The organism is Stenotrophomonas sp. YJH_SMC_138 (assembly GCF_059369855.1).
Genome location: NZ_JCAFTB010000001.1, coordinates 395,119 through 452,789, shown reverse-complemented (window position 1 = coordinate 452,789; position 57,671 = coordinate 395,119). Strand labels below are relative to the sequence as shown.

Annotated in this window: 44 protein-coding genes (2 of these 44 only partly in view); 35 read left to right on the top strand and 9 right to left on the bottom strand. The window is 67.1% G+C overall.

Annotation, left to right across the window (positions count from 1 at the left end):
• The 4 genes from AC5P7I_RS01970 to AC5P7I_RS01955 all read left to right on the top strand — a co-directional run.
• On the top strand, positions 1-688 hold the 3' portion of the coding sequence (locus AC5P7I_RS01970) for a CblD like pilus biogenesis initiator family protein (protein ID WP_321212325.1). The gene continues 446 nt to the left of window position 1, outside the view; 688 of the gene's 1,134 nt are visible here — the last part of the coding sequence; the start codon falls outside the window, past its left edge; its stop codon occupies positions 686-688.
• A gap of 18 nt (positions 689-706) precedes the next feature.
• On the top strand, positions 707-1,414 hold the full coding sequence (locus tag AC5P7I_RS01965) for a pilus assembly protein (RefSeq protein WP_262088102.1): 708 nt from the start codon (positions 707-709) through the stop codon (positions 1,412-1,414).
• A 62-nt stretch (positions 1,415-1,476) separates the two neighbouring features.
• Positions 1,477-6,213, top strand: coding sequence for an ESPR-type extended signal peptide-containing protein (locus AC5P7I_RS01960; RefSeq protein WP_262088101.1), 4,737 nt, complete (start codon positions 1,477-1,479; stop codon positions 6,211-6,213).
• A gap of 69 nt (positions 6,214-6,282) precedes the next feature.
• Positions 6,283-7,029: a membrane protein gene (locus AC5P7I_RS01955; protein ID WP_032962173.1), complete on the top strand. Its 747-nt coding sequence runs from the start codon at positions 6,283-6,285 to the stop codon at positions 7,027-7,029.
• A 244-nt stretch (positions 7,030-7,273) separates the two neighbouring features.
• Here AC5P7I_RS01955 and AC5P7I_RS01950 read toward each other — a convergent pair whose 3' ends face one another.
• Both AC5P7I_RS01950 and AC5P7I_RS01945 read right to left on the bottom strand, forming a co-directional pair.
• Entirely contained in the window at positions 7,274-7,918 is a 645-nt protein-coding gene (locus AC5P7I_RS01950) for a hypothetical protein (protein WP_014648262.1), read from the bottom strand.
• 212 nt (positions 7,919-8,130) lie between these two features.
• Positions 8,131-10,554: a penicillin-binding protein 1A gene (locus tag AC5P7I_RS01945; protein ID WP_075076001.1), complete on the bottom strand. Its 2,424-nt coding sequence runs from the start codon at positions 10,552-10,554 to the stop codon at positions 8,131-8,133.
• Between the two features lie 219 nt (positions 10,555-10,773).
• Here AC5P7I_RS01945 and AC5P7I_RS01940 point away from each other — a divergent pair, with 219 nt between their 5' ends.
• The 13 genes from AC5P7I_RS01940 (at position 10,774) to tkt (ending at position 26,617) form a co-directional block, all read left to right on the top strand.
• Complete coding sequence (locus tag AC5P7I_RS01940; RefSeq protein ID WP_014038321.1) at positions 10,774-11,832, top strand: pilus assembly protein PilM; 1,059 nt, start codon at positions 10,774-10,776, stop codon at positions 11,830-11,832.
• Positions 11,832-12,704, top strand: a complete 873-nt coding sequence (locus tag AC5P7I_RS01935; protein ID WP_075075999.1) for a PilN domain-containing protein — start codon at positions 11,832-11,834, stop codon at positions 12,702-12,704. The genes AC5P7I_RS01940 and AC5P7I_RS01935 overlap by 1 nt, the downstream gene beginning before the upstream one ends.
• Positions 12,701-13,357: a type IV pilus inner membrane component PilO gene (locus AC5P7I_RS01930; RefSeq protein WP_005418916.1), complete on the top strand. Its 657-nt coding sequence runs from the start codon at positions 12,701-12,703 to the stop codon at positions 13,355-13,357. Before AC5P7I_RS01935 ends, AC5P7I_RS01930 begins: the two co-directional genes overlap by 4 nt.
• A complete protein-coding gene (locus AC5P7I_RS01925; protein WP_005418914.1) occupies positions 13,357-13,890 on the top strand; it encodes a pilus assembly protein PilP in 534 nt (177 codons plus the stop codon). Before AC5P7I_RS01930 ends, AC5P7I_RS01925 begins: the two co-directional genes overlap by 1 nt.
• Positions 13,891-13,911: 21 nt before the next feature.
• Complete coding sequence (locus AC5P7I_RS01920; protein WP_075075998.1) at positions 13,912-15,882, top strand: type IV pilus secretin PilQ; 1,971 nt, start codon at positions 13,912-13,914, stop codon at positions 15,880-15,882.
• Between the two features lie 186 nt (positions 15,883-16,068).
• Positions 16,069-17,094, top strand: coding sequence for an AAA family ATPase (locus AC5P7I_RS01915; protein WP_014648255.1), 1,026 nt, complete (start codon positions 16,069-16,071; stop codon positions 17,092-17,094).
• A gap of 8 nt (positions 17,095-17,102) precedes the next feature.
• Entirely contained in the window at positions 17,103-18,032 is a 930-nt protein-coding gene (locus AC5P7I_RS01910) for a DUF58 domain-containing protein (RefSeq protein ID WP_046432294.1), read from the top strand.
• On the top strand, positions 18,029-18,478 hold the full coding sequence (locus AC5P7I_RS01905; protein ID WP_014648253.1) for a DUF4381 family protein: 450 nt from the start codon (positions 18,029-18,031) through the stop codon (positions 18,476-18,478). Before AC5P7I_RS01910 ends, AC5P7I_RS01905 begins: the two co-directional genes overlap by 4 nt.
• A complete protein-coding gene (locus AC5P7I_RS01900; protein WP_014648252.1) occupies positions 18,475-19,479 on the top strand; it encodes a vWA domain-containing protein in 1,005 nt (334 codons plus the stop codon). Before AC5P7I_RS01905 ends, AC5P7I_RS01900 begins: the two co-directional genes overlap by 4 nt.
• Positions 19,476-21,314: a VWA domain-containing protein gene (locus AC5P7I_RS01895; RefSeq protein WP_075075996.1), complete on the top strand. Its 1,839-nt coding sequence runs from the start codon at positions 19,476-19,478 to the stop codon at positions 21,312-21,314. The genes AC5P7I_RS01900 and AC5P7I_RS01895 overlap by 4 nt, the downstream gene beginning before the upstream one ends.
• Entirely contained in the window at positions 21,311-23,026 is a 1,716-nt protein-coding gene (locus AC5P7I_RS01890) for a BatD family protein (protein WP_262088100.1), read from the top strand. Before AC5P7I_RS01895 ends, AC5P7I_RS01890 begins: the two co-directional genes overlap by 4 nt.
• A 57-nt stretch (positions 23,027-23,083) precedes the next feature.
• Positions 23,084-24,403: a dicarboxylate/amino acid:cation symporter gene (locus AC5P7I_RS01885; RefSeq protein WP_014648249.1), complete on the top strand. Its 1,320-nt coding sequence runs from the start codon at positions 23,084-23,086 to the stop codon at positions 24,401-24,403.
• Between the two features lie 216 nt (positions 24,404-24,619).
• A complete protein-coding gene (gene tkt, locus AC5P7I_RS01880) occupies positions 24,620-26,617 on the top strand; it encodes a transketolase (protein WP_014648248.1) in 1,998 nt (665 codons plus the stop codon).
• Positions 26,618-26,742: 125 nt separating this feature from the next.
• Here the strand turns inward: tkt and AC5P7I_RS01875 are convergent, their stop codons facing one another.
• Together AC5P7I_RS01875 and AC5P7I_RS01870 are read right to left on the bottom strand one after the other, a co-directional pair.
• On the bottom strand, positions 26,743-28,695 hold the full coding sequence (locus tag AC5P7I_RS01875) for an acetyl-CoA hydrolase/transferase C-terminal domain-containing protein (RefSeq protein ID WP_111206043.1): 1,953 nt from the start codon (positions 28,693-28,695) through the stop codon (positions 26,743-26,745).
• Positions 28,696-28,728: 33 nt separating this feature from the next.
• On the bottom strand, positions 28,729-29,286 hold the full coding sequence (locus AC5P7I_RS01870) for a flavin reductase family protein (protein ID WP_014648245.1): 558 nt from the start codon (positions 29,284-29,286) through the stop codon (positions 28,729-28,731).
• Positions 29,287-29,404: 118 nt separating this feature from the next.
• Between AC5P7I_RS01870 and AC5P7I_RS01865 the strand changes: the two genes are divergently transcribed.
• Genes AC5P7I_RS01865 through AC5P7I_RS01855 form a run of 3 tightly spaced genes read left to right on the top strand, consistent with a single transcriptional unit; the run spans position 29,405 to position 31,564 of the window.
• Positions 29,405-29,770, top strand: a complete 366-nt coding sequence (locus AC5P7I_RS01865) for a BlaI/MecI/CopY family transcriptional regulator (protein WP_014648244.1) — start codon at positions 29,405-29,407, stop codon at positions 29,768-29,770.
• Positions 29,763-31,004 carry a M56 family metallopeptidase gene (locus AC5P7I_RS01860; protein WP_262088099.1) on the top strand — a complete coding sequence of 414 codons (1,242 nt, stop codon included), beginning with the start codon at positions 29,763-29,765 and terminating at the stop codon, positions 31,002-31,004. The genes AC5P7I_RS01865 and AC5P7I_RS01860 overlap by 8 nt, the downstream gene beginning before the upstream one ends.
• The gene (locus AC5P7I_RS01855; protein WP_032962142.1) at positions 31,001-31,564 is read left to right on the top strand and encodes a hypothetical protein; all 564 of its coding nucleotides are present in this window, start codon (positions 31,001-31,003) and stop codon (positions 31,562-31,564) included. Before AC5P7I_RS01860 ends, AC5P7I_RS01855 begins: the two co-directional genes overlap by 4 nt.
• Positions 31,565-31,617: 53 nt before the next feature.
• Here AC5P7I_RS01855 and AC5P7I_RS01850 read toward each other — a convergent pair whose 3' ends face one another.
• The 3 genes from AC5P7I_RS01850 to AC5P7I_RS01840 all read right to left on the bottom strand — a co-directional run bounded on the left by AC5P7I_RS01850 (position 31,618) and on the right by AC5P7I_RS01840 (position 34,108).
• A complete protein-coding gene (locus tag AC5P7I_RS01850) occupies positions 31,618-32,418 on the bottom strand; it encodes an MBL fold metallo-hydrolase (RefSeq protein ID WP_014648241.1) in 801 nt (266 codons plus the stop codon).
• 11 nt (positions 32,419-32,429) lie between these two features.
• Positions 32,430-33,248: a S1/P1 nuclease gene (locus tag AC5P7I_RS01845; RefSeq protein ID WP_049406223.1), complete on the bottom strand. Its 819-nt coding sequence runs from the start codon at positions 33,246-33,248 to the stop codon at positions 32,430-32,432.
• 230 nt (positions 33,249-33,478) lie between these two features.
• Positions 33,479-34,108 carry an OmpW/AlkL family protein gene (locus tag AC5P7I_RS01840; protein WP_014648239.1) on the bottom strand — a complete coding sequence of 210 codons (630 nt, stop codon included), beginning with the start codon at positions 34,106-34,108 and terminating at the stop codon, positions 33,479-33,481.
• 192 nt (positions 34,109-34,300) lie between these two features.
• Between AC5P7I_RS01840 and gap the strand changes: the two genes are divergently transcribed.
• The 8 genes from gap (at position 34,301) to AC5P7I_RS01800 (ending at position 46,070) form a co-directional block, all read left to right on the top strand.
• A complete protein-coding gene (gene gap, locus AC5P7I_RS01835) occupies positions 34,301-35,305 on the top strand; it encodes a type I glyceraldehyde-3-phosphate dehydrogenase (protein WP_005414333.1) in 1,005 nt (334 codons plus the stop codon).
• Positions 35,306-35,430: 125 nt separating this feature from the next.
• Positions 35,431-38,109 carry a DUF2339 domain-containing protein gene (locus tag AC5P7I_RS01830; RefSeq protein ID WP_262219550.1) on the top strand — a complete coding sequence of 893 codons (2,679 nt, stop codon included), beginning with the start codon at positions 35,431-35,433 and terminating at the stop codon, positions 38,107-38,109.
• Positions 38,106-39,482, top strand: coding sequence for a DUF3999 domain-containing protein (locus tag AC5P7I_RS01825; protein WP_032962132.1), 1,377 nt, complete (start codon positions 38,106-38,108; stop codon positions 39,480-39,482). Before AC5P7I_RS01830 ends, AC5P7I_RS01825 begins: the two co-directional genes overlap by 4 nt.
• Before the next feature lie 625 nt (positions 39,483-40,107).
• Entirely contained in the window at positions 40,108-41,283 is a 1,176-nt protein-coding gene (locus AC5P7I_RS01820) for a phosphoglycerate kinase (protein WP_495222138.1), read from the top strand.
• Positions 41,280-41,933 carry an HAD hydrolase-like protein gene (locus AC5P7I_RS01815; protein ID WP_053496281.1) on the top strand — a complete coding sequence of 218 codons (654 nt, stop codon included), beginning with the start codon at positions 41,280-41,282 and terminating at the stop codon, positions 41,931-41,933. The genes AC5P7I_RS01820 and AC5P7I_RS01815 overlap by 4 nt, the downstream gene beginning before the upstream one ends.
• Before the next feature lie 210 nt (positions 41,934-42,143).
• On the top strand, positions 42,144-43,610 hold the full coding sequence (gene pyk / locus AC5P7I_RS01810; RefSeq protein WP_014648234.1) for a pyruvate kinase: 1,467 nt from the start codon (positions 42,144-42,146) through the stop codon (positions 43,608-43,610).
• Positions 43,611-43,793: 183 nt separating this feature from the next.
• Complete coding sequence (locus AC5P7I_RS01805; protein WP_014648233.1) at positions 43,794-44,798, top strand: class I fructose-bisphosphate aldolase; 1,005 nt, start codon at positions 43,794-43,796, stop codon at positions 44,796-44,798.
• A gap of 129 nt (positions 44,799-44,927) precedes the next feature.
• The gene (locus AC5P7I_RS01800) at positions 44,928-46,070 is read left to right on the top strand and encodes an ABC transporter substrate-binding protein (protein ID WP_075075806.1); all 1,143 of its coding nucleotides are present in this window, start codon (positions 44,928-44,930) and stop codon (positions 46,068-46,070) included.
• A 92-nt stretch (positions 46,071-46,162) separates the two neighbouring features.
• Here AC5P7I_RS01800 and AC5P7I_RS01795 read toward each other — a convergent pair whose 3' ends face one another.
• Positions 46,163-46,762 carry an O-acetyl-ADP-ribose deacetylase gene (locus AC5P7I_RS01795; protein ID WP_014648231.1) on the bottom strand — a complete coding sequence of 200 codons (600 nt, stop codon included), beginning with the start codon at positions 46,760-46,762 and terminating at the stop codon, positions 46,163-46,165.
• Positions 46,763-47,035: 273 nt separating this feature from the next.
• Positions 47,036-47,995 carry a cysteine synthase A gene (gene cysK, locus AC5P7I_RS01790; protein WP_046432270.1) on the bottom strand — a complete coding sequence of 320 codons (960 nt, stop codon included), beginning with the start codon at positions 47,993-47,995 and terminating at the stop codon, positions 47,036-47,038.
• Positions 47,996-48,203: 208 nt separating this feature from the next.
• Here cysK and AC5P7I_RS01785 point away from each other — a divergent pair, with 208 nt between their 5' ends.
• The 7 genes from AC5P7I_RS01785 to AC5P7I_RS01755 all read left to right on the top strand — a co-directional run.
• Entirely contained in the window at positions 48,204-49,187 is a 984-nt protein-coding gene (locus AC5P7I_RS01785; protein ID WP_010481448.1) for a LysR family transcriptional regulator, read from the top strand.
• A gap of 612 nt (positions 49,188-49,799) precedes the next feature.
• Positions 49,800-50,219 (top strand): DUF2946 family protein, encoded by a 420-nt coding sequence (locus AC5P7I_RS01780; RefSeq protein ID WP_049440427.1) that lies wholly within the window; start codon positions 49,800-49,802, stop codon positions 50,217-50,219.
• Between the two features lie 72 nt (positions 50,220-50,291).
• On the top strand, positions 50,292-52,355 hold the full coding sequence (locus tag AC5P7I_RS01775; protein ID WP_262088097.1) for a TonB-dependent copper receptor: 2,064 nt from the start codon (positions 50,292-50,294) through the stop codon (positions 52,353-52,355).
• A 275-nt stretch (positions 52,356-52,630) separates the two neighbouring features.
• Complete coding sequence (locus tag AC5P7I_RS01770; RefSeq protein ID WP_032957171.1) at positions 52,631-53,737, top strand: efflux RND transporter periplasmic adaptor subunit; 1,107 nt, start codon at positions 52,631-52,633, stop codon at positions 53,735-53,737.
• Entirely contained in the window at positions 53,734-56,859 is a 3,126-nt protein-coding gene (locus AC5P7I_RS01765) for an efflux RND transporter permease subunit (RefSeq protein WP_262088096.1), read from the top strand. The genes AC5P7I_RS01770 and AC5P7I_RS01765 overlap by 4 nt, the downstream gene beginning before the upstream one ends.
• A complete protein-coding gene (locus tag AC5P7I_RS01760) occupies positions 56,852-57,454 on the top strand; it encodes a GNAT family N-acetyltransferase (RefSeq protein WP_032957174.1) in 603 nt (200 codons plus the stop codon). The genes AC5P7I_RS01765 and AC5P7I_RS01760 overlap by 8 nt, the downstream gene beginning before the upstream one ends.
• Before the next feature lie 180 nt (positions 57,455-57,634).
• A protein-coding gene (locus AC5P7I_RS01755; RefSeq protein WP_262088095.1) for an alanine/glycine:cation symporter family protein crosses the window boundary here: on the top strand, positions 57,635-57,671 show its beginning. 1,475 nt of this gene lie beyond the right edge of the window; the window shows 37 of its 1,512 coding nt (coding positions 1-37); the start codon lies at positions 57,635-57,637; its stop codon lies off the right edge, out of view.

Here is a 57,671-nt window from a genome sequence, read left to right as displayed (position 1 = left end):
CTTCTGGTACGAATGTGTATCGGACCAGCCGATCGGCACAGGCGCAGCTCTGACTCTTCCGACATCTGAGTTGGCCAGGCTCGTAGCCGGCCACTGGAAGGCCACGATGCGCCTGAACATCAAGGCCGATCCAACCGCACCACCCGTCGCCACAACCACCTTCAACTTCGACTTCACCGTCACCGACTACGACGCGATCTCGATCTACTTCCCCGGCTTCGATGGCATCGCACCGCTGGTCAACATGGACCTGCGCTATGACCCCATCCGCAAGGTGGTCGGCGGCTACAAGGAAGTGGACATGTGCCTGTACGACGGCGTGGGTTCGCAGAGCGAGTTCCTCGGAGTCACCGTGCGCGACAGCGGGCCACGGCCCCCGCCCGGACGGGACTTCGCAGTCTGGCACGGGGATGGCGGCAGCGATGACACCCAGCGCCTGGACTACCAGGTTGGCCTGAAATACGGCGGAAACCTGCTGGCCATGAAACACGGCGAGGAACAGCTGCTGCGCGGCATCGACAGCGCGCAGCTGCGCCTGGTGATGCTGCCGGGCATCAATCAACCCGTGTACTGCGTGCCCACGCCGCTGGTGCTGGAAACGCCGCCTACGCCCATCGCCAGCAAGCGGCCCGGTCTCTACGACGGCGAGCTGACGGTAGAGCTGCGCGTGCCGACCGCCAAACCCTGATCCCCACGGAGCCTCATCATGAAGAAGCTGCTGTTCTGTCTGCTGCCGTTGAGCGCGCTGCTGGCCCCGCCGGCGCATGCCAACCTCTCCATCCATCCGATGCGCGCGGCCGTCGATGGCAAGCGCGGTACGCAGATCCGCGTCTACTCGCACTCCACCCAGCCGCAGTACGTGCAGGCACGCCTGTTGCGCATCGCGAATCCTGCGCAGGTTGGCGAGGAAGAGGTGGAAATGGAGGCGGCCGACGCCGCGGTCGCCATCACCCCTGGGAAGTTCGCACTGACTGGCGGAGGCAATCGCCTGATCCGGGTCATTCCACTGCGCAGCGTGGAGAAGGAAGTGGCCTACCGCGTCTACTTCGAGGGTGTCAGGGGACCGGACGGGACCCTGCTCGAGGGTGACGAGCAGGCGGCACAGGCCAACGTCGGTGTCAGCCTGGTCTGGGGCGCGCTGGTGAACGTGCTGCCCGCCAACGGCAGCGTGGATCTGCAACTGCAGGGCGACACCCTGCGCAACGTGGGGACCTTGCGGGTCGGCATCACCGGACTGGCCGAGTGCAGCGCCAGTGGTGCCTGCACGACCCACGACTTTGCCAAAAGCCTGTACCCGGACGCGGAGCTGAAGCTGCCGTTCCAGCCTCAGCCGGGCAATACCGTGCAGCTGCATTACCGCCTGTCCAAGGACGGCTATCGCGAGCACGTAACCACCCTGGCGCCAAGCGCCTGATCGTTCCTGGCCCTGCGCTGTTCGCGGGGCCTCATTTTCGATGTCCTGTTAAGGGAGAGAGCATGAATCGCATCTATCGTCGTATCTGGAGTGCCGCCAAGCAGTGCTGGGTGGTTGGAAGTGAGTTGAGCAGTCCGCGCGGCAAGTCCGCTGGAGGCAGGGCACTATTGCTGGTGGCGGCACTGGTGGGCCTCCCTGCCGCAGCGCACGAGCACTCGGAGGAAGCGGCTGAGCGTGAGCGGGAAGGGACGGACTCCAGTCAACTCCTGATGCCCTCTCCGTGGCGCTTTTCATCATTCTCGAACCAGGTGAATGCGGGTTATACCCAGCTGGCTCTGGTAAATGACAGCCAGTATCGGAATTCCACGATCAGCGGTGATATGCAGATGATCCTGGGTTCACGGTCGAGCATCAGTGGCTGGGGATCGGTGGTCTACGGCACCGAATCATCGCTGTCGGGGCTGGGAAGTGTGCTTGTAGGAAATTCATCGACCGCACGCGGCGACAGGAACGTCGTCGTTGGATATGGATCTGAGGCCAAGAGCGGATACGCGACAGTCGTAGGCGCCAGCTCGATCGCATCAGGAATTGGTGCAACCGCACTGGGGCATGACGCCAGGGCATACGCGAGCAACTCCATTGCAGTGGGCAGCGGTGCCAGGACCGTGGAGAGTTCCGCAGGTGTTTCCCGTATTGCTATTGGCGGGAACGCCTTCGCTGGAACGGCGGGGTACTCCGGTGCCATCGCGTTGGGAGGGAACGCACGTGCCGAGTACAGTGGAGTTGCGCTGGGGCATCATGCCAAGGCGAGCGCCCATGGCTCGATCGCCATCGGAGCATATTCCGAGGCAACGGAAAGCAATTCGGTGTCCGTTGGCAGCTCATCGACGAAGCGGCGAGTGACCAATGTGGACGATGCGCGATTGAGCACCAGCAGCACGGATGCCGTTACCGGAAAGCAGCTCCACGCCACCAACAGCAATGTAGCGGCCGCGCGTTCGGTCGCGGACTCTGCCAAGACCAATGCTGACAGTGCGCTGGCAAAGGCCAATGGGCTCTCAGGCCTTTTGAAAGAGAAGTCTCCTTCGGGAAATATCCTCATAGGTGCAAGCAATAGCGGCTCTGTACTGGACGTCCGCAACAGTGCCAGCGCCAATCGCAAGATCACGGGCGTGGCGGATGCCACGCTGAGTACGTCCAGCACCGATGCTGTGTCAGGGAAGCAGTTGAATGCCACCAACACCAAGCTGGCAGATGCACAGCGCGTCGCAGACGCGGCAGCCGCGCGCCTGAACGCATCCGCCCCGGCTATCGGGCTGGCGGCAGAGGCGGAGGGGAGCGGAAGCACCGCCAGCGTAGCGATGGGGCGCTCAGCGAAGGCGTACAACACCAACAGCATCGCAGTTGGTGCAGATGCTCGGGCCAGTGTCGACGCCAACGGCGACAAGAGCGCTGCCACCGGTGCAGTTGCTCTCGGTGCTGCAACGCGCGGTGGCAATGGCGCGGTGGCGGCAGGCCTGCGTGCTTCGGCAGTGGGCGACCGCGCCGTGGCCGTGGGCAATGATGCAACGGCCGCGGCAACCCATGCCGCCGCGCTGGGTTACAAGGCAGATGCGAGCGGCAATCAGGCCGTCGCCGTTGGCCGGGAGGCCGCCGCATCGGGTTTGTATTCGACGGCGCTTGGCAATCTTGCAAAGGCGGGTGCCGAAAGTGCCATAGCGTTGGGCGACCGCGCCCTGGCATCACATACGGGAAGTGTCGCTCTGGGCAACGGCTCGCAGACCACCGGCATCAACCAGGTCTCGGTCGGCAGCTCCAGTATCAAGCGCAAGATCGTCAACCTGGCGGATGGCGCTGTCAGCGCCAGTAGTACCGAGGCAATTACGGGCAAGCAGTTGAATGAAACCAACGGCCGGGTAACGACTGCACAGAATGCCGCCAGCGGCGCGCAGGCCACCGCCAATGCCGCACAGGTTGATGCCACCAAGGCCTTGGCTGAAGCCACCGTTCTGGGTGGACTGGTCGGGCAGGTTTCGCCCACGGAGGCTGTCCGCCTGGGTGAGAAGAACAGCGGCACCGTACTGGATGTGCGCAACAGCGCGAATGTGAACCGTAAGCTGACCGGTGTGGCCGATGGTGCGATCAGTGCCAGCAGCTACGAAGCCGTGAATGGCAGGCAGCTCAATGCCACCAATGAGAAGGTGGTGGCTGTGGAAGGCATGGCCACCTCTGCGGCTGCGGACGCGACCCTGGCAAAGGTGGATGCGGCCAAGGCGCTGGCCGAAACAGCGGTTCTGGGTGGTCTGGTGGCGCAGGTCTCCGCCTCTGGCGATGTTCGTTTGGGAGAGAAAAACAGCGGTACGACCCTGAATGTGCGTAACAGCGCCAATGCTAATCGGAAGATCAGTGGTGTGGCGGATGGATTGCTGAGCGCAAGCAGTGCTGAGGCTGTGTCCGGGAAACAACTGTATTCAACGAATTTGCGCGTCTCAGATCTTGAGGATGTCGCGCAGTTTGTGAGTATCGGATCAGCTCCCTTCAGTGAGCGTGCCGAAGCAGGTCTGGCAGGCGTTGCAGTGGGAAATTCAGCAAAGACGGGACTGGAGGGGGGAACTGCGGTAGGTACGTTTGCGGAGGCAATGGGGAAGAACTCCACCGCAATTGGTAGAGCGGCGACGGTCTCTGTAGATTCTGCGGATGGATTCGCAATGGGAGTCGGTGCACAGGTCGGTGGAGGTGCGGGCGGTGCGAATGAAGGTGTCGCGATTGGTGCTGGCGCAAGAGTTGGAAGCGGGGCTCACGGGTCGCTGGCACTTGGAAGTAGCGCTCAGGCGAATGAAGCCGGAGTTGCATCGTTCGGAAACAGTGGCATGCAGCGCCGCCTTGTAAACATCGCCCGAGGCACCGCCGACCACAACGCCACCACTGTCTCTCAGCTTAAGGATTCCCTCGCCACCCTCGGCGGCGGTGCGAGTATGGACGCCAGCGGTAGCATCATCGCCCCGAGCTATGCAGTGCAGGGCGGAACGCAGAGCAGCGTCGAGGACGCGCTGATGGCGCTCGATGGCGCTGTCATTACCGCAGGCCGTCGCGCGGGCAAGGTGGAAGGCCAGCTGAGTTCTATTTTCCAAGATTCACCGTCGGCCCGCGCCGACGGCATGAACCAGATCGCGCTTAATGGCGTGAATGGCATGGTGCTGACCAACCTGGCTGACGGACGTGTGGCGCCAGGAAGCCGTGACGCCGTGACCGGCAGTCAGTTGTACGCCGCAGAGCAGAAGATCTCGCAGAATCGGAATGATCTGGAGACGATGCGCAAGGTGCGGGAGGTGGGCGAGCAGGCAGTGCGTGGATTGGATGCGAGCGGCCCGATCGATTTTGGGGGTGCGCGTTTGACTGGCGTGGTCGATGGTTCGGTTTCTGCGGATAGTCACGACGTGGTCACCGGTCGCCAGTTGTTCGGCGTCAGTGATCGGGTATCCAAGATCGAGCATCAGGGTCGCTTCCTCAAAATTGACACGGATCAGCTGAGCGAAGATGCCTTCGCAGGATTCTTGGGTGTTGCCATTGGTGACTCGGCTCGTACGCAGGGCGAGGGGGGGACTGCACTGGGGGCCTATGCGAGAGCGCTTGGTGTTAACTCTGTCGCTCTTGGTCGTGGCTCGGGCGTTTCTGCTGACGCCCCTTACGGTTTTGCGGTCGGCACTGGATCTCAAGTGCACTCCGCACGAGGTATTGCGATCGGCAGTGGCTCGGTAGTTGACTCAGATGCAGCAGGATCTCTGGCTTTGGGCGCCAATTCTGCGGCAACAGAAGTCGGAGTTGCTTCCTTCGGCAACGCGACCGCGCGGCGTCGCCTCGTAAACATCGCCAACGGCACCGCCAACCACAACGCCGCCACCGTCGGCCAGCTGCGCGGTGCACTCTCCGCCCTCGGCGGCGAAGTCGATGCCAACGGCAACATCGTCGGCCCCAGCTTCAACGTGCAGGGTCAGTCCCAATCCACGCTCAATGGTGCATTGGAAGCGCTCGACGGCGCAGTCGTCAGCACCACCTCGCGGGTGAACCAGGTCGAATCCCAGCTCCGCTCTGTGTTCCAGGAAACCCCATCGGTCCGCGCAGACGGTACCCGTCAGCTCACACTGGCCGGTGCCAACGGCATGGTCATCTCCAACGTGGCCAATGGCCTGATCGCGGCCGGCAGCTGCGATGCGGTCAACGGTGGCCAGCTGCATTCGATGCAGCAGCAGATCAACGGCCGCATGGATGGGCTGGAGCAGCGTATCGACGATCAGCCGCAGGCTCGCGCCATGGCGGCTGCATCCACGCCTTCGCCGTCCACCGAAGAGACCGCGCCGGCGCCGGAAACCAGCGGCTCGCCGCAGATCGCCTCAACCGGTGAAGGTGGCAAGCCGGCCCCGCAGCCGAAGCCGAAGCAGGACGACACGCCCAAGCCGCAGGTCGACACCGCCGACCTGGAGAAGATGCTGGCCCGTGCCAACGAGTACACCGATGGTGCGATCAGCACCTTCGAACGCCGCCTGGACAAGATGGACAAGCGCTTCAACCGCATGGCGGCGATGAGCAGCGCACAGAGTGCGATGGCGATGAATACCGCCGGCCTGGCCACCTACAACCGCCTGGGTGCGGGCGTGGGTTACAGCGAGGGTGAGTCGGCGATGGCGGTGGGCTACCAGCGCGTGCTGAACGAGAAGGGTTCGGCCACCTTCAGCCTCAATGGTGCGTTCACCAACAGCGGTGAGCGCAGCATGGGCGTCGGCGTGGGCATCGGCTGGTAAGCCGTGCAGCCCCGGCGTGGTGCGCGTAATGAACCCCGCCGCGCCGGGGTCCTTGCCGAGGAGATGGCAATGTATCGATGGGTAAGCCGATTCATCAGCTACCGCACGTTCTATCTGTGGCGGGCGCGTTTTTACTACTACACCCGCAATCTGGATCGCTGGGTGCAGTTCACCTTGTTGTGCCTGGTGGGCATGGTGCTGGTGCTCTGGTACCACTGGCGGGTGGCGAGCGTGCCGCCACCGCGCGTGCATCCGGAGGCGGCCGCGGTGCGCGTGGAGAACATCACCCAGGAAGCGATCCACCGCATCGTGCTGGTGCGGCATGGCGGCCCGACACCGGGCGAGCCGTTCACCACGCCGGAAGACGTCCGCGCGGGAACGCTGCGCACCCTGCGGGTGCGACAACTGCTGGACAGTGAGAGGGTGTGGCAGCTGAAAGCCCACATGCTGGCCGACATGGCGGCGTACATCGAAGCCACGGGCAGCTGCTTCCCCTTCCCATGCTGGCAGGTGAGCCACCGGCTGGAGCTCATGCGTGCGGCGGAGGCGGAGAACGCGGCCATCAACCGGGGGCTGGAGCCGGTGCTGGAGGTGCCGTTGGACAGGATGCCCAACCTCAACGGCGGTGAGCGCGCGCGGATACAGACGGCGTGGTCGGACCCGTTCGGCGATGTCTACAACCAGACCTGGTTGCTGGGCGATCTGCAGAACATGCACGCGCGGATGATGATGGCGTACCCGCAGCGGGTGGGAGCACCGTGGCTGATGCGCCTGCTTGGCGATGAGCCGGAGGAGCAGCACCATGATGTCTGGTAGGGCAGCGCGCCTTCTGTAGAGCCGAGCCATGCTCGGCTGCTCTTGGGCCAGGTGTCCGGATGCCTGATGCACAGTGCGGACCAACGGTCCGCACCCACCAGAAGAAGGAAGCAGGCAGCGCGCCTTCTGTAGAGCCGAGCCATGCTCGGCTGCTCTTGGGCCAGGTGTCCGCACGCCTGATGCACGGTGCGGGCCAACGGTCCGCACCCACCAAGGCCGGAACCACCCAAGGTCGGCGCAACCGTCACCCCCCGATATACGCGGTGATCTCCGCCTCGGCCAGCAGCTGCCGCAACTGTGCGACAGACGCGCGTCGCATGGGCTTCTCATCCACCGGCGACAAGGGCGCCTGGCGCAGGGCGTCATACGGCAGCACGGCCAGGTCGAAGGTCAGCTCTTCGGCGCTGAACACCCACACCGGCACGTCCAGGCTCCGTTCGCGGTCCATCCGCAGTCGGCGCGTCCGCGATTCGGCGGGAATGCCGTGCTCGTCCAGGAAGCGGTGCACGGCTTCCGGGTCGTCACTGTGCAGGTGCAGCTGTACGGGGCTGTTGGCATCGGCGGTGCCCTCCAGCACCGGGCCGGCCAGGCGCGGTGCGAAGCCGTGCAGGAACTCCAGCGCACGCAGCGCGGCTTCGCGGCGGCGCTGCAGTTCGTTGCCGTGCTGGGGGCCGGAGAACAGCCGCTGGTACTCGCGCAGGGCGTCTTCGATCTCGGTGTTGCGGGGCAGGGAGGCATCGTCGTGGATGCCGAGCCGGCTGGCGGCCTTCAACTTGGCCTGGTGGTAGTCGCGGATGCCGCCTTCGGCCATCAGGCGGGCGGCTTCGTGGGCGAGGCGATGGCGCCGCTCGCGGGTCTGGCTGGCAGCATGCTGACGGGCGCGATGCATGCGATGACTCCTGTTGCGACCTGGCTACAGACTAGCGCAAGGATGTGACATCCGCGTGGGTATTTCATGGAGGCGAGCAAGCGGGTGTCGTTGATCCTGTAGAGCCGAGCCCATGCTCGGCTGCTCTACCGCAGGCGCCCGGAGCCGAGCATGGGCTCGGCTCTACAGCCGCATCGGTGCCAACCCATGGTTGGCACCCACCGGAGCCTTCCTCAGAAGATGTCGAACGCGGCGGCGTCGGCCTGCGGCGTATTGAGGTTCAGGTCGTAGTCGGTCAGGCGGTCCATGTCTTCCACCTTCACCCACTCGGTCGCGCCGTTGAGGGTGGCCTGGACCATGCCGCTGGGCGGGTCGTTCTGCGCGATCGGGGTGTCCTTCAGCGCGGTGCGCATGTAGTCGATCCAGATCGGCAGGGCGGCCTTGCCACCGTATTCGCGGTAGCCCAGCGAGCGGAAGTCGTCGCGGCCCACCCACACGGTGGTCACGTACGGGCCACCGAAGCCGGAGAACCAGGCGTCGCGGTGGTCGTTGGTGGAGCCGGTCTTGCCGCCCACGTCCTCGCGGCCGAGCACCTTGGCCTGGACGCCGGTACCGCGCTGGACCACGTCGCGCATCATCGATACCAGCTGGTAGGCGGTGCGGGCGTCGATCGCGCGCGGGGCTGTGCGGGCATCCGGGTTGGCCGGTGCCGCCGGGGTTTCGACCTTGGCTTCGGCCTTGGCTGCGGCGGCCGGGTCCACCTTCGGGGCCGGAGCGCCGAAGTTGAAGCCGTCCACCACCTGGTTGACCGGCTGGTCGCTGCTGCCGGCGCAGTCGCGGCAGGCCAGCGCCGGGTTTTCCTTGAACACCAGGCTGCCGTCGCGGTCATTGACCTGGTCGATCAGCCAGGTGTCCACGCGCGAGCCGCCGTTGGCGAACACGGCGTAGCCGCGCGCCACCGACAGCGGGGTCAGCGAGGCGGTGCCCAGCGACATCGACAGGTTCGGCGGCAGCTCCGATTCGGCAAAGCCAAACTCGCTGATGTACTTGCGTGCGTAGTCCACGCCCATGCCATCGAGCAGGCGCACCGACACCAGGTTGCGTGACTGCACCAGCGCTTCGCGCAGACGCATCGGGCCGCGGAAGCCGCCGCCGTCGTTCTGCGGGGCCCAGGTCTTGCCGCGGCGGTCGCGGAACACGACCGGGGCGTCGAGCACGATCGAGGCCGGGTTGTAGCCCTTGTCGAAGGCGGCTGCGTAGACGAACGGCTTGAAGCTCGAACCCGGCTGGCGACGGGCCTGGGTGGCGCGGTTGAACTTGTTGCCGGAGAAGCTGAAGCCACCCACCAGCGCCTTCAGCGCGCCGCTGTGGGCATCCAGCGAGACCAGCGCGGACTGGCCGCGCGGGATCTGGTCCAGCAGCCACTCACCTTCCTTGGCACCGGCGCGCACGCGCACGATGTCGCCGCGCTGCACCAGCTTGCCCGGGGTCTTGTTGGTCCACTTGGCGGCCCCGGCCGGCAGCACGATCTCGCTGCGGTTGGCCAGCACCACGGTGGCGCTGCCGTCGGCGCCGGTGCCGGCGACGATCGCCGGCAGCAGGCCGGCCTGGCCGTACATGCCGCGCAGGTGCTCGGCCAGGGCGGCGGCGTCTTCGCCGGCACCCACCTGCACCTGCTTCTCCACGCCGTGCCAGCCGTGGCGGTGGTCGTACAGCAGCAGGCCGTCGCGCACCGACTGGTTCGCGGCGGTCTGCAGGGTGGAGTCGATGGTAGTGGTGACGTGATAGCCCTTGTTGACCACGTCGCCGCCGAAGCGGGCGATCATCTCCTGGCGCACCAGCTCGGCCACGTACGGGGCATCGACCTGCACCGGCGGCTCATGCGCGGTGGCGTGCATCGGCACGGCCTTGGCCGCGTCGGCCTCGGCCTGGCTGACGAACTTCAGGTCGGCCATGCGCTGCAGCACGTAGTTGTCGCGGCGCTGGCGGGCACGTTCCGGGTTGGAGATCGGATTGCCCGACGAGGGGAACTTGGGGATGCCGGCCAGCGAGGCCATCTCGTCCAGGTCCAGCTCGTTCAGCTTCTTGCCGTAATAGAACTCGGCGGCAGCGGCCACGCCGTAGGCACGGTTGCCGAAGAAACTCTTGTTCAGGTACAGCTCGAAGATCTCGTCCTTGCTCAGCTCGGACTCGATCTTCCGCGCCAGCAGGATCTCGGCCAGCTTGCGGGTGTAGCTGTACTCGGAGCTGAGGAAGAACTGGCGGGCCACCTGCTGGGTGATGGTGGAGCCACCCGGCACGCGCTTGTCGCTGGTGGTGGCCAGCAGCCAGACCGCCCGGCCGATGCCCATGTAGTCCACGCCGCCGTGCTCGTAGAAGCGGGCGTCCTCGGTGGCCAGGAAGGCCTGCTTCAGCTTCTCCGGCACGTCCTTCATGGTGATCGGGGTCCGCCGGGTCTCGCCGAACACCGCCATCAGCTTGCCATCGGCAGCATAGACGTACATCGGCTCCTGCATTTCCACGTCGCGCAGGGTCTGCACGTCGGGAAGCTTGGAGGAAACGGCATAGTACAGACCGCCCACGGCGGCCGCGCCGATCAGCGCCAGGACCAGGACAATCAGGAAGATCCAGCGCAGCCAGCGGCGGAGTCGAGTCATCGGGTTCAGATTCCGATTGCGAATTTCGTGGTCGCAGAGTATAGATTACGCAAGGTGCCGGCTGGGGTCGGCACCGGGGAGCGCAAGGGGAACAGTCAGGGGCTGCATGGTGAATCCGTGAAGGAATTCACAGCAGGGCCGTTGCCATTTGCTAAGAATACGTTATTAATGCTTGGGCGCAGGTCTTGCGTCCAAGTGCCCGTCGGCAGGGGAGAAACCGTGGGGCTCATCCCAAAAAGTCAGTCGCCGCTCGTAGGCGTCGACATCAGTTCGACTGCGGTAAAGCTTTTGCAGCTGTCCCGCAGCGGCAATCGTTTCCGCGTGGAACATTACGCTGTGGAACCTCTGCCGCCGAATGCGGTGGTGGAGAAGAACATCGTTGAAGTGGAGGCCGTGGGTGAGGCCATCCGTCGGGCGATGAACCGTTCAGGCAGCAAGGCCAAATTGGCCGCTGCCGCCGTCGCGGGGTCGGCAGTGATCACCAAGGTGATCCCGATGCCGGCCGATCTCGACGAAAACGACATGGAAGCCCAGATCGAGCTGGAAGCGGTCAACTACATTCCGTATCCGATCGAGGAAGTGAACCTGGACTTCGAGGTGATCGGGTCGATCCCGAACAACCCGGAGATGGTCCAGGTGCTGCTGGCCGCGTCGCGTTCGGAGAATGTCGAGCTGCGCCAGTCGGCGCTGGAACTCGGTGGCCTGCAGGCCAAGGTGATGGACGTGGAGGCCTTCGCGGTCGAGAACGCCTACGCCCTGGTCGCCAGCGAGCTGCCGGTATCCATCGACGGCGTGGTCGCGCTGGTCGATATCGGCGCCACCATGACCACCCTCAATGTCCTGCGCGGCGGCCGCAGCCTCTACAGCCGCGAGCAGGTGTTCGGTGGCAAGCAGCTGACCGATGAGATCATGCGCCGCTACGGGCTGAGCTACGAGGAAGCCGGGCTGGCCAAGCGCCAGGGCGGCCTGCCGGAAAGCTACGAGATGGAAGTGCTGGAGCCGTTCAAGGAAGCCACGGTCCAGCAGATCAGCCGCCTGCTGCAGTTCTTCTACGCAGGCAGCGAGTTCAACCGCGTCGATCACATCGTGCTGGCCGGCGGCTGCGCCGTGCTCGGTGGCCTGCCGGAGATGGTCGAGGAACAGCTGGGCGTGCCGACCGTGGTCGCCAACCCGCTGGCGCAGATGACCCTGGGGCCGAAGGTGAACGCGCATGCGTTGGCCCAGGATGCCCCCGCGCTGATGATCGCGACCGGTCTGGCGCTGAGGAGCTTTGACTGATGGCACGCATCAATCTATTGCCCTGGCGCGCCGAGCGGCGCAAGCAACGCCAGCGCGAGTTCTACGCAATGCTGGGCATGGCCGCCGTCGGTGGCCTGCTGCTGTCGCTGATGATCTGGTTCTACTACGACCGTCAGGTGAGCGGCCAGATGGACCGCAATGCCTATCTGGAAGCCGAGATCGAGAAGGTCAAGGAACAGAACAAGGAGATCGATCGCCTCGACGCGCAGAAGGAACGCCTGCTGGCCCGCAAGAAGGTGATCGAGGAACTGCAGGCCAAGCGCTCGCAGATGGTCCACCTGTTCGACGCGCTGGTGCGCACCATCCCCGACGGTGTGGTGCTGACCGCGCTGAAGCAGGAGGGTGATGTGCTGACGCTGGAAGGCCGCACCCAGTCCAACGCCCGCGTTTCGGCCTACATGCGCAACCTGGAGACCTCCGGCTGGATGACCAACCCGGAGCTGTCGATCATCGAAGCGCGCGACCCGGAGAAGGACAAGGACGGCAAGGCCGGCCCGCTGGCCGACATCAAGGCGCTGCCCTACGTGTTCGTGGTCAAGGTGAAACTGCCGGCACAGAGCGAAGAGGTGTCGGCGACGCCGGGCCTGAACGCCGATGGCTCGGTGGCGACGGCTGCCCCGGCACCGGTGGCACCGTTGGCCGCAGGTCCGGATGCCGCGACGCCTGCGGCTCCGGCAGCGGGCCAGCCGGCAGCGGCTCCCGCCGCACCGGCTGCTGCACCGTCGGCCGCTCCGGCCAAGCCGAACCAACCGGCCGCTCCGGCCCCGGCACCTGCCCCGAAGCCTGAGGGCAGCCGCCTGGCGCAGCCGCCGCAGGCCTTCAATGCGCTGCTGCAGGGGGACCGCGCATGAGCCAGAAGATCGACATCAAGAACCTGGATTTCAACGACATCGGCAACTGGCCGCAGAAGGCCAAGATCGTCTTCTGCTCGTTGCTGGCGCTGGTCATCATGTTCGTGGCGTGGATGCTGCTGATCAGCGGCAAGCGCGAAGAACTGGCCGGCCTGGAATCGAAGGAAGTCGAGCTGCGCACCGAGTTCACCAAGCAGCAGGAACGCGCGGTGAACCTGGGGCCGCTGAAGCAGCAGTTGGCGCAGATGGAGCAGGTGCTGCAGCAGATGCTGCGGCAGCTGCCGAGCAAGACCGAAATGCCCGACCTGATCATCGACATCTCGCAGACCGCGCTGTCCAGCGGCCTGACCAACGAGCTGTTCGAGCCGGAGCAGGAGCAGATCAAGGAGTTCTACGCCGAGAAGCCGATCAAGCTGCGCATGGTGGGCAGTTACCACCAGTTCGGCGCGTTCGTCAGTGGCGTGGCCTCGCTGCCGCGGGTGGTGATCCTGACCATGCATGACATCAACCTCAAGCCCAAGGAAAAGACCGGCGGCAACGTCCGCAGCGGTGCACTGGAACTGTCCGGTACGGTCAAGACCTACCGCTACCTGGACGAGACCGAGGTGCAGGCGCAGCAGGCGGCCGACGCTGGCAAGGAGGGCAAGAAGTGATGCGCGCGCAGACCGTACGTGGTGCGATGGTGCTGGCTGTGCTGCTGCTGGCTGGTTGCGGCCGTGGCGTGACCAGCACGCCCGGTGACGCACCGAACCTTGAGAAGTGGGTGGAAGGCGAGCGCGCGCGACCGGCGCAACCGCTGGAGCCGCTGCCGGTGATGCAGCAGTTCGAGACCTTCGAATACTCCGCGCAGGGCATGCGCGATCCGTTCACCGATGCCTGGACCAATCCGCAGCAGGGGAATGGCGGATTGCGACCGGACCCGAACCGACGCAAGGAGCCGCTGGAAGGCTTCCCGCTGGATGCGCTGGACATGGTCGGCACCATCGGTACCGGCGCAGGTACCGTGGCGCTGGTGATGGGGCCGGACAAGGTCACCTACCGGGTTCGCCCGGGCGGTTACCTGGGGCAGAGCGACGGGCGGGTCACGGCGGTCTTCGAAGACCGCGTGGAGCTGATCGAACTGGTGCCGGATGGCGCGGGTGGCTGGCTGGAACGGCCGGCAACGCTCTCGCTTGAAGATCAATGATCGTTTACTGGGGATAGCACGATGACCTTTCACCAAGCCAAGGGGCTGCGTCCCATCCGGCGCTCTACCTTGAACCGTGTCAGCGCGCTGGGAGTCGCGCTGATGCTGGCCTGCGCTCCGGCGCTGGCTGCCGCACCGGCGGAAAAGCCGGTGGGCGCCACCGTGGCACCGGCCGCCGCGCCGGCGGGCCTGTCGGTGGCCAAGATCGATTTCAAGCGTGGCGATGACGGCGCCGGGCGCCTGATCGTGCAGTTCGACGGGCAGGGCGCGATCCCTGACCTGCGCACGCAGGGCAACAGCGTGGTGGTCGACGTCGGCAATGCCCGACTGCCGGCCAACCTGCAGAAGCCGATGAACGTCACCGACTTCGCCACGCCGGTACAGCGCATCGACGCCAAGCCGTCGGGCGCCGGCACCCAGCTGGTGCTGAGCACCGGTGGCGCGGTGGAGTCGCTGGCCTACCAGAGCGGCAACGAATACGTGGTCGAGATCAGCCCGCGCCAGGCCCAGGCCGCCGTGGGTGCGGTCACCGCCGGCAGCGTCACCCAGGCGGCCAAGGCCGTCGGCCAGCGCGGCTTCACCGGCAAGCCGGTGACCTTCAACTTCCAGGACGTGCCGGTGCGCACCGTGCTGCAGTTGATCGCCGAGGAGTCCAACCTGAACGTGGTGGCGTCCGACTCGGTGCAGGGCAACGTGACCCTGCGCCTGGTCAATGTGCCGTGGGACCAGGCGCTGGACATCGTCCTGCGCGCCAAGGGCCTGGACAAGCGTCGCGACGGCAGCGTGATCTGGGTGGCGCCGCAGGCCGAACTGGCCAAGTTCGAGCAGGAAAAGGAAGACGCGCGCATCGCCATCGAGAACCGCGAAGACCTGCAGACCGACTACATCCAGATCAACTACCACAGCGCCACGCAGATCTTCAAAGCGCTGACCGAGGCCAAGGGCATCGGCGGCAGCGGTGGTGGTGGCAGTGGTGGTGGTTCGGGCAGCTCCTCGCAGGAAGACAGTGGCTTCCTGTCCTCGCGCGGCCGCATCGTGGCCGACGAGCGCACCAACACGCTGATGATCAGCGACATCCCGAAGAAGATCGCGCGCATGCGCGAGCTGATCAACGTGATCGACCGTCCGGTCGACCAGGTGCTGATCGAAAGCCGCATCGTCATCGCTACCGACACCTTCGCCCGCGAGCTGGGCGCGAAGTTCGGTGTCAGCGGCAGCCGCGACAACGTGTACTTCAGCGGTAGCCTGGATGCCAATGCGAAGACCCGTGAGTCGCAGGTTGCGACCGACCTGGCCAATGCCAAGGCCGAGCGTGACTGGGTAGCCGGTGGCCGGGTCGGCCCGCCGCCGGTGAAGTCCGGCTCGGCGATCACCCGTGGCCTGAACTGGAACCTGCCGGTGGCTGCCGCCAGCAACCCGGGTTCGCTGGCACTGTCCATCCTCAATGCCGGTTACCTGCTGGACGTGGAGCTGTCGGCCATGCAGCAGGAGTCGCGAGGCGAGGTGATCTCCAACCCGCGCGTGGTCACCACCAACCAGCGCGAAGCGATGATCAAGCAGGGCAAGGAAATCGGCTACGTCACCATCAGCGGTGGTACCGCTGGCGGCGTGGCGACCCCGAACGTCCAGTTCAAGGAAGTGGTGCTGGAGCTGAAGGTCACCCCGACCATCACCAACGACAACCGCGTGTTCCTCAACATGCAGGTGAAGAAGGACGAAGTCGACCAGCTGATCCAGCTGGAGGGCTACGGCACCGTGCCGTCGATCAACCGACGCGAAGTCAACACCGCGGTGCTGGTCGAGGATGGGCAGACCGTGGTGATCGGTGGCGTCTACGAGTTCACCGATCGCAACAGCATCAGCAAGGTGCCGTTCCTGGGCGACGTGCCGTTCCTGGGCAACCTGTTCAAGAAGCGCGGTCGCAACAAGGACAAGGCCGAGCTGCTGGTGTTCGTCACCCCGAAGGTGCTGCGCGTGGCCAAGCAGAACTGAGCCGTCGCACCGGAGTCTTCGAAGAAGGGCCGCCCCGTGCGGCCCTTCTTCGTTTGGGCTGGCGGCATGCACGAAGCAGATCCATGCCCAGCGTGGACGGCTGTTCAGCGGTTCTTGATGCCAATCGCAGGGCACCCTGCGATGATGTCGGGAACCCGTGCCGTCCTGCGCCGGTCAAAGGCCCCCATGAACCTGCCACCGCCGATGCCCGAAACCGTCTCGCCGCCGCCCGCGCCGGCCACCTCCCGCCTGCATGCGGCGTTCACCCAGCTGCGCGACGCGCTGTCGGCCGAGATCGTCGGCCAGGCGGCACTGGTCGAACGCCTGCTGATTGCATTGTTGGCCGACGGCCATCTGCTGGTGGAGGGCGCGCCGGGCCTGGCCAAGACCACGGCGATCCGTGCACTGGCCTCGCGCCTGGAAGCAGACTTTGCCCGCGTGCAGTTCACCCCTGACCTGCTGCCGGCCGACCTCACCGGCACCGAGATCTGGCGCCCGCAGGAGGGCCGCTTCGAGTTCGTGCCCGGCCCGATCTTCCACCCGATCCTGCTGGCCGACGAGATCAACCGGGCACCGGCCAAAGTGCAGTCGGCGCTGCTGGAGGCCATGGGCGAGCGCCAGGTCACGGTTGGCCGCCATACCTATGCGCTGCCGCCGCTGTTCCTGGTGATGGCCACGCAGAACCCGATCGAGCAGGAGGGCACCTTCCCGCTGCCGGAAGCGCAGCTGGACCGTTTCCTGATGCATGTGCGCATCGGTTACCCGGACCAGGCCGCCGAATCGGAAATCCTGCGGCTGGCCCGTGAGCGTGCCCGTGGTGCATTGGGCGAGGCTGCGCCGGCGCCGGACAAGATGCCGATGCAGGACGTGTTCGACGCCCGCCGCGAAGTGCTGGACCTGCACATGGCACCGGCACTGGAGCGCTACCTGATCGAACTGGTGCTGGCCTCGCGCGATCCCGCGCGCTACGACGCCGGCCTCGGCCGCCGCATCGCCTGGGGGGCAAGCCCGCGCGGTTCCATCGCACTGGAGCGCTGTGCCCGTGCGCGGGCGTGGCTGGCCGGCCGTGACTTCGTCACGCCCGACGACGTGCGTGCAGTCGCCGCCGACGTGCTGCGCCATCGCGTGCTGCCCAGCTATGAAGCCACCGCCGAGGGCTGGGACGGCGAGCGCCTGGTGCAGGAGCTGCTGGCCCGGGTGCCGGCACCCTGAGCCTGCGCATGACCGATCCATCCCTGGAACAGGCACCGTCCGCGCTCGAAGGTGACGGGCTGCGCCCGCAGCTGGCCGAACTGGTCGCGCTACGGCGGCTGGCACAGCGTCCGCCGCCGCCGCGCCGTGGCCGCACCGGCAACGCGGGCCAGGCACCGTCCCAACTGCGCGGCCGCGGCATGGAATACGCCGAGTCGCGCGAATATGTAGCTGGCGACGACGCGCGCCACATCGATTGGCGCGTGACTGCGCGCACCGGCCGCGCCCATACCAAATTGTTCCAGGCCGAGCGCGAGCGGGTCAGCCTGATCGTGGCCGATACGTCGCCGGCGCTGTACTTCGGCACGCGCGTGCGCTTCAAATCGGTACAGGCCGCCCGTGCCGGTGCGGTTGCCGCGTGGTCGGCGCAGCGCCGCGGCGACCGCGTGGGTGCGCTGCGCGGCAGTGACCGCGAAGCGCCGATTGCCCCTGCGGGCGGGCCACGCGGCGTGCTGCGCGTGCTCGACGCGCTGACCCGCTGGTATGCACAGCCGCCGGTCGACGATCTGGGCCTGGCGCGTGCACTGGATCATGCCGGTCGCGTGCTGCGCCCGGGGGCACGCATGCTGGTGCTGGCCGATCCGCAGCAGGCCATCCGCATTCCGCCCGCGCGCTGGAGCGCGCTGGCCCAGCATCACGATCTCAGCCTGGTGCTGCTGGTTGATCCGCTGGAACTGCATCCCCCCTCGGCGGCGCTGCAGTTCCAGACCGCACAGCAGCGCATCGGCCTCGACCTGCGCCGCAGTGAAGTGCAGGCGCATTGGCAGGCACACTTCGTCGAACCGCTGCAGGAACTGCGGCGCCAGCTCGGCGCACGCCGTGTCGATGTGCAGGTGCTGTCCACGGATGCGCCCAGCGACGCGTGGCTGGCGCCATCACCGACCGAGGTGCCGGCGTGAGCGCCGCGCTGCCGCTGCGCGATGTGCAGTTGCCACCGGCACCTTCATGGTGGCCGCCTGCCCCCGGTTACCTGATGGTCGGCGCGGCGGTTGTGCTGGTGCTGTTGGTGATCGCCGTGCTGATGTGGCGGCGTCGCCGTCGCCGCCAGCGTTGGTTGCAGCTGTTCGATAGCGAACTGGCAGCCACCACCGACGCTGCGGCCGAACTGGCGGCCATTGCCGGATTGCTGCGCCGTGCCGCACGCCGTGCAAAGCCGGGCAGTGAATCGCTGCGCGATGATGCCTGGTGGCAGCGTGTAGACCCGCAGGGCACGTTGCCCGATGCGCGTCGCAGCCTGCTGGCCGAAGGCGCGTATCGCCCACGCGTCGACAGCAGCGACGTGGCGGCCGTGCGCAGTTGGGCCCGCGAGCGCTATCTGGCGATGCTGCTGGAGCGCCGCCGATGAACCTCTGGACGACCTATTGGCCATGGCCGGACCTGCAGCTGGCATGGCCACTGGCATTGCTCGCGCTGCCGTTGCCGTTGCTGATGCGCTGGTGGAAGCGCCGTGCAGAACCGGGCGCCGCGCTGCGTGTGCCCTACGCCGCCGCCGAGCTCGAAGCGCTGTCCGGTGGGGGCCGCGTCGACGTGTCGTGGCTGCGCACGCTGCTGCTATGGCTGGGCTGGTGCGCGCTGTGCATCGCGCTGGCACGGCCGCAGCAGCTGGGCGAAGCCATCACGCCGCCGCAGCAGGGCCGGCAGATGATGCTGGCGATGGACGTGTCCGGCAGCATGGGCGAGGGTGACATGGTGCTGGGAGCCCAGGCGGTTGATCGCCTCACCGCGGCCAAGGCCGTGCTGGCCGACTTCCTGGATCGTCGTGCCGGCGACCGCGTCGGCCTGCTGATTTTCGGTGATCGCGCCTACACGCTTACGCCGCTTACCGCAGACCTGGCCAGCGTGCGCGATCAGCTGCGCGACAGCGTGGTCGGCCTGGCCGGGCGCGAGACCGCCATCGGTGATGCCATCGGCCTGGCGGTGAAGCGCCTGCGCAGCCAGCCGGAGGGACAGCGCGTGCTGATCCTGTTGACCGATGGTGTCAGCAACGCCGGTGTGCTGGAGCCGCTGCGCGCCGCGGAAGTCGCGCGCGCCGAAGGCGTGCGCATCCACACGGTTGCATTCGGCGGCGATGGCAGCATGCGCTTGTTTGGTATCCCGATTTCCACCGACCAGGATCCGGTCGATGAGGCCACCCTGAAGAAGATCGCCAGCATGACCGGTGGCCAGTTCTTCCGCGCGCGTGACACCGCGCAGCTGGCCGGGATCTACGCCGAGCTCGATCGCCTGGAGCCGGTCGCCGCGAAGGGGCCGAGCCTGCGTCCGCGCGAAGAACGCTATGCCTGGCCGTTGGGGCTGGCGTTGCTGCTGGGCGTGCTGGCCTGGCTGTGGCCGGAGCGTCGCCGATGATCGCGTTTGCTTCGAATCTCCCCGATTGGAGCGCATTGCACTTCCTGCGACCAGAGTGGTTGTGGGCGCTGCTGGCGTTGCCCCTGATCCTCGCGCTCGCGGTGTACCGGCAGCGACGCAGTGATGCGTGGCGGCAGGCGGTGGACGCACACCTGTTGCCACATCTGCTGGCCGCGGGCGCGAAGCGGCGAGTGCGCCTGCCATGGGCGCTGCTGCTGGGCTGGACACTGGCATCGCTGGCCATGGCCGGGCCGAGCTGGCGCCAGCAGGCACAACCGATGTTCCAGGCCAGCGCACCGCTGCTGGTGGTGCTGGACCTGTCCAGCCGGATCACGGCAACCGATCTTCCGCCGTCGCGCCTGCTGCAGGCGCGGGCGAAAGTGGGCGAGCTGCTGCGCGCGCGCCAGGGCGGGCAGGTGGGGCTGGTGGTGTATGCCGATGATGCCTACACCGTGGCGCCGCTGACCGACGACGGCAGCAATGTTGCGTTGTATCTGGATGCGCTGTCGCCGGACGTGATGCCGCGTGATGGCCAGCGTGCCGACCGCGGCATCGACTGGGCGACACGCTTGATGCGGCAGATCGGCGCGCTGCAGGGGCAGATCCTGCTGGTCAGCGATCAGGCGGACAGCGAAGCTGCACTGGCGGCGGCGCAGGCACGCAGCCTGGGCCTGCAGGTGTCGGTGCTGGGCCTGGGCACGCCTGCCGGTGCGGCCTACCGCGATGGCAATGGGCAGATCCGCCAGGCCGCGCTGGATGAGGGCAGCCTGCGTGCAGTCGCCACTGCCGGTGGCGGCCGCTATGCGCGCATCTCTGCCGATGACAGCGATCTGCGTGCGCTCGGTGTACTCGACGCGCGCGACGGCACGGCGGCGCAGCGGCCGGGCGAAGGCAAGCAGTGGCGTGACGAAGGCTTCTGGTTGCTGCCGCCGGTGATGCTGCTGGCATTGCTGGCCTTCCGCCGACGCGCGGTGCTGGCTGCGGTGCTCGCGGTGGGTCTGCTGCCATGGATGAATGACGCGCAGGCGCAGGCCCCTGCGACGCCTGTCTCGCAGCCGGCGCAGGGCACGCTGTGGAAGCGCAGCGACCAGCTGCAGCATCAACGCCTGGCCGAGGGGGTTCAGGCCTACCGCAAGGGCGACTTCGCCACTGCACGCAGACAGTTCGAAGGCATCGACAGCGATGCCGGTTGGTACAACCTGGCCAACACGCTGGCACGCGAAGGCAACTACGACGAAGCGATCGCCGCCTACGACCGCGCACTGGCGCTGCATCCGGGCATGGCCGATGCAGTGGCCAACCGCGCCGTGGTCGATGCTGCACGCAAGCGCAGGCCATCCGGGGGCGGCCAAGGCCCGGATCAACAGAAGCCACCGCAGAACGGGCAGCAGAAACAACCGCAGGGCCCGCAGGGCCAACAGAACCCACAGGGACAGCCGAAGCAGGGCCAGCAGCAACCCGGCCAGGGCCAGCCGCCGTCGGGCCAGCAGGGCCAGCCCAAGGCGGGTGACAACAACGCGCAGTCGGAGCCTCAGCCTGGCGAACGTGGCCGCGATGGCCAGCAGGCACCGCCGCAGGTGGAAGATGCCAAGGCGCAGGCGCAGGCCGATGAACAGCAGCGCCAGCGCATGCAGCAGGCGATGCAGCAGGCACGCGAGGGTGAGGCCGGCAAGGGCGGCAAGCCAGTGCCGGGTGGTGAGGGCCGCACGCCGCGCCAGCGCGAGGAGCAACAGGCGGTGGAGGCATGGATGCGGCGTGTGCCGGATGATCCGGGCGCATTGCTGCGGGCCAAGTTCCAGCTGGAAAACGAACGCAGGAAGAGGGAAGGGCGATGACGCGGTCGATCAACATGCACGGGCACTGGCCTCGACAGGTACTGGCGGCGCTGCTGTTGTGGCTGCCGCTGCTGGCCTGGGCGCAGCCGCGCGCGTGGCTGGACCGCGACCGCATCGCGATGGGCGACACGGCCACGCTCAATATCGAGAGCGACCAGGGCGCCCCTGACTTCACGCCATTGCGCACCGACTTCGACCTGAGCGGGCAGACCAGCAGCCGCCAGGTGGAATGGAGCAATGGCAGCATGCAGCAGCGCAACCTGTATGGCGTGGCGCTGACACCACGACGTAGTGGTGCGCTGGTGGTACCGGGCCTGCAGGTGGGCAGTGTGCGCACCGCACCGCTGACGCTGCAGGTCGATGCGGCCGCCGTGGCGGGGCCCGACAGCAATGCGATGGCCTTCATCGAAACCGTTGTCGATGACGATACGCCGTATGTGCAGCAGAGCGTGGGCGTGGTGGTGCGGCTGCACTTCGCCTCGCAGCTGGCCTCCGGCGAGCTGGTGCTGGATACCCCGGCGGGTGCGTCGTTGCAGCGTGTGGGCGACGACCGCACCGATGTACGCCAGGTCAACGGGCGCCGCTACAACGTGGTCGAACGGCGTTTCCTGCTGATCCCCGAGCGCAGCGGCGCGTTGCGCCTGGCCGGTGCCCGTTTCAGTGGGCGCAGTGCGGGTGGCTTCTTCGACGACTTCTTCGGCGGTGGCGATGGCCGCATGAATGCCACCGGCGCAGACCGCACGCTGCAGGTGCAGGCCCAGCCGGCGCAGGCCCCGCAGCCGTGGCTGCCACTGCAGAGCCTGCAGCTGCGCTACACCAGTGCGCCGACCAGTGCCCGCACCGGTGAGGCCGCCAACGTGGTGGTCGAAGCGGTTGCCGAAGGCGCGACGCGCGCGCAGTTCACCGACCTGCCGGTGCCGGATGTCGGCGCCAATGCGCAGGTGTTCGCCGAACCGGCACAGTACGAAGAGACCTTCAACGGCAGCACGCCGCGCCTGAAGATCACCCGCCGCTATTCGATCGTGCCGCGCCAGCCGGGTTCGCTGGTGGTGCCGGGGCCGCGCCTGCCCTGGTGGGATGTGCGTAACGGTAAGGCGCAGGAAGCGAAGCTGCCGGACCTGACGCTGGCCGTTGCGGCCGGTAACGGTGCGGGCACTGCCTCGCCGGCACCGCTGCCGCCGATCGACACCGATGCCACGCTGCCCGGTACTGATGGACAGGACACGCGTATCGCCGCGACTGATCCACGTGCCAGCGGCCTGTCCGAGCGTCCGTGGCCGTGGATGGCGGCGGCCATTGGCCTGGCGCTGCTGTGGCTGTTGACCCTGTTGTGGGGCTGGCAGCGTGGTCGGCGCCCGCGCGCAGTGGCGCCAGTAGCGGGCAAGCCCTCTGTGCCGACTGCGGCGGGCGGGCGTGCCGGCCTGGCAGAACTGCGCCGCGCGCTGGATGGCGAGGGCTTCGACCAGGTGGAAGCACAGCTGTGTGCGATGGCTGGTGTGGAACGCATCGAGCAGGTCATCGCGCGGCTTGGGGATGCAGCCCAGCGTCAAGTGCTACAGGACCTGCAGCAGGCGCGGTGGGGCGGGCAGGGGGATCTGGCGCCGCTGCGCACGCGCCTGCGCGAGGTCTTCCGTGACGGACCGCACTGGTCGGCGGCTGCGGGCACCGCCGACACTGACCTGGCGCCGCTGTATCCGCCGCGGCGAACCTGAACCGGCGCCGCTTGCGCGCTTTGTTAGAGTGCATTCATTTTTCGAGGAAACCCGCGTATGACAGCAGCTGCTGCCGACAAGAAGAAGTTGCCCCTGCATTGGAAGATGGGCATCGGCTTTGCGATCGGCCTGGTCCTGGGACTGATCGTGCACGCCCTGGGCGGCAGCGTCGATGGTCTGCAGGCTGGTGCCAAGTGGGTAATGGACTACGTCACCACCCCGGCGTCGGGCCTGTTCCTCAACCTGATCTTCATGCTGATCGTGCCGCTGATCTTCTCGGCGCTGATCATGGGCGTGTCGGAGATGGGCGACATCCGCGCCCTCGGCCGCATCGGCTGGAAGACCCTGGCCTACACCGTGCTGCTGTCCGGCATCGCGGTGGGCATCGGCCTGGTGCTGGTCAACCTGCTCAAGCCGGGCGCGGGCGTCGATCCGCAGACTGCGGCACTGATGCTCTCGGAGAACGCCGAGCGCAGCAAGGAAATCGTCGCTGGCATCCACGGCACGCCGAAGGGCATGGACATGCTGCTGTCGATCGTGCCGAGCAACGTGCTGCAGGCCGCGTCGGACAACGGCGCGATCCTGTCGCTGATGTTCTTCGCGCTGATGTTCGGCATCGGCATGGTGCTGACCGACAATGAAAAGGTTGCCCCGCTGCGCCGCGCCATCGAAGGCGTGTTCGAAATCTCGATGACCCTGATCAACCTGGTCATCCGCCTGGCCCCTTATGCGGTGGCCTGCTTCATGTTCAACCTGGCCGCGCTGTTCGGCTTCGAGCTGATCATCCGCCTGGGTGCCTATGTGGGCGTGGTGGTGCTGGCGCTGGGTCTGCACATGATCGTGACCTACGGTACCGCGGTGTGGCTGTCCGGCCGCTCGCCGCTGTCGTTCTTCCGCGATACCCAGGAAGCAACGGTGATGGCGTTCTCCACCGCCTCCAGCAATGCCACCCTGCCGACCGCGCTGCGCGTGGCCGACCAGATGGGCTTGCCGCAGCGCGTGTCGCGCTTCGTGCTGACCGTGGGTGCCACCGCCAACCAGAACGGCACCGCGCTGTTCGAGGGTGTGACGGTGATCTTCCTGGCCCAGTTCTTCGGCGTGGACCTGAGCATCGGCCAGCAGATCATGGTGATGGCGGTCTGCATCCTCGGTGGCATCGGTACCGCCGGCGTGCCGTCGGGATCGCTGCCGGTGGTGGCGATGATCTGCGCGATGGTCGGTGTGAACCCGCTGGGCATCGGCCTGATCCTGGGCGTGAATCACTTCCTGGACATGTGCCGTACCGCGCTGAACGTGACCGGCGACCTGGCCCTGACCACGCTGGTGGCCAAGGGCGAGTCGCACGATGGCCCGGCGCTGGGTCCGCAGCAGGACTGAGTCCAACGCCCCTCCTGGCGACCTGATCGGGGTCGGATTCCTTTCCTCAGGGGAAAGGGCTCCGGCCCCTTTTCACATGCGGAATCCGGCGGAGATCACGTCCTTGCGGGCCAGCGGCCGGCACGACCGGGCAAGGTGAACTGACCCCCCGCCCGGCGACTATGGGACAATAGGCCGCCCGCACGTCCGCGGCCGCCTCCCGATTCCGACAGAACCATGACGCAGCCTACCCGTCGCCAGTTGGCCAACGCCATCCGCTTCCTTGCCGCCGATGCGGTTGAAACCGCAAAGTCCGGCCACCCCGGCATGCCCATGGGCATGGCCGACATCGCCGAAGTCCTCTGGAACGACTACCTCCGCCATAACCCGAGCAACCCGCACTGGTTCAACCGCGACCGTTTCGTGCTGTCCAACGGCCACGGTTCGATGCTGCAGTACGCGCTGCTGCACCTGAGCGGCTACGACCTGCCGATCGAGCAGCTGAAGCTGTTCCGCCAGCTGGGCAGCCACACCGCCGGTCACCCGGAACGCCACGAGACCCCGGGCGTGGAGACCACCACCGGCCCGCTGGGCCAGGGTTTCGCCAATGCCGTGGGCTTCGCCCTGGCCGAGAAGCTGCTGGCACAGCGCTTCAACCGCCCGGAGCTGGAAGTGGTCGACCACCGCACCTGGGTGTTCATGGGCGATGGCTGCCTGATGGAAGGCGTGTCGCATGAAGCGGCCTCACTGGCCGGTACCTGGGGCCTGCACAAGCTGGTCTGCTTCTGGGACAACAACCACATCTCCATCGACGGCAACGTCGAGGGCTGGTTCACCGACAACACCCCGGAGCGTTTCGAGGCCTATGGCTGGAACGTGGTCCGCGACGTCGATGGCCATGACCCGGACAGCATCAAGGCCGGCATCGAGGCCGCGCTGTCGCAGAGCGACAAGCCGACCCTGATCTGCTGCCGCACTACCATTGGTTTTGGTTCGCCGAACAAGGCGGGCAAGGAATCCAGCCACGGTGCACCGCTGGGCAAGGACGAGCTGGAAGCCACCCGCAAGCAGCTGGGCTGGGAATACGGCCCGTTCGAGATCCCGCAGGCGATCTACGACGGTTGGCGCGCCAATGGCGCCGGCACCCTGCGCCAGGCCGAGTGGGAACAGCTGTTCGACAAGTACGCCAGCCAGTACCCGGCTGAAGCAGCCGAACTGACCCGCCGCTCGCATGGCGAACTGCCGGCCGACTTCGTTGCCAAGGCCGATGCGTACATCGCCCAGGTGGCCGCGGAAGGCCCGACGATCGCCTCGCGCAAGGCCTCGCAGCTGGCCATCGAAGCCTATGCCCCGCTGCTGCCGGAAATCGTCGGCGGTTCGGCCGACCTGGCGCACTCCAACCTGACCCTCTGGAAGGGCAGCAAATCGGTTGCCAGCGACGACGCCAACGCCAACTACGTGTACTACGGCGTGCGCGAGTTCGGCATGACCGCCATTGCCAACGGCCTGGCCCTGCACGGTGGCTTCATTCCGTTCGACGCCACCTTCCTGGTGTTCAGCGATTACGCCCGCAATGGCGTGCGCATGAGCGCGCTGATCCCGGCGCACGCCATCCACGTCTACACCCACGACTCGATCGGCCTGGGCGAAGACGGCCCGACCCACCAGCCGGTGGAGCACCTGGCCTCGCTTCGCTACATCCCGAACAACGACGTGTGGCGTCCGTGCGATGCGGTCGAGTCGGCGGTGAGCTGGAAGGCCGCGATCACCCGCCAGGACGGCCCGAGCTGCCTGGTGTTCAGCCGCCAGAACCTGCCGCACCAGCCGCGCAGCGCCGAGCAGATCGCGCAGATCGAGCGCGGCGGTTACGTGCTGGCCGATGCCGCCGGTACCCCGGATGTGATCCTGATCGCCACCGGTTCGGAAGTCTCGCTGGCCACCGAAGCCAAGGCCCAGCTGGACGCGGCTGGTCTCAAGACCCGCGTGGTCTCGATGCCGTCCACCGACGTGTTCCTGCGCCAGGATGCGGCCTACCGTGAATCGGTGCTGCCGAACGCCGTGCGCAAGCGCGTGGCCGTGGAAGCCGGCGTCACCGGTTTCTGGCGCCAGTTCGTCGGCCTGGACGGTGCCGTGATCGGTATCGACACCTTCGGTGCCTCCGCCCCGGCCGACCAGCTGTACAAGCACTTCGGCATTACCACCGCGCACGTGGTGGAAGCCGCCAAGGCGCTGTAAGCAGCATCGCGACGTAATGAGGAAAGGCCGGCGCACGCCGGCCTTTTCTTTGCCGCAGGAAAAAGGGGACGGAGGGGATTAAGTCGTTTGTGCACAAACGACTTAATCCCCTCCGTCCCCTTTTCTCAGGCGGTGCGCGCCAGTGCCAGCCGCAGCAGGCGCGCGTCCAGGCGTTCGGCGAAATCCTTCGGTGCCTGCAGGCCCATGCGCTGCAGGTACACCGCATCGCCGTCGCCGGCCGGTTGCCGTAGTGCTGCCCAGACGGTACGCAGCTTGTCGCCGCGGGTCTGCGTATTGGCCTTCAGCCACGCCAGCGCTTTCACCAGCACCTGCTCGATCTCGTTGAAGTCACTGCCCAGCGGATAGTCCGGCAGGCTGCCATCGGCGCGGAACGGGGCCAGCGCCGCCGTCAGCGCCTGCGGCGTATTGCGCTGCTGCCGCTGCGGATCCGGTTGCGCGACCGCCAGCAGTTTGCGCGAGGCGTGCGCCTGCTGCAGCAGGCCGCCCTGGAACGGGGCCTCGGTGATTGCGGTCATCGCATGCACGCAGTCCTCGTCGGTCAGTCCGCGCAGGTCGGCAATGCCGTATTCGTTGAGGTAGATGTCGCGCAGGTGGCGCGGAATGGTGGTGTGCCCGTAGTTCCAGCGCACGTTGGATTCGCGTCGGCCCTTGTCATCGCGCGCGGCGCGGAACATCAGCACGCTGCGGGCTTCCGGCAGGGCATGTGCCATCGCCACGAAGTTGTACTGGCCGCCCACACCGGATACCACGCGTCCATCGTCCAGCGCGTCGGACACCGCCGCGCCCAGCGCGGTGGCCATCATGCAGGAGTTGAAGAAGCGCGCATGGCGGCGCTGCAGGCGTTCCAGCGTTTCGTTGCCGCCGTACAGCTGGTTGATCTCGCTGATGCGGCGCATGCCGATCGCACGGCACTCGTCCTCCGGCAGCGTGCGCAGCCACTCGTAGAATTCCGGCGAGCCCAGGTAGAACGCGCCGTGCAGGTACTCACCTTCGGCCGCCAGTGTGGCGTGGTCGATCGACAGCGTGCTGCCGTTCTCGATGCGCTGCATCAGCGCCAGGTCATCGTGTACCTTGCGCTTGATCACCCCGGTCTGCACCAGCCTGCGGAAGCCCTCGTTGAGCATCTCGCTGCAGCCGTACAGGCCCACTTCGAACGGGTCCACGCCGCCGATCTCCTGCACCAGCGGGTGGCTGGCCAGCTGCGGATCCAGCGCGTGCAGCACGCGGCGGTAGCGCGCGTTGTCGGTGTGGCGCAGCACCAGCGCATGGCTGAGCGCGTCGGCCAGCGTACCGATGCCGATCTGCAGCGTGCCGCCATCGCGCACCAGCGTGCTGGCGTACAGGCCGATGGCGTAGTCGGCATCGCCGACCGGCTGCCGCGGCAGCCCGAACAGCGCCGGGTACGGCGGCGGTGGGGTGATCACCAGATCGAAGAACGAGACATCGACCGTGGCCGAGCCGCCCAGGTAGGGCAACTGGGGATCGATCTCGGCAATCAGCAGCGGACGCGGCAGGCCACGTGCGGTCATCGCGTCCAGCGTGTCCTGGGTGATGTCGTTGTTGCACGACAGGGAAAGCCGGCGGTCGTTCGGGCGCATCGCCACTTTCTGCACGATCACCTGTGGCGCGCGCTGCGCCACCGCATCGGCGGCGTGGGTGTAGTTCAGGCTGGTATAGCTGGATTGCGCCTGGCGCGACCCGAGCAGGGCGCCGGATTGCATGTAGAACTCTTCCACCTGCACATGTGCCGGCAACGCGTCGCGTGCGATCGCATCGGCATAGGCCAGGCGCGGGAAGTCGTCGCCGAAATGGCGCTGCGCGAACGGTGCCAGGAAGCGGGCTTCCAGGCCGTTGCCCCGCGCCTTCGGCGGATTCAGCGACAGCGCGGTATACAGCTGCAGCGGCCGCGACGGATCGTGCTCGACGCGCGCGTAGAGGGCATTGAGCAGCCGATGCGGCTTGCCCAGTGCCAGCGGTGCCCCGATCCGCAGCGGCCCGTCCACGCGCGCAAACAACCAGTCGACGGCGGCGTCCAGGTCGGTGAGGTGTTCGGTCATGCGCGGCGGTCCTGCGTCGGGGGAGTGCGGGCATTACAGCATGTCGGGCTTGAACCGCCGTCGACGCGAGACTTCCGCGCCGGCCACCATGAACTGCCCATCGCCGCGGTAATGCACCGTGCGCGGCAGTTTCGGCCGGGGCGCAACATGGGCGTGCACGATTTCCCAGATGAACAGATTGCTCGCTGCCACCTGGCTGTCGTCGTACAGGCGGCATTCGAAGCACGAATGGCATTGGCCGACCAGTGGCGCGCCGACCTCACGCGCGGGCAGTGCGTCGAGCCCGAAACGGGCGAACTTGTCGACCTCGCGGCCGCTGCAGTTGCCGATGTCCACCACGGTATCGAGCAGCTCCACCCCGGGCACGTTGATCACGCACTCGCCGCTGCCGCGCGCCAACGCGTGGCTGTGGTTTGCGTCCCACAGGTAGGTGGCGACCAGTGAAGGCGAGAAGCCCATGACCATGTGCCAGCCCATCGTCATCAGGTTGCGCTGGCCGCGCCATGCCGTGCTGACCAGCACGATCGGGCCGGGTTCGAGGAAGCGGCGGGCCTGCTCGACCGGGAAATCCTTCTTCGGCAGTGCTTTCATCCGGGGCCAGGGGCGGGAGGAACCGATGCTGGCGCAGCCGGGATGAACCCGGAGTCGAGGGGCTTGACAGGCAGCTCGATTACGCGGGTAATCAATCTGTCGATTACGGATGTAAACCATGACCCCGATCAGCGAAGCCGAAGCCGTCGTGATGGAGGTGCTGTGGCAGCAGGCACCGCGTAGTGCCGATGACGTGGTGGCCGCGCTGGCCCATCGCGACTGGGCCGAGCCGACCATCAAGACCCTGCTCAACCGCCTGCTGACCAAGGGCGCGATCACTGCCGAGCGCGATGGACGGCGTTACCTGTACCGGCCGCTGCTGCAGCGACAGGCGTGGGTGGAGGCGCAGAGCCAGGACTTCATCGGCCGTGTCTTCGAAGGGCGCGTGGCGCCGCTGGTCGCGCACTTCAGCGAACGCGGCCAGCTGAGCGCGCAGGACATCGCCGAACTGAAGAAGCTGATCCAGGAGCTGGACCATGACTGAGCTGCTCGACGGACTGTGGCGGGCCAGCTTGTGGCTGGCCGTGGGTGTGGTCCTGCTGGCGGTGCTGCGACCGCTGCTGGTGCGGTTGGGGGGCGCTGGGCTGGCCTACCGCAGCTGGTGGCTGCTGCCGCTGCTGCTGGTGGCCCTGACGCTGCCATTGCCACAGGTTGCGGTGTTGCAGCAGGTACCCACGCTGCCGCTGAAAGTGATGCCCGGTGCCCTCGATGCCCTGAGCGGGCCCTCGCTGCCATGGGCCGGGCTGTTGTTCGCGCTGTGGGCATTGGGCGCGGGCATCCGCCTGTTGCGCGACCTGCACGCACAACATCGTTTCGAACGGAGCATGGGCCCATTGACGCCGCGCACCGATGGCAGCTGGCAGGCCAGCGGCGATCCCGGCTTGCCCGCGCTGGTTGGCCTGTGGCGCCCACGCATCGTGGTTGGTCCCGACTTCGACCTGCAGTTCACCGCACAGGAACAGAGCTTGATCCTGCAGCACGAGCGCAGCCATCACCGTCATGGCGATCACTGGGCCAACGGTGCGCTGCTGCTGGTGCGCGCGGTGTTCTGGTTCCACCCGCTTCTGCCGTGGGCTGCGGGCCGCTTCCTGCGCGACCAGGAACTGGCCTGCGATGCCCGCACCATGGCCCCGCAGCCGGCGCTGCGCGGCCTCTACGCCAGCACGCTGCTGAAGGCGCAGCTGGTCCACCCGGTTGCGCCCGCGGTCTGCCATTGGCGCAGCCAACCCGTGTTGAGGGAGCGTATCGCCATGTTGAAGCAGTCCAAGCGGAAGGCATTGCCGTGGGTGTCCGGGCAGGTGCTGGTGGTCGGGTTGTGTGTGGGCATGGGCGCGGTGGCATGGGCCAGCCAGGGCGGCGCGGTTGGGAGCCCGGGGATCGGTGTCGAGCCGTACGCAACGGCGGAAGAAGGTGCGGCCAAGGCTGGGCTGGACCGTCCGATCCAGATCGACAGGATGCCACCGCCGTCCTATCCAAAATCCGCGTTCGAGCAGCGCCAGGTAGGCGTGGTGAACCTGCGCGTGGAGGTGGATGCGCAGGGGCGTCCCAGCGATGTCCGCGTGCTCAGTGCCACCAATCCGGGCGTGTTCGATGCGGTGTCGATCGCTGCGGCACGCAGCTGGACCTATCGGCCGGCGATGAAGAACGGTAAGCCGGTTGCAGCGGCGGTGAAGATTCCGATCACGTTCGCCATGGACAACACCGAGGACACCCAATGAAGTCCGCTGCGCTGATCATGGCGGCAGCGCTGCTGGTCGGGTGTGCGAGCCAGGACCGCCTGACCACGGTGGATACCCGCAGCGAAAATGTCGGCCACCAGCGCCTGCAGCCGCAGGCGGGCAGCGGCGGTGGACAGCTGCAGGTGTATTCGCTGGGTGCGACCGAAGGCTACCGGATGCCCCAGCTGTACGCGGCACCAGACCCGGAGGTTGGCGATCGTGACCCGCGCGCGGAACTGGCGCCGACCACGATCTGCCTGCAGGTGGTGGTTGATGCCAATGGCGCCGTGGAGCGAAGCCTGCCATTGACCGATCGTCCGGAGTGCGCGGCAGGTGCTGCGGGCGAGAATGCGCCCCTGCTGCAGGCTGCCCAGGAAGCCGTGGCGATGTGGAAGTACTCGTCCGCAGCGGTCTGCCACTTCGCGGCGGGCAAGGTGCCTGCCGACCGCGGTGACTGCCGGGGCGCCGAGCGCGTCGAGCCGGTAGCGGTCACCCTGCAGTACGCCTTCACGTTCGAGATCGTGAAGGGCCAGCACGTGGTGCGGATGCAGGGAAAATGAACGCTCGCGGTCCGTGATGGAAACCGATGGCGCCGGGCTCTGCCCGGCGTACGTCAGGCCCCGCCCTGGATATTGGCCTTTACCGCAGGCTGCATCAGCTTCGGTTCTTCCAACGTCGCATCGCGGGCCTGGCGCACGCTGACGAACTCCGCCTCGGCCACGCCGTCGTGCACGTGGATGTTGTGCGCGCGCTGTTCACCGATGGTGGTTTCGTTGGCGAAGTCGCGGCCGCCCGGGCCGTAGTCGTGGCAGACGAACACGCGGGTGGCATCCGGCAGGGCCAGCAGGCGCTGGATCGAGCGGTACAGCTGTGCGGCATCACCGCCGGGGAAGTCGCAGCGGGCAGTGCCGCCGTCGGGCATGAACAGCGAGTCGCCAGTGAACAGCGCATCGTCGATCAGGTAGGCGATGCTGTCGCTGGTGTGGCCAGGCACGGCGATCACCTGGCAGCGCAGTTCGCCCAAAGTGAAGGTCTCGCCGTCACTGAACAGGTGGTCGAAGATTTCATCGGCGCCCGGAAGCTGCAGGCCATAGCGTGGCGCAAACGTCGCCTGCACCGCACGGATGCCTTCACCGATGGCCAGCGTGGCCTGCGGAAAGCGCTGCTTGAGCCGGCGCCCGGCCGACACATGGTCGGCGTGGGCATGCGTCTCCAGCAGCCAGCGCAGCTGCAGGCCCTGTTGTTCGATGGCCTGCAATGCCGCGCGCAGCGGTGATTCGCTGCTGGCGTCGGTGTCCGGGTCGTAGTCCAGGACCGGATCGATCAGCGCCGCCTCGCCGCTGGCCGGGTCGCTGACCAGGTAGCTGAAGGTGTTGCTGTCACGGTGGAAGAACGACTGCACCTGGACCGGCATTGGAGCTCTCCTCAGCGCGTGCCGAGCACGCGGTTCAGCAACTGCGCCAGGTTTTCACCGGCCAGCCGCAGCTGCGCTTCGGCCAGCGGCCGGTAGCGCTCGGTGTACTCGTCACCGATTTTACGCGAGGCCGGATAAACGCCAGGTTGCATGGAGATGCGGCAGCTGGCCTCGGCCCAGGCCTGCGGGTCGCGCTGCGGGTTGGACTGGCGTGCCAGCTTCGGTGCGCGCTGGCTCTGCAGCACCGGCAGGTAGCCGGCATCGTCCAGCTTGCGGGTGTTGAGCATGCCGCTGTCCCACAGCGAGTGCAGGTTGGTACCGCGGTTGCCGAACTGCAGCTGGAAATCATTGCCGCCCTTGTCGTGGGCGTAGCCGGCGTGCATCGGCTGGTGGATGTCGCCGACCAGGTGCACGACGAACTTCAGCGCCTGCAGGCGCTCGCCGTCAGTCAGGCTGCGGTCGCCCAGAATGGCGCTCTGCGCCTTGAGGGCTTCGACGATGCAGTTGCCGTTCCTGCAGTGCTTCGGTGCTTCGTAGTGGCAGTCGTCTTCGGCAATGTTGACGTAGTGCCAGCCGGCCGAGCGACGGCCCAGGCCCGGGTCCTTGGCGCGCAGCTGGTCGGCCCAGGGCGCGATGCTGGCCAGGGTGGCGTCCGGTTCGGTGGCCAGCAGGCGGTCCACTTCGGCGCGGGCGGCGGGGGTGAGGCGGGCGTCGGCGACTTCGGCGACAAGGCGGTGGCCTTGCGCGCCCCAGGCATGGGCAGGGGCGGAGACGGACAGCAGGGCCGGCGCCAGGGCGGCGGCGAGGAACAGGGAGTGCAGGGCTTTCATGCGCCCATTCTAGCGGGGTAGGTGGATTGAAGAGCGGCGCGTTCCTGTTCCGAAGTGGAAGCGTAGAGGGAGGGGCGTGTCCCGGCTCCGCTCCCTGCCTTGCCCCAGCTCCGGAACCGCTTCAGTCCCAGGCACAAAAAAGCCCCGGCAATTACCGGGGCAACATGCTGCGAGGGTTTTGCGTCTAGCGGGGGAGCGGGGGGCGAAGCCCCCGCGCCCAATACACCGCTTTAGAACTTGAAGACGTACGAAGCGCCGTAGACCAGCGGATCGATGTTGACCGTGCCGATCTTCTCGCCGTTCAACTTCACCTTGCTGTCGATGTCGATCCAGCGCATGTCCACGCGCAGGGCGCCCTTCTCGCCGATCGCGAAGTCCACGCCGGCGTGTGCGGCCAGGCCCCACGAATCCTGCAGCTTCAGCTTGCTGCCGGCCAGCGCACCCGTAGTGTCTTCGCTGAAGAAGGTGGTGTAGTTCAGGCCGGCGCCGACGAACGGCGACACCTTGCCCTTGCTGTTGAAGTGGTACTGCAGGGTGACCACCGGCGGCAGTTGCTTGGTGCTGCCGACGCGGCCCAGGCCGTTGATGTTGATGTCGTGCTTGAACGGCAGCGCGGCCAGCACTTCGATGCCCAGGTTGTCGGCGATGAAGTACTCGCCGGTGATGGTCGGCTTGACGTCATTGTCGACGTCGACCTTCAGGGTGCCGCCGGCCAGCCAGCCGTTGTTCGACTTCGGCGCCACCTGGTGCACGCCGGCCGAGACGGTCCAGTCGCCCTTGGACTGGGCCATGGCCGGGGCGGCGGCGAGCGACAGGGCGGCGGCCAGGCTGGCCACGATCAGGGGGGAGGTCTTGCGCATGGGGGTGTTCTCGTTGCTGGGTGGATGGCGACAGTCTCGGCCTCACGCCGCGCTAACGCTTTGATCCGGATCAAATCCTGTCCGTGGGTCGGCCGGCGGTCCCGGCTGGCCCACGGTGGCCAGCGGCGGTTTGCTAGACTTGTGGGCCCTATCCATCCCGCCGCACCTGTCGCGGCCGCAGGAGCTTGAGAAATGGCAATCAAGGTTGGTATCAACGGTTTCGGTCGCATCGGGCGTAACGTCCTGCGCTCGGCGGTGCTGAACTTCGGCGACGACATCGAAATCGTGGCCATCAACGATCTGCTGGAGCCGGACTACCTGGCGTACATGCTCAAGTACGACTCCGTGCACGGCCGCTTCAAGGCCGACGTGGCGGTGCAGGGCAACGACCTGCTGGTCAACGGCAAGAAGATCCGCCTGACCCAGGAACGCGACCCGGCCAACCTGAAGTGGGATGAAGTCGGCGCTGATGTGGTGCTGGAAGCCACCGGCCTGTTCCTGACCAAGGAAACCGCGCAGAAGCACATCGATGCCGGCGCCAAGAAGGTCATCATGTCGGCCCCGTCGAAGGACGACACGCCGATGTTCGTGTACGGCGTGAACGACAAGACCTACGCCGGCCAGGCGATCATCTCCAACGCTTCGTGCACCACCAACTGCCTGGCCCCGCTGGCCAAGGTCATCAATGACAAGTGGGGCATCAAGCGCGGCCTGATGACCACCGTGCATGCGGCCACCGCCACCCAGAAGACCGTCGATGGCCCGTCCAACAAGGACTGGCGCGGCGGCCGTGGCATCCTGGAAAACATCATTCCCTCGTCCACCGGTGCGGCCAAGGCCGTCGGCGTGGTCATTCCGGAACTGAACAAGAAGCTGACCGGCATGAGCTTCCGCGTGCCGACCTCGGACGTGTCGGTGGTCGACCTGACCGTCGAGCTGGAAAAGGAAGCCACCTACGCCGAGATCTGCGCCGAAGTGAAGGCACAGAGCGAAGGCCCGCTGAAGGGCATCCTGGGCTACACCGAAGACAAGGTGGTGGCCACCGATTTCCGCGGCGAAACCTGCACCTCGGTGTTCGACGCCGATGCCGGCATCGCCCTGGACGGCACCTTCGTCAAGCTGGTGACCTGGTACGACAACGAGTGGGGCTACTCGAACAAGTGCCTGGAAATGGCCAAGGTCATCGCCGCCAAGTAAGGCCGGCGTAGATCGCAGACGAACCCCGGCCTGGCCGGGGTTCGTCGTTTAAGGGGCCCACCCTGTCGTAGCATGGGGCGGTCGACCGCTGCCGCTGGGGCGCGGGAACGCAATGGAAGCACGCAATGGAAGCACTGATCGCACTGGTCGTATTGGTCCTGTTGGCCATCCCCCTGCTGCTGGTGGTGGCGCTGGTGATGATCTCCGGCCTGCGCCGCCGCGTCGCGGCGCTGGAAAGCGCGATGGCCGCCGCGCCTGCCACCGCCAGGCCGGCCGCCAGCGCGCCCACGCCTGAACGGGCTGCGGCCACGCCCACGGCCAGTGCCGATCCACCGTTCCTGCGGCCGGTCGCCGCTGCTGCGCCGCACCCCACGCAGCCACCGGTGCGCGAAGCAGCGCCGACCGAGGCGCCTGTTCCCCGACCTGCTGCGCCACCGCCGGTGCCACCGGTGCCGGTGCAGCCGCCGCTGCCTTCCGAGCCGGCACTGCCCAACGTCATCGAGCGCGGCATCAGTGCGGTCAAGCGCTGGTTCACCGAAGGCAACGTCCCGGTCAAGATCGGCATGCTGGTGCTGCTGGCCGGTGTCGCGGCGCTGCTGAAGTACGTCAGCGACCAGGGCTGGCTGGTGTTGCCGATCGAGCTGCGCCTGGCCGGCATCACTGTGGGCGCGCTGGGCCTGCTGGCCTTCGGCTGGCACCAGCGCGAGCGCCGGCGCCTGTTTGCGCTGGCCTTGCAGGGCGGTGCCATCGGCGTACTGCTGCTGACCATCTTCGCGGCCTTCAAGCGCTTCGACCTGATTCCGCCGGGCTTCGCCTTCGCCAGCTCCATTGCCCTGGTGGCCGGGCTGTGCGTGCTGGCGGTGGTGCAGAACTCGCGCACGCTGGCCGTGCTGGGCATCCTGGCCGGCTTCATGGCACCACTGTGGCTGTCCACCGGCAGCGGCAATCACGTGGGGCTGTTCAGCTATTACGCGGTGCTCAACGCGGGCATCTTCGCCATCGCCTGGTTCCGCCCTTGGCGCGCACTGAACCTGCTGGGCTTCGCCTTCACTTTCGGCATCGGCACCTTCTGGGGCGTGCTGCAGTACGTACCGGACAAGTTCAGCAGCACTGAGCCGTTCCTGCTGTTGTTCTTCGTGTTCTACCTGCTGATCCCGCTGCTGTACGCGCGCCGCCAGCCGGCCGGCCGGCGCGATCTGATCGATGGCAGCCTGGTGTTCGGCGCGCCGCTGGTCGCATTCTCGTTGCAGGCAGGCATGCTGCACGAACAACCGATGACGCTGGCACTATGCGCGTTGGGCCTGGCCGCGATCTACGCGGTACTGGCACGGGCGCTGATCGCACGTGCGTCGTATACCATGCTGGCGCAGTCGCATGCCGTGCTTGCGGTGGGCTTCGCCACGCTGGCGGTGCCGCTGGCCTTGTCGGCGCGCGCCACCGGCGCGGTGTTTGCGCTGGAAGGTGCCGGGCTGGCGTGGCTGGGGCTGCGCCAGAAGCGCTGGCTGCCGCAGGTATCCGGCGCGTTGCTGCAGATCGGCGCCGCATTCGCCTTCGTTGCCGGTGGCGATCACTGGCACGAAGACCTGCGCTTCCTGATCAACCCGACCGCCATCGGCGCGCTGTTGCTGGCCCTGGCCGGTTTCGCGTCGGCGTGGAGCTACCAGCGAAGGCCACGTCATGAGGTCGCACTGGTGTACTACCTGTGGGGCCTGCTGTGGTGGCTGGGCGGCCTGGTCCATGAGATCACGCGCTTCTTCCCGTACCGCACCGAAGTGGACGCGTTGCTGGTGCTGGCCGCGGTCACTGCCTGGCTGGTGGCCGAAGTGCAGCGTCGTCAGCCGGCACATGCACTGGGCGTGACCGCACTGGCCATGCTCGCGCTGGGCTTCCCGCTGGCCCTGATGCAGAGCGATGCACACCACCAGCCGTTCGCCGGTTATGGCGCGCTGGCCTGGGCGGTGTTCGCGGTGCTGGGCGTGCGGACCCTGCTGTGCCTGCGCCAGGGCGGCGATACCGTGGCCCGCATCGCGCAGTTCCTGTGGTGGCTGCTGTGGCCGTCGCTGCTTTCGCTGCTGGCCCTGTGGGGCGGTGGCGAAGCCGATCTGGCGCAGGGCTGGACGACCCTGCTGGTGACCTTGCCATGGCTGCTGATGGCGGCACTGTCGCTGTGGCGCTGGAATGCGCTGCGCTGGCCATTGGGACAGGCCTTCGACAGCGTGCGCGTCCCGCTGCAGTGCGTGCTGTTCGGCCTGCTGTCGATCGGCTGGCTGTTGGGCCAGCTGCTGCCGGGCGACGCCGCACCGCTGTTGTGGCTGCCGGTGCTGAATCCGGCCGAGATCGGCCAATGGTTGAGCCTGTTGCTGCTGGCGCGCTGGCTGTACAGCAATCAGGGATCGCAGGCCCCGCAGGCATTGCTGAACATCCGCATGCCGCTGCTGGCACTGGCGGCCTTCGTCGCGCTGACCAGCCTGGTGCTGCATGGCGTGCACCAGTGGGGTGGGCTGGCGTGGAACGCGTCGATGATGCGCTTCAGCCTGGCCCAGACCAGCCTGACCGTGTTGTGGAGCGTGCTGGGCGTGATTGCCTGGGTGTGGGGTTCGCGTCGTGGCCAGCGTGTGCTGTGGATGGTCGGTGCCGTGCTGATGGGCGTGGTACTGGCCAAGCTGGTTATTGTCGATCGCCAGCACCTGGGCAACCTGCTGGGCATCGCATCGTTCATCGCCTACGGCCTGCTGTGCACGGTCGTGGGTTATCTGGCACCGGCTCCGCCGAGCGTGGCGCCGACCGTGGAGGAAAAGCAATGAGGAAGTGGAGCAGGGCGCTGCTGCCGGCGATGTTCGGCATGCTGGCCGCCGTCGTGGTGCAGGCGGCTGATTACCGCACGCAGTATGCCGAGCAATGGCCGCTCACATTGTCCAGCGCGCAGTCCGGTGCCTACCGCATCGTGCTGGAGCCGGCGATCTACCGCCGTGCCGTGAGCCCCGACCTCAGCGACCTGCAGGTGTTCAATGCAGCCAGCCAGCTGCTGCCGTCGGCACTGCTGGCGCCGGACCAGCCGCTGGCGCAACCGCCGGTGCAGCGGGAACTGCCGTGGTTCGTGCTGCCGCCGCTGGCCGATGCCCAGCGCAACGATCTGCAGCTGCTGACCGAGCGTGATACCGATGGGCGCGTGCGCCGGGTCGAAGCACGGGTGAGTGGCGGGGCGACGGCGAACGGGCAGGGCGGCTGGCTGATCGACGCCAGCATGCTCGACCAGCAGCCGCTGGCGGCGCTGGTGCTGGACTGGGCCGACAGCGGCCAGCCGCTGCAGGCGCAGGTTCAGCTGGATGCCAGTGATGACCTGCAGCACTGGCGATCGATGGGTCGCGACGTGCCGCTGGTGGATCTGCAGCGCGCCGGCAAGCGCCTGCTGCAGCGCCGCCTGCAGGTGGACGGCACTGCACGCTACCTGCGCATCCTGGCGCAGGGCGACTCGCGGCTGCCGACCCTGCGCGGCGTGTTGGCGGAACTGCCGCCAGCGCCGGCCACGCTGCCGTGGGAATGGCTGTCGCTGGAGCCGACGTCGAAGGGCAAGGGCGAATACACCTTCGAGATGGATGGCCGGTTCCCGGTGGCGCGCGCCGATGTGGCCAGCACCGACAACAGCCTGGTGCAATGGACGCTGTTCAGTCGTGATGACGAGAGTGCCGAGTGGCAGCGCCGCAGCGCGCCGTGGATCGCCTACCAGGTGCAACAGGGCACGCAGGGCCAGCGCCAGCAGTCGGCGGCGCAGCCGCTGGGCGGCGTGCACCGCGACCGCTACTGGAAGCTGGTGGCCAATCCGGCGGAATCTGCCACTGCGCCGACGCTGCGCCTGGGCTACCAACCGGAAGTGCTGGTGTTCCTGAGCCAGGGTGCGGCGCCCTACGCACTGGCGGTGGGCAGCGCGACCGCGCGCCGCACGGACGCGCCGATCGGGGTGTTGATCGAGGAACTTCGGCAGCGCAACGATCCGTCGTGGCAGCCGACGCTGGCGCGACTGGAAGGCAGCCCGGAGCCGCTGGCGGGCGATGCGGCGCTGAAGCCGCAGCATGACTGGAAGTCGTGGCTGTTGTGGGCGCTGCTGGGTCTGGGCGTGCTGGTGGTGGGTGGTCTGGCGCTCAGCCTGCTTCGGCAGAAGCCGACGCCTTCGGCGTAGGTTCCGGCGAACGGCGCAGCCCCTCGTGGGTGGCTGCAAGGCGCGATCCCGGGGATGGGCCGAGCGGGTGGGCTGGGCAGGGGACGCCGTGAATCCGTCCCTGGAGGCTTAGCCGCGCCATCCATGGCGCGGATACCCCTGCCCAGCCCACCCGCCCGGCCTCTGACAGTTTCCGTGTGCGTCCACCCACGGAAATAAAAAAAGAAGAGCAAAAGCTGCTTGGCTGGGCGCTCTTTGTAGAGCCGAGCCCACGCTCGGCTGCTGCTCGCGGTAGACCCAGCCGAGCATGGGCTCGGCTCTACATTGGTTTCTCCGACATCAGAAACCGCTCTTGCTCCTGCCTTTGCCATCCGCTCCGCCTCATGAACCTGTCGAGGCCGGGATGGTGTGGGGTGGCAGGGGTGTGAGCCGCATGGATGCGGCGACCAAGCCCCCATGGACGGGTTTACGGCGTCCCCTGCCACCCCACAGCACCCCGGCTCACCCTCAGCACCAAGAAGCGCCAGCGCTTTGGCTGTTGCAGTTCGCTGTTGCCGTACGCCTCTGCCTGCCGCAGGCATCGCCACCCGATACAATGACCGCCTGCCGTAGCCCGGCATCCCGTCCCTGAGCCAAAGAGTTGCCCATGTCCATCGTCCGCATGACCGACCTCGACCTCTCCGGCAAGCGCGTGCTGATCCGCCAGGATCTGAACGTGCCGATCGAGAATGGCCGCATCACTTCCGAACAGCGCATCACCGCTTCGCTGCCGACGCTCAAGCGCGCGCTGGAGCAGGGCGCGGCAGTGATGGTCACCTCGCACCTGGGGCGCCCGAAGGAAGGCGTGTGGAGCGAGGCCGACTCGCTGGCGCCGGTCGCCCAGCGCCTGTCCGAGCTGCTCGGCCGCGAGGTTCCACTGGTGCGTGACTGGGTCGACGGTGTCGACGTGCAGCCGGGCCAGCTGGTGCTGCTGGAAAACTGCCGCATGAATGTCGGCGAGGGCAAGGACGACGAGGCCCTGTCGAAGAAGTACGCCGCCCTGTGCGACGTGTTCGTGATGGATGCCTTTGGTACCGCACACCGCGCGCAGGCCTCGACCCATGGCGTCATCCGCTTCGCCCCGGTCGCGGCCGGTGGCCCGCTGTTGATGGCCGAGCTGGACGCGCTGGCGCAGGCGCTGGACGCACCGGCCAAGCCGCTGCTGGCCATCGTTGCCGGCAGCAAGGTCAGCACCAAGCTGGAACTGCTGGCCAACCTGGTCGGCAAGGTCGACCAGCTGATCGTTGGTGGTGGCATCGCCAACACCTTCATCGCTGCCGCCGGCTACAAGGTCGGCAAGTCGCTGTATGAGCCGGACCTGCTGGACACCGCGAAGAAGATCGTGGCCGATGCCAAGGCGCGTGGCGCCGACATCCCGCTGCCGGTCGACGTGGTCACCGCCAAGCAGTTCATGCCGGACGCTGTTGCCGAAGTGAAGGCGGTCGACGCCGTCGCCGAGGACGACCTGATCCTGGATATTGGCCCGCAGACCGCTGCGCAGTACGCGCAGCTGATCGGAAAGGCCGGCACCGTGGTCTGGAACGGCCCGGTCGGCGTGTTCGAGTTCGAAGCCTTCAGCAAGGGCACCGAAGCGCTGGCCCGCGCCATCGCCAGCTCGCCGACATTCTCCATCGCGGGCGGTGGCGACACCCTGGCGGCGGTCGACAAGTTCGATATCGCCGGGCAGGTCAGCTATATCTCCACTGGCGGTGGTGCGTTCCTGGAGTTCCTGGAAGGCAAGACCCTGCCGGCCGTCGCCGCGCTCGACGCGCGCGGCGCATGAGTGCCGACCGTAGCAAGGATGTCCTGTTCTTCGACCTCGACGGCACGCTGATCGATTCGCAGGTGGGCATCACCGCCTGCATCGCCTATGCGCTGCAGAAGATGGATCATCCGGTGCCGCCGCAGGAGACGCTGCTGGGCTGGATCGGTCCGTCGCTGCGCACCACCTTCGCGCCGCTGTTCGTCGAACCGGCACGGGTGGAACAGGCGGTGGGCTACTACCGTGAGCGCTTCGACGCCGAAGGCTGGCGCGAACACACGGTGTACCCGCAGGTGGAAGACACGCTGCGCACGCTGCATGGCCGTGGCCACCGCCTGGCGGTGGTCACCGCCAAGAACGAGCCGCATGCGCGCCGCATCCTTGCGCACCTGCCGTTTGGCGGGCTGTTCGAGGAGATCATCGGTTCGACCCTGGATGGCTCGCGCAGCCACAAGCCGGAGCTGGTCGGGGAAGCTCTGCGCCGGCTGCAGGTGCAGCCCGCACAGTGCTGGATGATCGGCGACCGCCGCATGGACATCGAAGGCGCGCGTCACCACGGCCTACGCAGCGTGGGTGTGCTGTGGGGCTTTGGCGGTGAGGCGGAACTCACCGCGGCCGGTGCGGGCCAGCTGGCACGCGAGCCGGCACAGCTGACGGCGCTGTTGGCCTAGGCTCCTGTAGCGCCGAGCCCATGCCCGGCTGCTTCGGCGAGTGGCCAGCCGGGCATGGGCTCGGCTCTACGGAATGCCCTGCGCCACCGTATGTCCGGATAATGTCCGTTGCATGACCTGCGGAGTCAGGCAGCACAAGGCTGTAACCGTATACATGCGGCGTGAAGGATGTGCTAATTTCCGTTCTTTAACGGGAGAGGCCCATCCACCATGTTCGAGCGTCAGCGTCGCACCAAGATCCTTGCCACCCTCGGTCCGGCCACTGATCCGCCGGGCGTGCTGGAGGATCTTTTCCGCGCCGGCGTCAATGTGGTGCGCCTGAACTTCAGCCATGGCGATCCGTCCGGCCAGGCCAAGCGTGCCGCCGAAGTGCGTGCTGCCGCGGCCCGCGTAGGCGTGGAAGTGGGCATCCTGGCCGACCTGCCGGGCCCGAAGATCCGCATCGAGCGCTTCGCCGAAGGCAAGGTGCAGCTGAAGGCGGGTGACCGCTTCGACCTGATCGCCAGCGAGAACGCCGGCCCGGGCAACGCCAGCCAGGTGGGCGTGAGCTACCTCGGCCTGCCGCAGGACGTGGGCCCGGGTGATGTGCTGCTGCTCGACGACGGCCTGATGCAGCTGCAGGTGGTGGAAGTGCAGGGCGAGCGCATCGTCAACACCGTGCTCAACGATGGTGTGTTGTCCGACCGCAAGGGCCTGAACAAGCAGGGCGGCGGCCTGTCGCTGGGTGCCCTGACCGAGCGCGACAAGGAACTGATCGGCATCGTTGCCAAGATCGGCGTGGACTTCATCGCCGTGTCGTTCTGCCGCAACGCGCAGGACATGAACGACGCGCGCGACATCGCCCGCTCGCACGGCTGTGATGCCGCTCTGGTGTCGAAGATCGAGCGCACCGAGGCGATCGAGAACCTGGAAGAAATCGTCGAGGCCAGCGACGTGGTGATGGTTGCCCGTGGCGACCTTGGCGTGGAAATCGGCGATGCCGAGCTGCCGGGCCTGCAGAAGAAGATCATCAAGGCCTCGCTGGCGCAGAACAAGGTGGTGATCACCGCCACGCAGATGCTGCAGTCGATGGTGGAAAGCCCGATCCCGACCCGCGCCGAAGTGCTGGACGTGGCCAACTCGGTCATCGACGGTACCGACGCGGTGATGCTGTCGGCGGAAACCGCCGCCGGTGCCTACCCGGTCAAGGCGGTGGAAGCGATGGCACGCATCTGCCTGGGTGCCGAGCGCCAGTTCCAGACCGAGACCGATTTCAACGCCTCGCCGCGCAACCTGGAACGTGCCGACCAGGCAATTGCCATGGCCACCATGTTCCTGTCGCAGCATGTGGGCGTGCGCGCGATCGTGGCCATGACCGAATCCGGCGGCACCGCGCGTTACCTGTCGCGTTTCCGCGCCAAGGCGCCGGTGTTCGCGGTCACCCGCCATGACGGTGCGCGTCGCCAGATGGCGCTGATGCGCGATGTGTTCCCGATCAACTTCGACAGCCGCGGCCTGACCCCGCGCGAAGCGGCGCGCGGCAGCATCCGCCTGCTGGTCGAATCGGAACTGCTGCAGGCCGGTGACCGCGTTGTGTTCACCAGCGGCGAGCACATGGAAACCCATGGTGCCACCAACACCCTGCGCCTGCTGGAAGTGGGCGAGGATGGCCGCGCCATCGGCCTGGGCGATCTGTAAGCCCTGACGGTCGGGTCGGCGCTGCTGATCTGGGGTCAGAGCCCCTGCGGGGATCTGACCCCATGCCGCAGGACATCCTTTGTCCTGCGTAGACGTGGAAGCGTTTCCATCCTGTCCTCCACGGCGAGGCAACGGGCAGCAGGGCTATACTTACGTTTTTCCCGCACCCGCCACAGGAAATACATGAGCATCGAACAGCTGGCTGAAACCGCCCAGGCCATGGTCGCCCCGGGCAAGGGCATCATCGCGATCGACGAATCCACCGCTACCATCGCCAAGCGTTTCGCCGGCGTCGGTATCGAGAACACCGAGGAGAACCGTCGCGCCTACCGCGAGCTGCTGCTGACCACGCCGAAGCTCAACGAGCACATTTCCGGCGCCATCCTGTACGACGAGACCATCCGCCAGTCGACCAAGGACGGCGTGCCGTTCGCCAAGTACATGGCCGACCACGGCATGATTCCGGGCATCAAGGTGGACAAGGGGGCGCACCCGCTGGCCGGCTGCCCGGGCGAGCTGGTGACCGAAGGCCTCGACGGCCTGCGCGAGCGCCTGCAGGAGTATTACAAGCTGGGCGCGCGCTTCGCCAAGTGGCGTGCGGTCATCAACATCGGCGAGAGCATCCCGTCGGGCACCTGCATCGAGTCCAACGCCCATGCGCTGGCCCGCTATGCAGCGCTGTGCCAGGAATGCGGTCTGGTGCCGATGGTCGAGCCGGAAGTGATCATGGACGGCGACCACGACATCGAAACCTGCTACGAAGTCACCGAAGCCACCCTGCGCTCGCTGTTCGACGCGCTGTACCAGCAGAACGTGCTGCTGGAAGGCACCATCCTGAAGGCCTCGATGGTCATCTCCGGCAAGGACTGTGAAGAGCAGGCCGATGTCGAGGAAGTGGCCGAGTCGACCGTGATGTGCCTGAAGAGCACCGTGCCGGCGATCCTGCCGGGCGTGGTGTTCCTGTCCGGTGGCCAGAGCGACGAGCAGTCCACCGAGCACCTGAACGCGATGAACCAGCTGGGCAACCTGCCGTGGCCGCTGAGCTTCTCCTACGGCCGCGCCATGCAGCAGGCCGCGCTGAAGCTGTGGGCCAAGGACATGAAGGGCAACTACGCTGCTGCCCAGAAGACGGTGTACGAGCGCGCCAAGGACAACGGCCTGGCCGCGCTGGGCAAGTGGAACGGTTGATCCGTCCCATCGCCGGATGAACAAGGCAGCGCCGGCATCACGCCGGCGTTTGCTTTTGCGGGTATCTTTTCCGCCCCCGCGTGCCTGGCCGGTATGCGGGAACCACATGGAAGGCCAAGGAGAAACAACATGCGTTTGGCAGCAATCACACTGGCCGTTGCCACGGTCCTGGTCGCCAGCGGTTGCAACCGCATCGGCGGCGGCGCGGACGCGGGCAAGGCCGCGTCACTCGATTTCGACAAGCCGGTATCCGGCGAGATCACCTCGCGCAGCGGCATCAACTACAACGACGGCAGCCACCACCAGCTCTACCAGATCAAGCTGGAAGACAAGCAGCTGGTCGGGCTGAAGCTGACCGGTTCGCTGAGCGGCTCGATCGCCGTGTTCAACAACGGCAGCCTGGTGGCCAGCAGCAACACCGGCTACGAGCGCGAAGGCGACGTCTCGGTGGCCTTCCGTGCCAACGGTGGCGGCACCTACCAGGTGGCGGTCAACGCCAACGGCTCGACCGACTACGGTCCTTACCGCCTGCGCGCCGAGAAGCTGGTGCCGTACGACGGCAAGCCGCTGGCGGGCAGCGGCGAGATCGTCGACATGCTGGCCGGTGGTTCCCAGGACTACACCCTGCAGGTGGACAAGGCCGGCCTGTACGAGATCCGCCTGGTGTCGGATGTCTTCGATCCGGTGCTGAAGCTGTCGGGCCAGGGCGTGGATGCAGAGAATGACGATGGCGGCGACAGCACCAACTCGCGTCTGACCCTGTCACTGAAGCCGGGCAAGTACACCCTGACCGCGCGCGGCCTCGGCGACGGCGTCAGCGGCATGTTCACCCTGTCGGCCAACCGCATCGAGCTGCCCGGCAATCTGGTCGAGCGCGATGGCACGGCGCTGCCGAAGGCGGGCAGCGTGTACACGATGCTCGACAACGATGGCCGTCGCCGCTTCCTGCTGTCGCTGGACCGCCCGGCCGATGTGCGCCTGGATGCGATTTCCAGCCAGGTTGATACCGTGCTGCGCGTGGTCGGCGGCGATGTCGAGCTGACCGACGACGATGGTGGCAACGGCACCAATTCGCGCCTGGAAGAGACCCTGCCGGCCGGTCATTACACGGTCGACGTGTCCAGCCTGAACAATGGCGCGGGCATGGTGGAAGTGCGCGTGCAGGTGGATGGCGCCAGCGCCGATGGGGCTGCGGCCTCGGCGGCACGCGCCGCAGCCGACGCAGCCGCCGTGGCCGATGACGCCGCCGCGGTGGAAGCTGCCAGCCGTTGAGCGTGACCCACGCCATGCGTGGCTGAGCACAACGGTGCAACGGAAAAGGCCGGGCACTGCCCGGCCTTTTTCTTTACGTCGCGCACCGGGATTCAGTGCGCGGCGGCAAAACCCGCATCGCCCAGGGGCGGCAGCATCGACCCGCGCGGTTCGCTGTCCGCGCTTTGCCCGGCGGCGCTCAACGCCTGCTGGTAGGCCTTGGCCGTAGCGGTATTGAACGCCACCAGCACGATGCGCATCGGTTGCGCATGGCTGCGCTGCCACGCCAGTGTTTCGGTCACTGCGATCTGCGCCGCCTGGTACAGCGGATAGCCATAGACGCCGCAGCTGATCGCCGGGAACGCGATCGACTGCACGCCCAGCGACTCGGCCAGCTGCAGCGACTTCCAGTAGCAGTTGGCAAGCAGCGCCGGTTCGTCGCGCTGGCCGTCATGCCAGACCGGGCCCACCGTGTGCAGTACATGGCGCGCCGGCAGCGCATGGGCGCTGGTAGCGCGTACTTCGCCCGTCGGGCAACGCACGCCCGGGCGCAGCTCCGGCAACTGCGCGCACTCGGCCAGCAATGCGGGGCCGGCCGCGCGATGGATCGCGCCGTCGACACCGCCGCCACCGAGCAGTGTTTCGTTGGCCGCGTTGACGATCGCATCCACCGCCAGGGTCGTGATGTCACCCTGCCAAACCTCGATCTTCATGCGTCCGTCTCCTGCCTGTGAGGTGATCCGCGCAGCATCTGCGCCGGCTGTTCCCACGGTAGGGGACAGGGCATCGATACTGCGTCATGACCGTCTCACGCGCTGCGATCCGACGGCCTTCACGCACGATGGCGGGCGACGCCTTCACGCAGGCTGAAGCAGAACGGGGTCAGATCCTTTCCCGCATGGGAAAGGCTCTGACCCCTGTCGCTGATCCACGCGGGTGGGGTCAGAGCCCTTTCCCTGCGGCAAAGGGATCCGACCCCGGGCGGTTTACGGCAGGCCGGCCAGCCAGTCGTCGTCGGAGCCTTCGTTGACATCGGCGAACAGCGGTGTGGAGAAATAGCGTTCACCAGTGTCCGGCAGCATCGCCAGGATCACCGAGCCGGGTTCGGCGCGGGCAGCCACGTCCAGCGCGCTGGCCACGGTGGCACCGGCAGAGATGCCGACGAAGATGCCTTCCTCGGCGGCCAGGCGGCGCGCGGTGGCGATCGCGCGGTCATCTTCGACCGAGACCAGTTCGTCCACCACATCGCGGTTGAGCACGTCCGGCACGAAGTCCGGGGTCCAACCCTGGATCTTGTGCGGCTTCCAGTCATCGCCCTTGAGCAGGGCGGCGCCGGCCGGCTCGGTGGCGATGATGCGGGTCTGCGGGCGCGCGACCTTCAGCACTTCGCCCACACCAGTGAGCGTGCCGCCGGTGCCCCAGCCGCTGACGAAATAGTCCAGCCGCTTGCCGGCGAAGTCGCGCAGGATTTCCGCGGCGGTGGTGTTGCGGTGATAGGCCGGGTTGGCCGGGTTGGCGAACTGGCTGGCCAGGAACCAGCCGTGCTGTTCGGCCAGTTCGGCTGCCTTGCGCACCATGCCGCTGCCGCGTTCGGCGGCCGGGGTCAGGATCACCTTGGCACCATAGGCACGCATCAGCTTGCGGCGCTCGACCGAGAAGGTCTCGACCATGGTCGCCACGAACTTGTAGCCGCGCGCTGCGGCGACCATCGCCAGTGCCACGCCGGTATTGCCCGAGGTGGCCTCCACGATGGTGTCGCCCGGCTTGAGCAGGCCACGCGCTTCAGCGTCGAGGATGATCGCCAAAGCCAGGCGGTCCTTGACCGAGCCGCCCGGATTGAACGACTCGACCTTGGCGTAAACGCTGACCTGCGGCGGTGCCAGACGCTGCAGCTTGACGATTGGGGTGTTGCCGACGGTGTCGAGGATGGAGTCGTACAGGGCCATGGAAGCGCTCCGGAAACGGGGCCGCGCCGGGCTTCGGCGGGCGAAGGGGGAGGGCTGGCTGTTCAGGCCAGCGGCTGCCGGCTGACCGTAGCGCCGGCATATGACGCCCGGAAATGACCAGATACCTTTCTTAAACAACCTTTGGTTATAAGCTGGTGACGGCAATTGACCCTAGAGTGGACCTCCGCCCCACGCCGCCTGCCTGCCCATGACGCTGACCCAGCTGCGCTACCTGGTTGCCATCGCCGACGCCGAGCTGAACATCACGCTGGCCGCCTCGCGCGTGCATGCCACCCAGCCCGGCTTGTCCAAGCAGCTCAAGCAGCTGGAGGACGAGCTGGGTTTCCTGTTGTTCGTGCGCAAGGGCCGCAGCCTGGAGTCGGTCACCCCGGCCGGGACCGAGGTGATCGCCCGCGCCCGCGCCGTGCTGGCCGAGGCCAACAACATCCGCACCTACGCGGCCAACCAGCGGCGCGAGAGCCAGGGCCAGCTGATCCTGACCACCACCCACACCCAGGCGCGCTTCGTGCTGCCGCCGGCGGTGGCGGCGATCAAGCAGGCTTACCCGCAGGTCAGCGTGCACCTGCAGCAGGCCGGTGAAGCCGACGCGCTGGATCGCTTGAACCAGGGTGACGCGGATATCGCCATCATCAGCACCGCTGGGGGAGAGCCCACCGATGGCATCGCGGTGCCACTGTTCCGCTGGCGACGCCTGGTGGTGGTGCCCAAGGGCCACCCGCTGGACCGCGCCGGGCGTGCACCGGACCTGGCCGCGCTGGCCCGGCAACCATTGATCAGCTACGAATCCTCGACCCGCCCGAATTCGTCGCTGCAGCGTGCGTTTGCCGCCAACGGGCTGGTGCCGGATCTGGCGCTGACCGCGCTGGATGCCGATCTGATCAAGACCTATGTGCGTACCGGCCTGGGCGTGGGCCTGCTGGCCGAAATGGCGGTCAGTTCCAACGACGAAGACCTGAGGTCGTGGCCGGCGCCGGACCCGATCAGCGAGTGCATCGCCTGGGCGGTGCTGCCGCGCGACCGCGTGCTGCGTGATTACGCGCTGGAACTGGTGCATGTGCTGGCACCGCAGATCGATCCGCGCGACCTGCGGCGGGTGCTGGATGGCAACCAGGCGGCCGCGTGGCCGGTGCCACCGACCTGGGAATCACTGACCCAGACCATCACGGTGTGAGGGGGGCGAGCAGGGCTTGCAGCCCTGCACCTGCCGAATCAATGGCAACAGCCGAAGCAACAGCTGGCTTCCGTGGGAGGCGGGGCGGTGTGGGCAGGCAGGACACGCCGTAAACCCATCCCTGGGGGCTCGATGGCGCCATCCATGGCGCCAACGGTCCTGTCTGCCCACACCGCCCCACCTCTGACAGATCTTCGCGGCTGTTGGTAGGTGTCGACCTTGGTCGACACGGTAGATCCACGCCATGCGTGGATGAAAGCTGTCAGATATCGAAATACATCTGGGGTCAGATCCGTTTTCCTTCGGAAAACGGATCTGACCCCAAAGCCGTTCCAACAGACCGCAGGAAACTGTCGAAGGCGGGGTGGGTCCGGTTGCGGGAGTGTCCGCGGCATGGATGCCGCGGCCAAGCCCCCATGGATGGGTTTACGGCGTCTCCCGCAACCGGACCCGCCCCGCCATTCAACAGGAAGCCAGCTTTTGCTTTTGCTGTTGCTTCGGCTCTTGCCGTGGACGTGGCCTCTGCAGGTGCAGGGCGCAGCCCTGCCGATAAACCCCTCCTGCGACGGTTCGTCGCACGGGCAACCCTGGACCCGGCTCTACACTAGCGGGATGACCCGGCTGTCCCGCCCGCAGCGCCTTCTGCTCCAGCTTGCCGTCCTGGCGACGCTGCTGATGGTGCTTGCGCCGCTGGTCAGCCGCGCGCTGAAGGCGCCATCGGTGGGCCACGCTGCGATGGCCGGCATGGACCACGCACACATGCATCATGATGGTGCCGGATTGGGTCAGAGCCCTCTGCATGGGCAGAGGGATCCGGCCCCACCGGCCGATCCCCACGCCATGCACGGCGAAGCCTGCGAATACTGCGTGCTGGCGATGCGCCTGCTGCCGTGGCTGGCCGTGCTGGTGCTGCTGTTGCCGCTGTTGTGGCGGCCGCGGCTGGTGTTCCCCTGGTCGCGGCAGGTGCTGCCCGCGCTGTGCTGGCCGGCGCATGCCGCGCGTGGGCCGCCGCCTTTCTCCATCGTTCGCTGATGTCCCTGTCGAATCTGCCGCACGACGCCTGACCGGGCGCCGTGCGCGCGTGCGTACCTTGGAGCTGTTCCGATGAAAATGACTTCCCGCCCCGCGGGCGCCTGTGCGCGCCTGCCGGTTGCCCTTGGCCTGGCCGTAGCTGCAACGCTCGCCCATGCCGCGCCCGCCGAAGAGGCGCGTACCCTCGACACCCTGGTGGTCACCGCTGCCGCACCGTCCTCGCCACTGCACTGGGTGACCGACCCACGCCTGCCGCGGCAGCCGGTACCCGCCAGTGATGGCGCCGATTACCTGAAGACCGTTCCCGGTTTCTCCGCCATCCGCAACGGCGGCACCAACGGTGACCCGGTGCTGCGCGGCATGTTCGGTTCGCGCCTGAACATCCTCAGCAATGACGGCAACCTGATCGGTGCCTGCCCGTCGCGCATGGACAATCCGCTGTCCTACATCGCGCCGGAAAGCTTCGACCGGCTGACCATCATCAAGGGCCCGCAGAGCGTGCGCTGGGGCGCAGGTGCCTCGGCTGGCACCGTACGCTTCGAGCGCGATACACCGCGTTTCGAAGAGCCGGGCCTGCGTGCCGATGCCAGTGCGCTGGTCGGTTCGCGCAACCGCAACGACCAGGTGCTGGACCTGACCCTGGGCAACCCGACCGGCTATGTGCGCGCCAGTGGCAACCGTTCCGAAGCCGATGACTACAAGGACGGCCACGGCGATGTGGTGCCATCGAAGTGGCGCAAGTGGAACGGTGACGTGGCGATCGGCTGGACGCCGGATGCCGACACGCTGCTGGAAATTTCTGCCGGTGCCGGAGATGCGATCGCACGCTATGCGGGACGCGGCATGGACGGGGCCGCGTTCGAACGCACCAGCTATGCCGCGCGCTTCGAGAAGCGCAACCTGCCGGGTGCGTGGGACACGGTGCAGGCCAACGTGTACTACAACGAGGCCGATCACGTGATGGACAACTATACGCTGCGTGCGCCGAACCCGAACAGCATGATGCCGATGCCGATGGCTTCGAACGTGGATCGCCGTACCCAGGGCGGCCGGGTCAGTTCCGAGTGGCGCTGGCAGGACGTGCAGCTGGTGGCTGGCGTGGACGGCGAAGACAGCCGCCATCGTGGGCGCATGGGCATGGGCCGCGGCACCTATCGCCAGGTGGCGTGGGAGACCGATGCCCACTTCCGCCGCTATGGCGTGTTCACCGAGTTGACCCTCGGCGCCGGCACCGATCAGCGTTGGATCAGCGGCCTGCGCATCGATCGCGCCAGCGTGCGCGACGAGCGGCAGTCGCTCCGCGGAATGATGGGCAACATGCCCAATCCGACTGCGGGCCAGCGTCGCAAGGAATGGCTCGGCAGTGGCTTCCTGCGCTACGAGCAGGACCTGGCCGACGGCCTGACCTGGTACGCCGGCCTCGGCCACAGTGAACGCATGCCCGACTACTGGGAGCTGTTCTCGCCCGACCACGGCCCGGCCGATGCGGTGAACGCGTTTGCCGGCATCCAGCCCGAGCGCACCACCCAGCTCGACGCTGGCCTGCAGTACAAGGGACCGCGCGTGCAGGCCTGGGTCTCGGCGTACGCCGGGCAGATCCAGGACTACATCCTGTTCACCTACCACCGCAGCGGCGCGATGGGGATGAGCCAGGCCAGCAACGTCGATGCGCGCATCGCCGGTGCCGAGGCGGGGCTGGAAGTGAGCGTGGCCGAACAGTGGAAGCTGGGTGGCACGCTGGCCTATGCCTGGGGCGAGAACCGCGACCAGCAGCGTCCGCTGCCGCAGATGCCGCCGCTGGAAGCGCGCCTGAGTGCGAACTGGGAAGGCCAGCGCTGGAGCGCCGGTGCGCTGCTGCGCGCGGTGACCCACCAGCATCGTGTCGCAGATGGCCAGGGCAACGTGGTCGCGCAGGATCTCGGGCCGAGCGCGGGCTTTGCCACCTTCGCGCTCAACGCGGCGTACCGTTTCGGTTCGCAACTGCAGCTCAGCGCAGGCGTCGACAACCTGTTCGACCGCGCCTACAGCGAGCACCTGAACCTGGCCGGCAGCGCCGACTTCGGCTTCCCGGCCGACCTGGTGCGCATCAACGAGCCGGGGCGCAGCGTGTGGATGAAGCTGAACTACCGGTATTGATCCGCCGGGTGTAAAAAAAAACGGGGCCGGATCCCCGCCAGGATCCGTCCCCGCCCGACGCCCTCCGTCGGGCAGCTTCGACTCTACGATGACTGACCCGGTGGTGCACGACGGGATACACCCCGATACACGCCGACACTGCCCATGGCAGCCTTGCACGGAATGGGTTCAAGGCGCTATCGCAGCCCTGGTTCCACGCTGGTAAACGCTTGGCACATACCGCTTTCAGGGGCACTTGCCTACACTCGGCGGCCGTGGATCAATTTGGACCGTTCATGTTGGCTCGTATCGCTTCGACCCTGGCCCTTGGCCTCAGCCTGGCCGTGCTGGCCGGGTGCGCAGGCAAACAGGAGGCCGCCGCGCGTCGGCAGGGAGAAGCGGTGCCGGTCACTGCGCAGGTCGTGCAGTCCCGTCAGTGGAGCGACACCCTGCAGGCGCTTGGCACGGCCAAGGCGCGCGAATCGATCAGCGTGACCGCCAAGGTCAGTGAGATCGTCGAGAAAGTGCATTTCGAAAGCGGCCAGCACATTGCTGCCGGTGCGCCGATCGTGACCCTGCGTGGGCAGGCCCAGGAGGCCGCACTGGTGCAGGCGCAGGCGACCTTCCATGAAGCCGATCAGCTGTACAAGCGCCAGCGCGAGCTGGCCGCCCAGCGGCTGGTGTCCAGCGCCACGCTGGATACGCAGAAGTCGATCCGCGATGCCGCCGAAGCGCGCGTGATGCAGATGCAGGCAGACATCGGTGATCGCCGTGTGCGCGCGCCGTTCGCCGGCGTGCTCGGCATCCGCCAGGTCAGCCCTGGCTCGCTGGTGACCCCGACCACGGTCATCGCCACGCTCGACGATATCGAGCACATGCACATCGATTTCCAGGTGCCTGAAGTGGAACTGGCTGCGCTGGGCGTCGGTGACAAGGTCAGCGCCACCAGCGTGGCCTGGCCGGGCCGCACCTTCGAGGGCGTGGTCAGCACCATCGATGCGCGCATCGACCCGGCCACCCGTGCCGTGACCGTGCGCGCCGACTTTGCCAACGGCGACCATGCGCTGCGTCCTGGCATGCTGCTGGACGTGCGCCTGTTCCGCCCCGAGCGCCCGGCGCTGGTGATTCCGGAAATCGCCGTGGTGCAGGTCGGTCGCGATACCTTCGTGTACCGCATCAAGGCTGACGACAGCGTCGAGCGTGTGGACGTGGTAACTGGCGCGCGCCGTGCCGGCGTGGTCGAGATCAGGCAGGGTCTGGAAGCGGGCCAGCGCATCGTGGTCGATGGCACCGGCAAGCTGCGTCCGGGCCTGAAGGTTGCCGCCAAGGACGCAGCGCCCGCCAGTGGTGCAAAGCCCGCTGAAGACGCTGCGCCGGCCGCGGCCGAGGGCCACGGCGGATGAAGCTGTCCGACATCTCCATCCAGCGGCCGGTGTTCGCCGTGGTGATGAGCCTGTTGCTGCTGGTGCTGGGCGTGATGTCCTTCACCCGCCTGACCCTGCGCGAACTGCCGGCCATCGACCCGCCGATCGTCTCGGTCTCGGTGGACTACACCGGCGCCTCGGCGGCGGTCATTGAAAGCCGCATCACCCAGGTGCTGGAAGATGCGCTGGCCGGCATCGAAGGCATCGATACGATCAACGCGCGCAGCACCAACGGCCGCTCGCAGGTCAGCATCGAGTTCACCTCCAACCGCGATATCGAAGCGGCGGCCAACGACGTGCGCGATGCGGTCAGCCGCGTGGCCGACCGCATGCCGGAAGAGGCGCGGCCACCGGAGATCGCCAAGGTCGAAAGCGATGCCGACCCCATCATCTGGTTCAACATGGTCTCCTCGACCATGGACACGCTGGAGCTGAGCGACTACGCCGACCGTTACGTGGTCGATCGCTTTTCCAGCCTCGATGGCGTGGCCCAGGTCCGCATCGGCGGCCGCCAGCGCTATGCGATGCGGATCTGGCTGGACCGGGACCAGCTGGCCGCACGCGGGCTGACCACCGGCGACGTGGAAACCGCGCTGCGCAACGAGAACGTGGAGCTGCCGGCCGGCCGCATCGAGTCGACCGACCGTGATTTCACCCTGCGCGTGGAGCGCAACTACATCAAGCCCGAAGATTTCGCGACCATCCCGCTGGGCAAGGGCCGCGACGGTTACGTGGTGCGCATGGGCGACGTGGCGAAGATCGAGCTGGCCTCGGCCGAACGCCGCGCGTACTACCGCAGCAACGGCGAACCGGGCATCGGCCTGGGCATCGTCAAGACCTCCACGGCCAACTCGCTGGACGTGGCGCGTACCGCGCGCGCTGAAGCCGAGCGGGTGGCGCTGACCCTGCCCAAGGGCACGCAGATCTTCGTCGCCTTCGACAACACCACCTTCATCGAAGCGGCGGTGGACCGCGTCTACGCCACGCTGGTGGAGGCGATGATCCTGGTGCTGGCGGTGATCTGGCTGTTCCTCGGCAGTTTCCGCGCCGCGTTGATCCCGGCGGTGACGGTGCCGGTCTGCCTGGTCGCGGCGTTCATCGCGCTGTACGCGTTCGATTTCTCGATCAACCTGCTGACCCTGCTGGCGCTGGTGCTGTGCATCGGCCTGGTGGTGGACGATGCGATCGTGGTGGTGGAGAACGTGCAGCGCCGCATCGACCTGGGTGAGCCACCGCTGGTGGCCTCCAAGCGCGGCACCGCGCAGGTCGCCTTCGCGGTGATCGCCACCACCGCCGTGCTGGTGGCAGTGTTCCTGCCGGTCGGCTTCCTGGAAGGCAACACCGGGCGCCTGTTCCGCGAGCTGGCAGTGGCGCTGGCCGCCGCCGTGGCGTTGTCCGCGTTCGTGGCGCTCACACTGACGCCGATGATGGCCTCCAAGCTGCTCAAGCCGCACACCGGGCAGGCGCCACGTGGCCTGCACGGCTTCATCAACCGCAACCTGGAACGCCTCGCGGGTGCCTATGGGCGGGTGCTCGATCACCATGTCGACCGCACCTGGATCTACCTGCTGGTGATGGTGGGCGCGCTGGTCGCCAGCTGGGGCCTGCTCAAGCTGCTGCCCTCGGAACTTGCGCCGGCCGAAGACCGCGGTTCGTTCCAGATCATGATCGACGGCCCGGAAGGTGCCGGCTACGACTACACCGTGCAGCAGGTGCAGCAGGTGGAGGCGCTGCTGGCCCCGCATGTCGGCCCGGACAAGCCGATCGTGCGTGCCAACCCGCGCGTGCCCGGTGGCTTCGGTGCCAGCGAGGAAATGCACACCGGCCGCGTCAGCATCTTCCTGCAGCCGTGGCGCCAGCGCAGCGAGGCCACGCCGGACGTGGCCAACGAACTGCAGAAGGAACTGGACACCATCCGTGGCGTGCGTGTGCGTACCCAGGTCGGTGGCGGCCTGGTGCGCAGCGGCGGGCAGCCGTTCCAGATCGTGCTGGGTGGGCCGGAATACGCGGAGATCGCGCAGTGGCGCGACCGCATCCTGCTGCGCATGGCCGACAACCCCGGCCTGGTCGGCCCCGACTCGGACTACAAGGAAACCCGGCCGCAGATGCGGGTCAACATCGACCGCCAGCGTGCGGCCGATCTCGGCGTGCCGGTCACCGCGATCGGTTCGGCGCTGGAAACCATGATGGGCTCGCGCCGCGTCACCACCTTCGTCGACAACGGCGAGGAGTACGACGTGCTGGTGCAGGCCGGACGTGACGGTCGCGCCAGCCCGGCCGACCTGGCCGCGATCCGCGTGCGCGCCACCTCTGGCGAACTGGTGCCGCTGTCCAACCTGGTCACGTTGAGCGAAGTGGCCGAGGCCGGCACCCTGAACCGCTTCAACCGCCTGCGCTCGATCACCATCAGTGCCGGCCTGGCGCCGGGCTATCCGCTGGGCGAGGCCATTGCCTGGGCGCAGAACGTGGCCCAGGAAGAGCTGCCGCAGTACGCGCAGGTGAACTGGAAGGGTGAATCGCGCGAGTACCAGAGCGCCGGTGGCGCCGTGCTGCTCACTTTCGCCATGGCCCTGCTGGTGGTCTACCTGGTGCTGGCCGCGCAGTTCGAGAGCTTCATCCACCCGCTCACCATCATGCTGACCGTGCCGCTGGGCGTGCTCGGCGCGCTGGTCGGGTTGTGGGTGAGTGGCGGTACGGTGAACCTGTTCAGCCAGATCGGCATCGTGATGCTGGTTGGCCTGGCCGCGAAGAACGGCATCCTCATCGTCGAATTCGCCAACCAGCTGCGCGACGATGGGCGCAGCGTGCGCGAGGCGATCATTGAATCGGCGATGGTGCGCCTGCGCCCGATCCTGATGACCTCGATCGCCACCGTGGTCGGCGCCATTCCGCTGGTGGTGGCCGGTGGTCCCGGTTCGGCCAGCCGTGGCACGATCGGCATCGTGATCATCTTCGGCGTGACCCTCTCGACCTTCCTGTCGCTGTTCGTGGTGCCGGCGTTCTACGCGCGGCTTGCCCCGTACACCCGTTCGCCGGAAGCGGTGAAGCGCGAGCTGGAGAAGCAGGAAGCGGAATCGCCGTCGGTGGGCGGCCATGCCTGACCGGCACACCGACGGGATCGGGTCCCTCGCTGACGGGGTCGGACCCCTTTCCCAAAGGGAAAGGGCTCTGACGCCACTTCGAGGCGACGGCTTCCAGCTGCGCCCCTGGCGCCCGGATGATCTGGAATCGCTGCTGCGCCACGCCAACGATCCCGAGGTGTCGCGCGGCCTGCGCGACCGTTTCCCGTACCCGTACACGCGCACCGATGGCGAGGCCTTTCTCGCCGGCCGCGTGCTGGCCCCCGGAACCCTGAATCTGGCCATCGAGATCGACGGCCAGGCCTGCGGCAGCGTCGCTGCCCAGCAGGGCATGGCCGAGCGTGGGCACACCGCCGAACTGGGCTACTGGCTGGGCCAGGCCTATTGGGGGCAGGGCGTGATGACCCGTGTGGTCGGGCTGTTCGCACCGTGGGTGATGGACGAGCTACGCCTGTTCAGGCTGCAGGCCACGGTCGTCGACTTCAACCTCGGCTCGGCGCGGGTGCTGGAGAAGAACGGCTTCCAGGAGGAGGGCGTGGAGCGCTGCGCGGTCTACAAGCGCGGCGTGCTGCACGACCTTCGCCGTTTCGCCCGGGTACGCACCCAGCTGCCGTGAACACGCGGGCTGGCCGCTGTAGAGCCGAGCCCATGCTCGGCTGCCCTCGGGGGGCCAAGCCGAGCATGGGCTCGGCTCTACAAAACAGCGCTACCGCAGCGGCCTGCGATCAGGGAGAATCGACCGGTCCCTTCCAGCCGACGGGACGTCCTTACAACCCGCCGACTGGAGAGAGCGCGCGTGGAAGCAACCGTACACTTCATCAACAGCATCATCT

What these genes read in the sequence shown, in the direction of transcription:
- AC5P7I_RS01965 (WP_262088102.1), top strand. Translation starts at nt 707, where the DNA reads ATGAAGAAGCTGCTGTTCTGTCTGCTGCCGTTGAGCGCGCTGCTGGCC.
- AC5P7I_RS01960 (WP_262088101.1), top strand. Translation starts at nt 1,477, where the DNA reads ATGAATCGCATCTATCGTCGTATCTGGAGTGCCGCCAAGCAGTGCTGG.
- AC5P7I_RS01955 (WP_032962173.1), top strand. Translation starts at nt 6,283, where the DNA reads ATGTATCGATGGGTAAGCCGATTCATCAGCTACCGCACGTTCTATCTG.
- AC5P7I_RS01950 (WP_014648262.1), bottom strand. Translation starts at nt 7,918, where the DNA reads ATGCATCGCGCCCGTCAGCATGCTGCCAGCCAGACCCGCGAGCGGCGC.
- AC5P7I_RS01945 (WP_075076001.1), bottom strand. Translation starts at nt 10,554, where the DNA reads ATGACTCGACTCCGCCGCTGGCTGCGCTGGATCTTCCTGATTGTCCTG.
- AC5P7I_RS01935 (WP_075075999.1), top strand. Translation starts at nt 11,832, where the DNA reads ATGGCACGCATCAATCTATTGCCCTGGCGCGCCGAGCGGCGCAAGCAA.
- AC5P7I_RS01930 (WP_005418916.1), top strand. Translation starts at nt 12,701, where the DNA reads ATGAGCCAGAAGATCGACATCAAGAACCTGGATTTCAACGACATCGGC.
- AC5P7I_RS01925 (WP_005418914.1), top strand. Translation starts at nt 13,357, where the DNA reads ATGCGCGCGCAGACCGTACGTGGTGCGATGGTGCTGGCTGTGCTGCTG.
- AC5P7I_RS01920 (WP_075075998.1), top strand. Translation starts at nt 13,912, where the DNA reads ATGACCTTTCACCAAGCCAAGGGGCTGCGTCCCATCCGGCGCTCTACC.
- AC5P7I_RS01915 (WP_014648255.1), top strand. Translation starts at nt 16,069, where the DNA reads ATGAACCTGCCACCGCCGATGCCCGAAACCGTCTCGCCGCCGCCCGCG.
- AC5P7I_RS01910 (WP_046432294.1), top strand. Translation starts at nt 17,103, where the DNA reads ATGACCGATCCATCCCTGGAACAGGCACCGTCCGCGCTCGAAGGTGAC.
- AC5P7I_RS01900 (WP_014648252.1), top strand. Translation starts at nt 18,475, where the DNA reads ATGAACCTCTGGACGACCTATTGGCCATGGCCGGACCTGCAGCTGGCA.
- AC5P7I_RS01895 (WP_075075996.1), top strand. Translation starts at nt 19,476, where the DNA reads ATGATCGCGTTTGCTTCGAATCTCCCCGATTGGAGCGCATTGCACTTC.
- AC5P7I_RS01890 (WP_262088100.1), top strand. Translation starts at nt 21,311, where the DNA reads ATGACGCGGTCGATCAACATGCACGGGCACTGGCCTCGACAGGTACTG.
- AC5P7I_RS01885 (WP_014648249.1), top strand. Translation starts at nt 23,084, where the DNA reads ATGACAGCAGCTGCTGCCGACAAGAAGAAGTTGCCCCTGCATTGGAAG.
- tkt (WP_014648248.1), top strand. Translation starts at nt 24,620, where the DNA reads ATGACGCAGCCTACCCGTCGCCAGTTGGCCAACGCCATCCGCTTCCTT.
- AC5P7I_RS01875 (WP_111206043.1), bottom strand. Translation starts at nt 28,695, where the DNA reads ATGACCGAACACCTCACCGACCTGGACGCCGCCGTCGACTGGTTGTTT.
- AC5P7I_RS01870 (WP_014648245.1), bottom strand. Translation starts at nt 29,286, where the DNA reads ATGAAAGCACTGCCGAAGAAGGATTTCCCGGTCGAGCAGGCCCGCCGC.
- AC5P7I_RS01865 (WP_014648244.1), top strand. Translation starts at nt 29,405, where the DNA reads ATGACCCCGATCAGCGAAGCCGAAGCCGTCGTGATGGAGGTGCTGTGG.
- AC5P7I_RS01860 (WP_262088099.1), top strand. Translation starts at nt 29,763, where the DNA reads ATGACTGAGCTGCTCGACGGACTGTGGCGGGCCAGCTTGTGGCTGGCC.
- AC5P7I_RS01855 (WP_032962142.1), top strand. Translation starts at nt 31,001, where the DNA reads ATGAAGTCCGCTGCGCTGATCATGGCGGCAGCGCTGCTGGTCGGGTGT.
- AC5P7I_RS01850 (WP_014648241.1), bottom strand. Translation starts at nt 32,418, where the DNA reads ATGCCGGTCCAGGTGCAGTCGTTCTTCCACCGTGACAGCAACACCTTC.
- AC5P7I_RS01845 (WP_049406223.1), bottom strand. Translation starts at nt 33,248, where the DNA reads ATGAAAGCCCTGCACTCCCTGTTCCTCGCCGCCGCCCTGGCGCCGGCC.
- AC5P7I_RS01840 (WP_014648239.1), bottom strand. Translation starts at nt 34,108, where the DNA reads ATGCGCAAGACCTCCCCCCTGATCGTGGCCAGCCTGGCCGCCGCCCTG.
- gap (WP_005414333.1), top strand. Translation starts at nt 34,301, where the DNA reads ATGGCAATCAAGGTTGGTATCAACGGTTTCGGTCGCATCGGGCGTAAC.
- AC5P7I_RS01830 (WP_262219550.1), top strand. Translation starts at nt 35,431, where the DNA reads ATGGAAGCACTGATCGCACTGGTCGTATTGGTCCTGTTGGCCATCCCC.
- AC5P7I_RS01825 (WP_032962132.1), top strand. Translation starts at nt 38,106, where the DNA reads ATGAGGAAGTGGAGCAGGGCGCTGCTGCCGGCGATGTTCGGCATGCTG.
- AC5P7I_RS01820 (WP_495222138.1), top strand. Translation starts at nt 40,108, where the DNA reads ATGTCCATCGTCCGCATGACCGACCTCGACCTCTCCGGCAAGCGCGTG.
- AC5P7I_RS01815 (WP_053496281.1), top strand. Translation starts at nt 41,280, where the DNA reads ATGAGTGCCGACCGTAGCAAGGATGTCCTGTTCTTCGACCTCGACGGC.
- pyk (WP_014648234.1), top strand. Translation starts at nt 42,144, where the DNA reads ATGTTCGAGCGTCAGCGTCGCACCAAGATCCTTGCCACCCTCGGTCCG.
- AC5P7I_RS01805 (WP_014648233.1), top strand. Translation starts at nt 43,794, where the DNA reads ATGAGCATCGAACAGCTGGCTGAAACCGCCCAGGCCATGGTCGCCCCG.
- AC5P7I_RS01800 (WP_075075806.1), top strand. Translation starts at nt 44,928, where the DNA reads ATGCGTTTGGCAGCAATCACACTGGCCGTTGCCACGGTCCTGGTCGCC.
- AC5P7I_RS01795 (WP_014648231.1), bottom strand. Translation starts at nt 46,762, where the DNA reads ATGAAGATCGAGGTTTGGCAGGGTGACATCACGACCCTGGCGGTGGAT.
- cysK (WP_046432270.1), bottom strand. Translation starts at nt 47,995, where the DNA reads ATGGCCCTGTACGACTCCATCCTCGACACCGTCGGCAACACCCCAATC.
- AC5P7I_RS01785 (WP_010481448.1), top strand. Translation starts at nt 48,204, where the DNA reads ATGACGCTGACCCAGCTGCGCTACCTGGTTGCCATCGCCGACGCCGAG.
- AC5P7I_RS01780 (WP_049440427.1), top strand. Translation starts at nt 49,800, where the DNA reads ATGACCCGGCTGTCCCGCCCGCAGCGCCTTCTGCTCCAGCTTGCCGTC.
- AC5P7I_RS01775 (WP_262088097.1), top strand. Translation starts at nt 50,292, where the DNA reads ATGAAAATGACTTCCCGCCCCGCGGGCGCCTGTGCGCGCCTGCCGGTT.
- AC5P7I_RS01770 (WP_032957171.1), top strand. Translation starts at nt 52,631, where the DNA reads ATGTTGGCTCGTATCGCTTCGACCCTGGCCCTTGGCCTCAGCCTGGCC.
- AC5P7I_RS01765 (WP_262088096.1), top strand. Translation starts at nt 53,734, where the DNA reads ATGAAGCTGTCCGACATCTCCATCCAGCGGCCGGTGTTCGCCGTGGTG.
- AC5P7I_RS01760 (WP_032957174.1), top strand. Translation starts at nt 56,852, where the DNA reads ATGCCTGACCGGCACACCGACGGGATCGGGTCCCTCGCTGACGGGGTC.